General features: G+C 56.2%; 57 protein-coding genes (1 of these 57 only partly in view). 22 read left to right on the forward strand and 35 right to left on the reverse strand.

Annotated features, from left to right (window positions below):
* Window positions 1-22 precede the first annotated feature (22 nt).
* A complete protein-coding gene (locus OUO13_RS18695; RefSeq protein WP_283175424.1) occupies window positions 23-1438 on the reverse strand; it encodes an acetyl-CoA carboxylase biotin carboxylase subunit in 1416 nt (471 codons plus the stop codon).
* Between the two features lie 173 nt (window positions 1439-1611).
* On the opposite strand from OUO13_RS18695, the gene OUO13_RS18700 reads away from it, so the two are divergent.
* Together OUO13_RS18700 and OUO13_RS18705 are read left to right on the forward strand one after the other, a co-directional pair.
* A complete protein-coding gene (locus OUO13_RS18700) occupies window positions 1612-2580 on the forward strand; it encodes a LysR family transcriptional regulator (RefSeq protein ID WP_283175425.1) in 969 nt (322 codons plus the stop codon).
* A gap of 33 nt (window positions 2581-2613) precedes the next feature.
* Window positions 2614-3054: an MAPEG family protein gene (locus OUO13_RS18705; RefSeq protein ID WP_283175426.1), complete on the forward strand. Its 441-nt coding sequence runs from the start codon at window positions 2614-2616 to the stop codon at window positions 3052-3054.
* A 12-nt stretch (window positions 3055-3066) separates the two neighbouring features.
* Here OUO13_RS18705 and OUO13_RS18710 read toward each other — a convergent pair whose 3' ends face one another.
* A complete protein-coding gene (locus OUO13_RS18710) occupies window positions 3067-3738 on the reverse strand; it encodes a glutathione S-transferase family protein (protein ID WP_283175427.1) in 672 nt (223 codons plus the stop codon).
* A gap of 88 nt (window positions 3739-3826) precedes the next feature.
* Here OUO13_RS18710 and OUO13_RS18715 point away from each other — a divergent pair, with 88 nt between their 5' ends.
* Window positions 3827-4390 carry a TetR/AcrR family transcriptional regulator gene (locus OUO13_RS18715; RefSeq protein WP_283175428.1) on the forward strand — a complete coding sequence of 188 codons (564 nt, stop codon included), beginning with the start codon at window positions 3827-3829 and terminating at the stop codon, window positions 4388-4390.
* Between the two features lie 50 nt (window positions 4391-4440).
* Here the strand turns inward: OUO13_RS18715 and OUO13_RS18720 are convergent, their stop codons facing one another.
* The 4 genes from OUO13_RS18720 to OUO13_RS18735 all read right to left on the reverse strand — a co-directional run bounded on the left by OUO13_RS18720 (window position 4441) and on the right by OUO13_RS18735 (window position 8278).
* The gene (locus OUO13_RS18720) at window positions 4441-4740 is read right to left on the reverse strand and encodes a hypothetical protein (RefSeq protein ID WP_283175429.1); all 300 of its coding nucleotides are present in this window, start codon (window positions 4738-4740) and stop codon (window positions 4441-4443) included.
* A gap of 140 nt (window positions 4741-4880) precedes the next feature.
* Window positions 4881-5945, reverse strand: coding sequence for a class II fructose-bisphosphate aldolase (fba, locus tag OUO13_RS18725; RefSeq protein WP_283175430.1), 1065 nt, complete (start codon window positions 5943-5945; stop codon window positions 4881-4883).
* A gap of 66 nt (window positions 5946-6011) precedes the next feature.
* On the reverse strand, window positions 6012-7172 hold the full coding sequence (locus OUO13_RS18730; RefSeq protein ID WP_283175431.1) for a phosphoglycerate kinase: 1161 nt from the start codon (window positions 7170-7172) through the stop codon (window positions 6012-6014).
* Window positions 7173-7270: 98 nt separating this feature from the next.
* Window positions 7271-8278 carry a type I glyceraldehyde-3-phosphate dehydrogenase gene (locus OUO13_RS18735; RefSeq protein ID WP_283175432.1) on the reverse strand — a complete coding sequence of 336 codons (1008 nt, stop codon included), beginning with the start codon at window positions 8276-8278 and terminating at the stop codon, window positions 7271-7273.
* A gap of 408 nt (window positions 8279-8686) precedes the next feature.
* Between OUO13_RS18735 and exaC the strand changes: the two genes are divergently transcribed.
* Window positions 8687-10207, forward strand: coding sequence for an acetaldehyde dehydrogenase ExaC (gene exaC, locus OUO13_RS18740; RefSeq protein WP_283175433.1), 1521 nt, complete (start codon window positions 8687-8689; stop codon window positions 10205-10207).
* 201 nt (window positions 10208-10408) lie between these two features.
* Here the strand turns inward: exaC and OUO13_RS18745 are convergent, their stop codons facing one another.
* The 3 genes from OUO13_RS18745 to OUO13_RS18755 all read right to left on the reverse strand — a co-directional run bounded on the left by OUO13_RS18745 (window position 10409) and on the right by OUO13_RS18755 (window position 14433).
* A complete protein-coding gene (locus tag OUO13_RS18745; protein ID WP_283175434.1) occupies window positions 10409-10993 on the reverse strand; it encodes a histidine phosphatase family protein in 585 nt (194 codons plus the stop codon).
* Between the two features lie 159 nt (window positions 10994-11152).
* A complete protein-coding gene (locus tag OUO13_RS18750) occupies window positions 11153-13678 on the reverse strand; it encodes an ABC transporter permease (protein WP_283175435.1) in 2526 nt (841 codons plus the stop codon).
* A complete protein-coding gene (locus OUO13_RS18755) occupies window positions 13678-14433 on the reverse strand; it encodes an ABC transporter ATP-binding protein (RefSeq protein ID WP_428982365.1) in 756 nt (251 codons plus the stop codon). The genes OUO13_RS18750 and OUO13_RS18755 overlap by 1 nt, the downstream gene beginning before the upstream one ends.
* A 34-nt stretch (window positions 14434-14467) precedes the next feature.
* Between OUO13_RS18755 and OUO13_RS18760 the strand changes: the two genes are divergently transcribed.
* The 3 genes from OUO13_RS18760 (at window position 14468) to OUO13_RS18770 (ending at window position 16478) form a co-directional block, all read left to right on the forward strand.
* Window positions 14468-15130, forward strand: coding sequence for an arylesterase (locus OUO13_RS18760; RefSeq protein ID WP_283175436.1), 663 nt, complete (start codon window positions 14468-14470; stop codon window positions 15128-15130).
* Between the two features lie 31 nt (window positions 15131-15161).
* On the forward strand, window positions 15162-15968 hold the full coding sequence (locus OUO13_RS18765; protein WP_283175437.1) for an inositol monophosphatase family protein: 807 nt from the start codon (window positions 15162-15164) through the stop codon (window positions 15966-15968).
* An 87-nt stretch (window positions 15969-16055) separates the two neighbouring features.
* Window positions 16056-16478 (forward strand): CBS domain-containing protein, encoded by a 423-nt coding sequence (locus OUO13_RS18770; RefSeq protein WP_283175438.1) that lies wholly within the window; start codon window positions 16056-16058, stop codon window positions 16476-16478.
* Here the strand turns inward: OUO13_RS18770 and OUO13_RS18775 are convergent.
* Window positions 16464-17645, reverse strand: a complete 1182-nt coding sequence (locus OUO13_RS18775; protein ID WP_283175439.1) for an HD-GYP domain-containing protein — start codon at window positions 17643-17645, stop codon at window positions 16464-16466. The two genes, OUO13_RS18770 and OUO13_RS18775, sit on opposite strands and share 15 nt — an antisense overlap.
* A gap of 161 nt (window positions 17646-17806) precedes the next feature.
* Here OUO13_RS18775 and OUO13_RS18780 point away from each other — a divergent pair, with 161 nt between their 5' ends.
* Entirely contained in the window at window positions 17807-18148 is a 342-nt protein-coding gene (locus OUO13_RS18780) for a TraR/DksA family transcriptional regulator (RefSeq protein WP_283175440.1), read from the forward strand.
* Between the two features lie 58 nt (window positions 18149-18206).
* On the opposite strand, the gene OUO13_RS18785 is transcribed toward OUO13_RS18780, so the two are convergent.
* The 8 genes from OUO13_RS18785 to cydP all read right to left on the reverse strand — a co-directional run bounded on the left by OUO13_RS18785 (window position 18207) and on the right by cydP (window position 23451).
* A complete protein-coding gene (locus OUO13_RS18785; protein ID WP_283175441.1) occupies window positions 18207-18650 on the reverse strand; it encodes an OsmC family protein in 444 nt (147 codons plus the stop codon).
* Between the two features lie 3 nt (window positions 18651-18653).
* A complete protein-coding gene (locus OUO13_RS18790; protein ID WP_283175442.1) occupies window positions 18654-19211 on the reverse strand; it encodes a Tll0287-like domain-containing protein in 558 nt (185 codons plus the stop codon).
* Window positions 19212-19286: 75 nt separating this feature from the next.
* The gene (locus OUO13_RS18795; RefSeq protein WP_283175443.1) at window positions 19287-19667 is read right to left on the reverse strand and encodes a rhodanese-like domain-containing protein; all 381 of its coding nucleotides are present in this window, start codon (window positions 19665-19667) and stop codon (window positions 19287-19289) included.
* Window positions 19668-19877: 210 nt separating this feature from the next.
* Window positions 19878-20174 (reverse strand): cyd operon YbgE family protein, encoded by a 297-nt coding sequence (locus OUO13_RS18800; RefSeq protein ID WP_283175444.1) that lies wholly within the window; start codon window positions 20172-20174, stop codon window positions 19878-19880.
* Between the two features lie 6 nt (window positions 20175-20180).
* The gene (cydX, locus tag OUO13_RS18805) at window positions 20181-20288 is read right to left on the reverse strand and encodes a cytochrome bd-I oxidase subunit CydX (RefSeq protein WP_283175445.1); all 108 of its coding nucleotides are present in this window, start codon (window positions 20286-20288) and stop codon (window positions 20181-20183) included.
* 129 nt (window positions 20289-20417) lie between these two features.
* Window positions 20418-21554: a cytochrome d ubiquinol oxidase subunit II gene (cydB, locus tag OUO13_RS18810; protein WP_283175446.1), complete on the reverse strand. Its 1137-nt coding sequence runs from the start codon at window positions 21552-21554 to the stop codon at window positions 20418-20420.
* Window positions 21555-21563: 9 nt separating this feature from the next.
* Complete coding sequence (locus tag OUO13_RS18815; protein ID WP_283175447.1) at window positions 21564-23174, reverse strand: cytochrome ubiquinol oxidase subunit I; 1611 nt, start codon at window positions 23172-23174, stop codon at window positions 21564-21566.
* Window positions 23164-23451 (reverse strand): cytochrome oxidase putative small subunit CydP, encoded by a 288-nt coding sequence (gene cydP / locus OUO13_RS18820; RefSeq protein WP_283175448.1) that lies wholly within the window; start codon window positions 23449-23451, stop codon window positions 23164-23166. Before cydP ends, OUO13_RS18815 begins: the two co-directional genes overlap by 11 nt.
* 244 nt (window positions 23452-23695) lie before the next feature.
* Between cydP and OUO13_RS18825 the strand changes: the two genes are divergently transcribed.
* From OUO13_RS18825 to OUO13_RS18850, 6 genes are all read left to right on the forward strand, one after another.
* The gene (locus OUO13_RS18825; RefSeq protein WP_283175449.1) at window positions 23696-25063 is read left to right on the forward strand and encodes a sigma-54 interaction domain-containing protein; all 1368 of its coding nucleotides are present in this window, start codon (window positions 23696-23698) and stop codon (window positions 25061-25063) included.
* A gap of 181 nt (window positions 25064-25244) precedes the next feature.
* A complete protein-coding gene (locus OUO13_RS18830) occupies window positions 25245-26471 on the forward strand; it encodes a pyridoxal phosphate-dependent aminotransferase (protein ID WP_283175450.1) in 1227 nt (408 codons plus the stop codon).
* 247 nt (window positions 26472-26718) lie between these two features.
* Window positions 26719-27552, forward strand: coding sequence for a TRAP transporter TatT component family protein (locus OUO13_RS18835; protein WP_283175451.1), 834 nt, complete (start codon window positions 26719-26721; stop codon window positions 27550-27552).
* Window positions 27553-27587: 35 nt separating this feature from the next.
* Window positions 27588-28580 carry a TRAP transporter substrate-binding protein gene (locus OUO13_RS18840; protein WP_283175452.1) on the forward strand — a complete coding sequence of 331 codons (993 nt, stop codon included), beginning with the start codon at window positions 27588-27590 and terminating at the stop codon, window positions 28578-28580.
* A gap of 1 nt (window position 28581) precedes the next feature.
* Window positions 28582-29058, forward strand: a complete 477-nt coding sequence (locus OUO13_RS18845) for a TRAP transporter small permease (RefSeq protein WP_283175453.1) — start codon at window positions 28582-28584, stop codon at window positions 29056-29058.
* A complete protein-coding gene (locus OUO13_RS18850; RefSeq protein WP_283175454.1) occupies window positions 29058-30338 on the forward strand; it encodes a TRAP transporter large permease in 1281 nt (426 codons plus the stop codon). Before OUO13_RS18845 ends, OUO13_RS18850 begins: the two co-directional genes overlap by 1 nt.
* A gap of 55 nt (window positions 30339-30393) precedes the next feature.
* Here the strand turns inward: OUO13_RS18850 and OUO13_RS18855 are convergent, their stop codons facing one another.
* From OUO13_RS18855 to OUO13_RS18870, 4 genes are all read right to left on the reverse strand, one after another.
* On the reverse strand, window positions 30394-31311 hold the full coding sequence (locus OUO13_RS18855; protein ID WP_283175455.1) for a ComEA family DNA-binding protein: 918 nt from the start codon (window positions 31309-31311) through the stop codon (window positions 30394-30396).
* A gap of 113 nt (window positions 31312-31424) precedes the next feature.
* Complete coding sequence (locus tag OUO13_RS18860) at window positions 31425-32486, reverse strand: RluA family pseudouridine synthase (RefSeq protein WP_283175456.1); 1062 nt, start codon at window positions 32484-32486, stop codon at window positions 31425-31427.
* Window positions 32483-32938, reverse strand: coding sequence for an NfeD family protein (locus OUO13_RS18865; RefSeq protein ID WP_283175457.1), 456 nt, complete (start codon window positions 32936-32938; stop codon window positions 32483-32485). Before OUO13_RS18865 ends, OUO13_RS18860 begins: the two co-directional genes overlap by 4 nt.
* Window positions 32935-33903, reverse strand: coding sequence for an SPFH domain-containing protein (locus tag OUO13_RS18870; protein ID WP_283175458.1), 969 nt, complete (start codon window positions 33901-33903; stop codon window positions 32935-32937). Before OUO13_RS18870 ends, OUO13_RS18865 begins: the two co-directional genes overlap by 4 nt.
* 168 nt (window positions 33904-34071) lie before the next feature.
* Between OUO13_RS18870 and OUO13_RS18875 the strand changes: the two genes are divergently transcribed.
* Window positions 34072-35025: an alpha/beta fold hydrolase gene (locus OUO13_RS18875; protein WP_283175459.1), complete on the forward strand. Its 954-nt coding sequence runs from the start codon at window positions 34072-34074 to the stop codon at window positions 35023-35025.
* 46 nt (window positions 35026-35071) lie between these two features.
* On the opposite strand, the gene OUO13_RS18880 is transcribed toward OUO13_RS18875, so the two are convergent.
* The 3 genes from OUO13_RS18880 to OUO13_RS18890 all read right to left on the reverse strand — a co-directional run bounded on the left by OUO13_RS18880 (window position 35072) and on the right by OUO13_RS18890 (window position 37635).
* The gene (locus OUO13_RS18880) at window positions 35072-36706 is read right to left on the reverse strand and encodes an alkaline phosphatase D family protein (protein WP_283175460.1); all 1635 of its coding nucleotides are present in this window, start codon (window positions 36704-36706) and stop codon (window positions 35072-35074) included.
* Between the two features lie 90 nt (window positions 36707-36796).
* On the reverse strand, window positions 36797-37216 hold the full coding sequence (locus OUO13_RS18885) for a DUF6691 family protein (RefSeq protein ID WP_283175461.1): 420 nt from the start codon (window positions 37214-37216) through the stop codon (window positions 36797-36799).
* Window positions 37213-37635 (reverse strand): YeeE/YedE family protein, encoded by a 423-nt coding sequence (locus tag OUO13_RS18890; protein WP_283175462.1) that lies wholly within the window; start codon window positions 37633-37635, stop codon window positions 37213-37215. Before OUO13_RS18890 ends, OUO13_RS18885 begins: the two co-directional genes overlap by 4 nt.
* 239 nt (window positions 37636-37874) lie before the next feature.
* Here OUO13_RS18890 and OUO13_RS18895 point away from each other — a divergent pair, with 239 nt between their 5' ends.
* A complete protein-coding gene (locus OUO13_RS18895) occupies window positions 37875-38741 on the forward strand; it encodes an alpha/beta fold hydrolase (RefSeq protein WP_283175463.1) in 867 nt (288 codons plus the stop codon).
* Here the strand turns inward: OUO13_RS18895 and OUO13_RS18900 are convergent, their stop codons facing one another.
* Window positions 38742-40007, reverse strand: coding sequence for a hypothetical protein (locus OUO13_RS18900; RefSeq protein WP_283175464.1), 1266 nt, complete (start codon window positions 40005-40007; stop codon window positions 38742-38744).
* A gap of 154 nt (window positions 40008-40161) precedes the next feature.
* Here OUO13_RS18900 and OUO13_RS18905 point away from each other — a divergent pair, with 154 nt between their 5' ends.
* The gene (locus OUO13_RS18905; protein WP_283175465.1) at window positions 40162-40629 is read left to right on the forward strand and encodes an MOSC domain-containing protein; all 468 of its coding nucleotides are present in this window, start codon (window positions 40162-40164) and stop codon (window positions 40627-40629) included.
* 154 nt (window positions 40630-40783) lie between these two features.
* Here the strand turns inward: OUO13_RS18905 and OUO13_RS18910 are convergent, their stop codons facing one another.
* Both OUO13_RS18910 and OUO13_RS18915 read right to left on the reverse strand, forming a co-directional pair.
* Complete coding sequence (locus OUO13_RS18910) at window positions 40784-41764, reverse strand: dipeptidase (RefSeq protein ID WP_283175466.1); 981 nt, start codon at window positions 41762-41764, stop codon at window positions 40784-40786.
* A 258-nt stretch (window positions 41765-42022) separates the two neighbouring features.
* Complete coding sequence (locus OUO13_RS18915; protein ID WP_283175467.1) at window positions 42023-42994, reverse strand: MBL fold metallo-hydrolase; 972 nt, start codon at window positions 42992-42994, stop codon at window positions 42023-42025.
* A gap of 199 nt (window positions 42995-43193) precedes the next feature.
* Between OUO13_RS18915 and OUO13_RS18920 the strand changes: the two genes are divergently transcribed.
* Complete coding sequence (locus OUO13_RS18920) at window positions 43194-44099, forward strand: LysR family transcriptional regulator (protein WP_283175468.1); 906 nt, start codon at window positions 43194-43196, stop codon at window positions 44097-44099.
* 370 nt (window positions 44100-44469) lie between these two features.
* Window positions 44470-46281 (forward strand): hypothetical protein, encoded by a 1812-nt coding sequence (locus OUO13_RS18925; protein WP_283175469.1) that lies wholly within the window; start codon window positions 44470-44472, stop codon window positions 46279-46281.
* A 138-nt stretch (window positions 46282-46419) separates the two neighbouring features.
* Here OUO13_RS18925 and OUO13_RS18930 read toward each other — a convergent pair whose 3' ends face one another.
* The 7 genes from OUO13_RS18930 to OUO13_RS18960 form a co-directional block, all read right to left on the reverse strand.
* Window positions 46420-47172, reverse strand: coding sequence for a hypothetical protein (locus OUO13_RS18930; RefSeq protein ID WP_283175470.1), 753 nt, complete (start codon window positions 47170-47172; stop codon window positions 46420-46422).
* A 46-nt stretch (window positions 47173-47218) separates the two neighbouring features.
* Window positions 47219-47767: a cupin domain-containing protein gene (locus tag OUO13_RS18935; protein WP_283175471.1), complete on the reverse strand. Its 549-nt coding sequence runs from the start codon at window positions 47765-47767 to the stop codon at window positions 47219-47221.
* A 111-nt stretch (window positions 47768-47878) separates the two neighbouring features.
* Window positions 47879-48673 (reverse strand): SDR family NAD(P)-dependent oxidoreductase, encoded by a 795-nt coding sequence (locus OUO13_RS18940; RefSeq protein ID WP_283175472.1) that lies wholly within the window; start codon window positions 48671-48673, stop codon window positions 47879-47881.
* Between the two features lie 3 nt (window positions 48674-48676).
* The gene (locus tag OUO13_RS18945; protein ID WP_283175473.1) at window positions 48677-49828 is read right to left on the reverse strand and encodes an alpha/beta hydrolase family protein; all 1152 of its coding nucleotides are present in this window, start codon (window positions 49826-49828) and stop codon (window positions 48677-48679) included.
* A 328-nt stretch (window positions 49829-50156) separates the two neighbouring features.
* Window positions 50157-50669, reverse strand: coding sequence for a rod shape-determining protein (locus OUO13_RS18950; protein ID WP_283175474.1), 513 nt, complete (start codon window positions 50667-50669; stop codon window positions 50157-50159).
* Between the two features lie 490 nt (window positions 50670-51159).
* Window positions 51160-51906, reverse strand: coding sequence for a 3'-5' exonuclease (locus OUO13_RS18955; RefSeq protein WP_283175475.1), 747 nt, complete (start codon window positions 51904-51906; stop codon window positions 51160-51162).
* On the reverse strand, window positions 51903-53783 hold the full coding sequence (locus OUO13_RS18960) for a DUF294 nucleotidyltransferase-like domain-containing protein (protein WP_283175476.1): 1881 nt from the start codon (window positions 53781-53783) through the stop codon (window positions 51903-51905). The genes OUO13_RS18955 and OUO13_RS18960 overlap by 4 nt, the downstream gene beginning before the upstream one ends.
* 762 nt (window positions 53784-54545) lie before the next feature.
* On the opposite strand from OUO13_RS18960, the gene katG reads away from it, so the two are divergent.
* From katG to OUO13_RS18975, 3 genes are all read left to right on the forward strand, one after another.
* Complete coding sequence (katG, locus tag OUO13_RS18965; RefSeq protein ID WP_283175477.1) at window positions 54546-56732, forward strand: catalase/peroxidase HPI; 2187 nt, start codon at window positions 54546-54548, stop codon at window positions 56730-56732.
* Between the two features lie 178 nt (window positions 56733-56910).
* Window positions 56911-57078: a hypothetical protein gene (locus tag OUO13_RS18970; RefSeq protein WP_283175478.1), complete on the forward strand. Its 168-nt coding sequence runs from the start codon at window positions 56911-56913 to the stop codon at window positions 57076-57078.
* A gap of 80 nt (window positions 57079-57158) precedes the next feature.
* Window positions 57159-57671 carry the 5' portion of an ATP-binding protein gene (locus OUO13_RS18975; protein WP_283175479.1) on the forward strand. Its footprint extends 348 nt past the window's final position, so 513 of the gene's 861 nt are visible here — the first part of the coding sequence; the start codon lies at window positions 57159-57161; its stop codon lies off the right edge, out of view.

Consider the following 57671-nt stretch of genomic DNA (forward strand, 5'->3'; position numbering starts at 1 on the left):
TTGTAGGCACAGACGCCCGATTTTACGAGCCAGCATGGGCGGCAATGGCCGCGGCCAGCACCAGCGCAATTTCACTCGGGTGGCGTTTTTCCGAGTAGTTCAGCAGTTCCGGGTGAGTCGGAACAAAGCTGGTATCGAACACGCCACGTTCGAAATCTTCATGGCTGAGAATCTGCTGGTAGTAGGTACCGGTGGTTTTGATACCACGCAGACGCATGTCGTCCAGAGCACGTTTGCCACGAGCAATTACTTCTTCCCAGGTCAGAGCCCAGCAAATCAGCTTCAGACACATGGAGTCGAAGTACGGTGGAATCTCATAACCGGTGTAAATCGCGGTATCAACACGTACACCCGGGCCGCCCGGTGCGTAGTAGTGAGTGATACGACCGAAGCTTGGCAGGAAGTCGTTTTTCGGATCTTCCGCGTTAATACGGAATTGCAGGGCAAAACCGCGGTAGTGAATATCTTCCTGGCGGTAGCTCAGTGGCAGACCGGCGGCGACACGCAGCTGCTCACGAACGATATCAACACCGGTAATCTGTTCAGTGATGGTGTGCTCCACCTGAACACGGGTGTTCATTTCCATGAAGTACACTTCATTGCCAGTCAGCAGGAATTCCACAGTACCGGCGTTTTCATAACCCACAGCAGCGGCAGCACGCACAGCCAGGCTACCCACGTATTCACGTTGTTCCGGGGTCAGCTGCGGGCTTGGCGCAATTTCGATCAGCTTCTGGTTACGACGCTGGATCGAGCAGTCACGCTCGTACAGGTGCACCACGTTGCCGTGGCTGTCGGCCAGAATCTGAACTTCGATGTGACGCGGGTTAACGATGCACTTTTCCAGGAACACGTCGGCAGAACCGAAGGCCTTGGTGGCTTCAGAAATAACACGCGGGTACTGCTGACGCAGTTCTTCCGGGGTATCACAACGACGGATACCACGACCGCCGCCACCGGAAGTGGCCTTGATCATTACCGGGTAACCAAACTGTTCTGCCAGTTCCAGAGCCTGCTCAACGCTGTCGAGGTTGCCATCGGAACCTGGGGTAATCGGTACACCGGCCGCACGCATGGAGTCACGCGCCTGGGTCTTGTCGCCCATGGCATGAATCACGTTGGATTTCGGACCAATAAAGGTCACGCCTTTTTCTTCACACAGACGTGCAAAGGTGGCGTTCTCGGACAGGAAGCCGTAACCCGGGTGAATGGCATCACAGCCGGTTTCCAGCGCCAGGTTAACGATACGCAGTGGGTCCAGATAACCCGCCAGCGGATCAGCACCCAGAGAGTAAGCTTCGTCAGCACGTTTGACGTGCAGGGCGTAACGGTCTGGCTCGGTGTAAATAGCCACCGAACGAATGCCCATCTCGGCGCAGGCGCGCACGATACGAACGGCAATCTCTCCGCGGTTGGCGATCAGAACTTTCTTCAGCATGCTTGCGGCCTCCATGAAGACTCGTAAACCCCGAACCGGCGGCAACAAACTACCCTTCCGGTTATCGGGTTGATGTAAACAACAGTAAACGAGTTGGTTATGACGTCATAATTGATATTTCTTCGCTTATCTATAAGCTCCAGCTTATAGATGAGCCAACGCACGACATTCCAATGCCTATTACCGTTCAGAAACTCGCCAGTCGTTTATCTTTTCGCCAGCTGCAGGTGTTTTCCCGCGTTTATGAGCTGCGCAGTTACAGCAAGGCCGGTGACGAACTGGGCCTGACCCAGCCCGCGGTCAGCAGCCAGATCCGCCAGATTGAAGAAACCATCAATCAGCCCCTGTTCGAATACGTCGGTCGCCGCCTGTACACCACGGCTGCTGCCGAACGTCTGGCGGCCACCATTACGGTGATTTTTGATCAGCTGGAATCCTTGCAGGAGGACCTCAGCCATCTGCAGGGCCAGGTATCCGGCGAACTCAACATCGCGGCGGTGAACACCGCGCAGTGTGTTCTACCCTACCTGTTACGTGGCTTTATGAACCAGTATCCACTGGTCAGTGTGAACGTGCGGGTGGTCAATCGTGCCAGAGCTATCCAGCGCCTCAGCGACAATGCCGACCATCTGGTAGTGATGGGTATGGTGCCCAGTGAAAAGCCGTTTGCGTCGCTGCCGTTTCTCGATAACGAACTGGTGCCATTGGTAGCACCGGGGCATCCGTTATTACGGCGGGAAGATGTCACGGTGGAGGATTTTCTCGCCAGTCGCCTGCTGATTCGCGAGCCCGGTTCGGGCACCCGCCTGGCGCTGGAAGTACACTGCCAGATGAGCCGTCAGCGGCTGGAGCCTTTTATGCAGATCGATTCCAACGACGGTCTGAAACACGCGGTAATGGCGGGGCTGGGCGTGGCGGTACTACCCAAGCTGAGTGTGTTGGCGGAGTTGCAAACCGGTGCATTACGCACCTTGCATCTACCCGGTTTTCCGCTGCGCCGCTCCTGGTGTCTGGTGTACCCGCTCAGTAAACACCCGAACCCAGTGATGCGGGCGTTTATCGATTACGTCCGCGCCAACATCCTCAACTTTGAGGTGTTTTTCCGTGACATGGCCGGGACGCCGCTGGCGAACTATCCGTAATTCCGCTCAGTCGATTCAGGAGTTGTTTACGCTATGCCAAACCTGCTAACCGAACTCGGTCACGTCTACCACAGCTGCCTGCTGGCGATCTGGCTGATGCTGGTCACGGTGCTGCTGCAAGCCATCATTGCCATGGTCGCCCATCGCCGCCAGAAGCGTTATGTGCCCGGTATACTGGACCCGACCCTGAGCCACGAGTCCTTCGTGTTTCGCAGCCATCGGACGTTCCAGAACTCGCTGGAAAACCTGCCGGTCATGCTGTTCAGTATGCTGCTGGCGATTCTGGCTGGCTTTGATGCCAGTGCCCTGGCCCTGCTGAGCTGGGTGTATGCACTGGCACGGGTTATCCACATGGCGCTGTATTACGCCATTGCCACCGAGAAAAACCCCAGCCCACGCAGTTATGCCTACAGCCTGGCGCTGTTCTGCAATATCGTCCTGCTGGGCTGGCTGGGTAGCCTGCTGATCCTCTGACCAACGCTGCGTTCAGCGCATCTCAAGGAATCGGGCCGATGGTCGTGCCTTCACCTGTTGCAGGTAACGGCTCAGACGCGTATCACGCAACACCAGCTGGCCCTTGCCATCCAGGTCCGGCAGGCTGGCGGCATAATGCAGGAACGGCGTCAGAGCACTGTCGGCCATACTGTAGTCATCACCGGCCAGCCACTCACGGCCCTGCAACTGCTGACTGAACAGCGCCAGCAGCTCCTCGGCTTTGGGCAAGTTGGCCAACACCACGTCCATACGGATCTGGCCGTTTTCACCTTTGGGAAACGCCACTTCCAGCAGAAAACCGTTCATCAGACGGGCACCTGCGTATTCACAGACCGCCCCGATCCACTGGTCCACCAGCGCTTGCTGGCGTGAGCTCAGGCCTGCCAGCAGGCTGCGCTCACCCGCCATACGATCAAGGTAACGGCAAATCGCGGCTGTTTCAAACAAGAGCTCATCACCGTCCATCAGCACCGGCACCTTGCCAAACGGGTTCATGGCCAGATGGCCGGGAGATTTGAAATCAATACGATCACCACACGGAGCCATGCTGCAATCGGGGCTTAATCCCAGCTCATCGGCATAAATCCGCACCGCTCGTACAAACGGACTGAAGGCCGGGCCATAAATCGCAAAGGTGCCAGAGGCAGACGCAGTGTTGGTCATGATGTTGTCCTGAACAAAAGTGAATGGCTTGTGTGTTCACCTTAGATGCATCGACAATATGATCAAGAACATATTCTGAGGATCAGCCATGGCCTGGCATCCAGATCACAAGCAGCACAGCCGGAAGCGGATTCTGAATGCCGCCGCCACCCTGTTCGCCCGCAAGGGCTTCGACAACACCGGTATCAACGACATAATGGAAGAAGCCGGCATGACCCGTGGTGCCTTCTACCATCACTTTTCGTCCAAGCGGGAGCTGTATCAGGAATCGCTGCGTAATGCGGCCATCAACCGCTTTCGTCAGGCACTGCAAGACCCGGATGATTTACAGTCGGGAGTTGATCTGAAACGACTGATAGAGACCTATCTGGACCCCAGCCATCCGTTGGGAATTGATGGCGGCTGCCCGATGGCATTTCTGGTAACAGATATTGCCCAACGCGATGAGACCATTCGCAGTACCTACACCGGTCTGCTGCAGGGCATGCTGCACAGGGTGCAGGCGGCAACAGGGTCAGACCAACAGGCCGTGTTACGGCAACTGGTGCTGATGATTGGTGGTGTAGCGATTGCGCGCGCCGTCAATAACGATGAGCTGCGCTTGCAGTTACTGGATGCCTGCAAACAGGGATTGCTGCCAACACAGGAATAAACTGACGGATAAAACCGGGCCACGGATAAACAATCCATGGCCCCTGTTTATCAGAGTGACTTGCTGTCTTTTTTGCGCTTTTCTGACTCGCGCATCGCTCTTTCATGATCTTCGCGCATGCGGGCTTCTTCACGTTCGATACGATCACGGGTGCGGTTGTATTCGGTCTGGATACACTGTGCCATGTCGCTGGTATCGGCTTTAAAACCGAATGATTCACAGGTGATACGAGCGTCCGCCAGCTGGCGTTCTTTCTGACGCTGTTCCTGGGCTTCCAGTTCAGCGAGGGACATACAGCCGGTTTGCACCAGCACGGTGGCGGCCAGAACAAGGCCAGTCATGATTTTCATTATTGGATTCCTGATCACTCCCCATCCCGGGGCATGCAGGGATACTAGCCAATGAATACGTTCGGAAAAAGTTTTACAGGCAAAAAAATGGCACCCACATGGGGTGCCATTCTCATCCGGTCAAACGACCTGATTCAGAATCAGCTGACCTTAGGGCCAAGCTCACCGCTGATGTAACGCTGGAACATGTCGTCCAGAGAGTGAACGCGGATCTTGTCAGCGTGGCCAGCAGTGCCGAACGCTTCGTAACGAGCCACACAGATGTCAGTCATGGCGGTTACAGACTCTTTCAGGTACTTGCGTGGGTCGAACTCAGCCGGGTTCTTGGCCATAAAACGACGGATCGCACCCGTAGAAGCCAGACGCAGGTCGGTATCGATGTTCACTTTGCGAACGCCGTATTTGATACCTTCCACGATCTGCTCAACCGGCACACCGTAGGTTTCCGGAATTTCGCCACCGAATTCGTTGATGATCGCCAGCCATTCCTGAGGAACAGAAGAGGAACCGTGCATCACCAGGTGGGTGTTAGGGATGCGTTTGTGGATTTCCTTGATGCGATCAATCGCCAGGATGTCCCCTGTTGGTGGACGGGTGAACTTGTAAGCACCGTGAGAAGTACCACAGGCAATCGCCAGAGCATCCACACCGGTTTTCTTCACGAAGTCAGCCGCTTCTTCAGGGTCGGTCAGCATCTGGTCGTGGCTCAGTACACAATCAGCACCGATACCGTCTTCTTCACCGGCCTGGCCAGTTTCCAGAGAACCCAGACAGCCCAGTTCACCTTCTACGGACACGCCACACGCGTGAGCCATATCAACGGTACGACGGGTTACGTCGACGTTGTATTCGTAGGAAGTTGGGGTCTTGCCATCTTCACCCAGGGAGCCGTCCATCATAACGGAGCTGAAGCCCAGCTGGATGGAGCGCTGGCACACGGCTGGAGAAGTACCGTGGTCCTGGTGCATACACACCGGGATATGCGGGAACTCTTCAATTGCCGCCAGGATCAGGTGACGCAGGAACGGCGCACCAGCGTATTTGCGCGCACCGGCAGAGGCCTGCACGATCACTGGAGAGTTGGTTTTGTCAGCGGCCAACATAATGGCACGCATCTGCTCCAGGTTGTTGACGTTAAAGGCCGGCACGCCGTAACCGAATTCGGCGGCGTGGTCCAGCAGCTGACGCATGCTGATAAGTGCCATAGGTTTCCCTCATTGTTGTAGTTCGAATCAATACCGGGCGTCACCGCCCGGCATTAAAAACAGATATTACTTGGCGCGCTCTTGCAGGATCGCAACCGCTGGCAGCACTTTGCCTTCCACGAACTCGAGGAATGCACCACCACCAGTGGAGATGTAGGAAACCTGCTCGGCAATGCCGTACTTGTCCACCGCTGCCAGGGTGTCGCCACCACCGGCAATGGAGAACGCATCAGACTCAGCAATGGCCAGGGACAGGGCCTTGGTGCCTTCGCCGAACTGATCAAATTCAAAAACGCCTACCGGGCCGTTCCAGATAATGGTCTTGGCTTCTTTCAGCTGGGCCGCCAGGGCTGCAGCGGAAACCGGGCCAATGTCGAAAATCATGTCGTCGGCTTCCACTTCGTCAGCAGACTTCAGGGTTGCCACGGCGGTTTCAGAGAACTCCTTGCCACACACCACATCGGTTGGCACCGGGATGGATACTTTTTCCATCAGCGCCTTGGCAGCCGGAATCAGGTCGGCTTCACACAGAGACTTGCCAACCGGCTTGCCAGAAGCCGCCAGGAAGGTGTTGGCGATACCGCCACCCACAATAATCTGGTCACAGATGTCGGCCAGGCTGTTCAGTACTTCCAGCTTGGTAGAAACCTTGGAACCACCCACGATGGCCACCAGTGGACGGGCAGGAGTTGCCAGAGCCTTGCCCAGCGCGTCCAGTTCGGCCGCCAGCAAAGGACCAGCACAGGCAACTGGCGCAAACTTCGCCACACCGTGGGTAGAAGCCTGGGCGCGGTGAGCAGTACCAAACGCATCCATTACGAAGATGTCACACAGAGCCGCGTAGGCTTTGGACAGCTCTTCGCCGTCTTTTTTCTCGCCCTTGTTGAAACGGACGTTTTCCAGCAGCACCAGTTCACCATCGGCTACTTCAAAGCCGTTGCTGAAGTCCTTGATCACTTCAACCGGACGGCCCAGCAGACCTGCCAGGTGTTCGGCAACCGGCTTCATGGAAGATTCTTCGTCGTAAACGCCTTCTTCAGGACGTCCCAGGTGAGACATCACAATGACCTTGGCACCGGCTTCCAGCGCGAACTGGATAGTTGGCAGGGATGCACGAATACGGACGTCTGAAGTTACCTTGCCGTTTTTAATTGGCACATTGAGATCTTCACGAATCAGAACCCGTTTTCCCTTCAGGTCGAGATCGGTCATTTTGATGACGGTCATTGTCTTTTCCTCGTTTTCATTCCGGGCGTTAAACGCCTCGTATTTGGGGTCGAAAAGCGTTGGCGACAGCATCCAGGCTGCCACTTTTTATCTTATGGTTATCTCATGCACAGGGCAGTATCGAGCATGCGATTGGCAAAGCCCCATTCGTTATCAAACCAGATCAGTAACTTCAGCATGCTGCCGGCGCTGACCCGCGTCTGGGTAGCATCAACAATGCCGGAACGGGGATCATGATTAAAATCAATGGAGGCGTGAGGCTCGTAGGTAATTCCGAGCAAACCGCGCCAGTGCGTATCGGCTGCAGATTGTAACAGTTGATTCACCGCTTGTGAGGTAGTTGGCTGCCTTAACTGCAGACTGACATCCAGCGCCGACACATTGATCGTCGGCACCCGCAAATGCAGGCTTTCCAGTTTGCCCGCCAACTGTGGCATCAAACGGGCAATACCCGCCGGCAACCCGGTGTCCACCGGAATAATACTCTGCACCGCCGAACGGGTGCGGCGCAGGTCAGTGGAGTAGGCATCAATCACGGGCTGATCATTCATGGCCGAATGGATGGTGGTAGTTACCCCACATTCGATACCAAACGCAGCATCGAGCAGGGTCAACACCGGCACCAGGCAGTTGGTAGAGCAGGAACCGTTCGACACAATGCGCTGATCGGGTGTCAGACTGTGCTGGTTGAGGCCATAAATGATGGTGTTATCCACGGCCTTGTCAGCCGGATTGGAAATCAGCACCTTGCCCGCGCCTTGCTGCAAGTGTTGTTCAGCATCTTCCCGGGTGCGGATCAGGCCACTGCACTCCAACACCAGATCAACGCCGTCTGACGCCCAGTCGAGACGCGCCGGATCGGCTTCCCGATACAGCCTCACCCGATCACCATTGATCAGCAAATGCGAATCACCATCCACCCGCACATCTCCCGGAAAGCGTCCGTGGGTACTGTCATAACGCAGCATGTAACTGACCGAATCGATATCCGCCAGTTCATTGATGGCCACAATCTGCAGCTGCTGGTTGTAACGGTTTTCGTACAGAGCACGCAGAACCGAACGACCAATACGTCCAAAACCATTAATTGCAATACGGGTGGTCATGCCGGAAACGGCTCCAGTGATCCGGAAACAGGGCGGCTATTGTCCGGGATTAAGGCCAGACGGGCAAATGACTCAATAACGGTTACGACCGCCGGTGTCGCAACCAGCTCATCAAAAATAACAGGAAGTCAGACGAGTCAGTCGTCCACAGGTCGATAACACCGAAAGTTGATCGGCATATCACCCGGTTTACGACCCGATCGACACTTTCTGGAGTGAGCCTATTTTGCGATCAAGATATATACATTGGGACTACTACCAAGGTATCGCATTTTTAAACAGGGAGGGTAAATGACCGTCCCCGGAGCCATCCCCCAAACTGAGGGACGTTCAGTTGCCTTTTTGGCACATGCCACGACTCAGCAAACCCTCAAGGTTTGCGATAACAATAAATACCGGAGAACCAACATGATCTACGCTAATCCCGGCCAACCAGGCTCCGTGGTAACTTTCAAGGAGCGTTACGGTAACTTCATCGGCGGCCAGTGGGTCGAGCCAGTGAATGGTCGTTACATGGACAACATCAGCCCGGTAAACGGCCAGGTGTTCTGTCAGGTTCCTCGTTCTGATGCCGCCGATATCGAGCTGGCTCTGGACGCCGCTCACGCTGCCAAAACAGCATGGGGCAAAACTTCTGTAGCAGCACGTGCCAACATCCTGCTGAAAATCGCTGATCGTATCGAAGCGAACCTGGAAAAGCTGGCAGTAGCCGAAACCTGGGACAACGGTAAAGCCGTTCGTGAAACCCTGGCTGCTGACGTTCCACTGTCTGCCGACCACTTCCGTTACTTCGCTGGTTGCGTACGCGCTCAGGAAGGCACCATCGGTGACATCGACGAAAACACCGTTGCTTACCACTTCCACGAGCCACTGGGCGTTGTTGGTCAGATCATTCCCTGGAACTTCCCACTGCTGATGGCAGCGTGGAAACTGGCTCCAGCTCTGGCTGCCGGTAACTGCATCGTGATGAAGCCAGCTGAACAAACTCCAGTATCTATCCTGATCCTGATGGAATGCATCGCTGACCTGCTGCCTCCAGGCGTACTGAACATCGTTAACGGTGTTGGTCGTGAAGCGGGTGAAGCTCTGGCTACTTCCAAGCGTATCGCCAAGATCGCTTTCACCGGTTCTACCCCAGTTGGCGCGCACATCATGAAATGTGCTGCTGACAACATCATTCCTTCTACTGTAGAGCTGGGCGGCAAATCCCCTAACATCTACTTCGAAGACGTACTGGATCACGAAGACAGCTTCGTCAGCAAGTGTGTGGAAGGTGCCGTACTGGCGTTCTTCAACCAGGGCGAAGTATGTACTTGCCCATCCCGCCTGCTGATTCAGGAAAGCATCTACGAACAGTTCATCGGTAAAGTGATTGAGCGTATCGCTCAGATCAAGCGTGGCAACCCGCTGGATACCGAGACCATGGTGGGTGCACAGGCTTCCCAGCAACAGTTCGACAAGATCATGAGCTACCTGCAGATCGGCCGTGACGAAGGCGCTGAAGTTCTGACTGGTGGTGCAGCTGAATCTCTGGCTGGCGATCTGGGCACCGGTTACTACATCCAGCCTACCCTGCTGAAGGGTAACAACAAGATGCGCGTATTCCAGGAAGAAATCTTTGGTCCAGTAGTCGCTGTTACTACTTTCAAAGACGAAGCCGAAGCTCTGGCCATTGCCAACGACACTGAATTCGGTCTGGGTGCCGGTGTCTGGTCTCGTGACATGAACCGTGCTTACCGCATGGGCCGTGGCATCGAAGCTGGTCGCGTATGGACCAACTGCTACCACGCTTACCCAGCTCACGCCGCCTTCGGTGGTTACAAGAAGTCTGGTGTAGGTCGTGAAACTCACAAGATGATGCTGGATCACTACCAGCAGACCAAGAACCTGCTGGTCAGCTACAGCACTGATCCGCTGGGCTTCTTCTGATCGGTTCGCAAGACCGTTCAATAAACAAAAGGGGCAGCTTGGCTGCCCTTTTTGTTACCGATTTCAGACTTCCTCCAGGAGCAATCCTGGTGTGTGACACTCCCTCCCCCTCTCCGGGACAGGGAGGCCTGTTGGCACCCTAATTAGTGCCCCTTCCGCGCTCACAAGCGCGGACTTTTTCCAGCCTGACCCCGAATCTGTTTACACCAGAGGCTTTAATCCTAACTGTTGCAAGGTATCCGCCGACACCCGTGCCAGCTCGGTTACCACCCAGCCCTGATCACCCAATGGCTGAATCAGCAATGGTGTGGCATTTTTTAATGGCGTACAGTCCGGTGTACCAAACATCTGGAAAAACAGCACCCGATACACACTGCCATGAGCTACAAGCAACGGCAGCGGATATTGGATCAGCGCATCATTCACGGCGGCAACCACACGCCCGACAAACCTATCCCAGCTTTCGCCGCCCTTGGGGGTTTCCCGATGCAGTGGCTGATTCAGGATCGGAGCTCCTTCCAGCTGGCCAAAATCACGCTCGTTAAAACGCGCATCTGCCAACGCCTGTTGATGCGGAACAGCAAGCGCAGCCGTTGTACGAGCACGCCCCAGCTGGCTGCTGATTACCTGACTCCACTCGTACGCCAGCCACTCGGCAGCGGCTTTGGCCTGTTCTTCACCGCGCAGATTGAGGGGAATATCACTACTGCCACAAATGCGTTGCTGATCATTCCAGGCGGTTTCGCCATGGCGCATGTACACAAAAGGTTTTCGAACCAGACTCATAACATCCTCCGCGTCGTGGCAGCATCATGCCAGTACCGGTGGACATCACAACCATCAAATTATTAATAAACAACACAGGAAATGGATGCGACAACAAATGCCACATCTGGATGGACAGTATCAGCCACTGTCCTCCAGACGACGCAGCACGAACCCCGGTCAGGCCAACTCACGCAACACAATAACCGGGGCGACCGTCACCGTGCGTCGGAGCATCAGAGTACCCACCATTGCCAATCCAATCGATGCAACTAACGGTAGCCATAACCAGATCCAGCCCAGACCACTCCAGGGGATATCCAGTACCTGTCGATACAAGGCCCAGCACAGGGCTTCCGCTGCCAGTAGTGCCAGCACGGCAGCCATTGCCCCCAGCAAACTGAACTCACTCAACTGGGCACGCCGGATCATCCGGCTGCTGGCGCCAAGCGTTCGTAACAAGGCCCCTTCCTGCAGACGTTCACGCAGACTCGCCAGCAAAGCAGACACCATCACCAGCACTGCCGCCAATAACACCACCGCCAGAATCAGCTCAATCGCCAGCCCCACTTGTGCCAGCAGGCTGTGTAACTGGGTCAGCAGCGCCTGCATATCCAGTACGTTGACCGCCGGGAATTCACGAATCAGGCTGGTCAGTGCTGCTTGCTGATCAGCGGGCACATAAAAGCTGGTGATGTAACTGGCAGGCAAACTGGCCATCAGATCAGCCGAAAACATCATGAAAAAATTGGGGCTGAGCGACGTCCAGTCCACCTCGCGCAGGCTGCTGACGGTGGCCTCAAAATCAACGCCACCAGCCCGAAACTGTAACTGGTCACCGAGTTTCACCCCCAGGCGCTGGGCCAGGCCGGCCTCCAGCGACAACTGTCCACTGCCCGCCATCACCGCCCAATCCCCCGCCACAATACGGTTAGAGTCAGGCAACTGGTCATCATGGGTTAATGCCAGATCACGATCGATGGCACCAATATCCTGCAAGCCCAGCTCCTGAATGGTTTTTCCGTTAATCGTCAGCAAACGCCCCGGCACCATGGGGTACATACGCGCCGACACAAAACCCCGCTGTTGCAGCGCTGCAGCAAAGGGTTCCCGCTCAAACGACTGGATATTCAGCGCAAACACATTGGGCGCTTGCGCGGGCAAACTCGCCTGCCAATCCGCCAGCAGATCATTCCGTAACAGGGCAATCACCACCATAACCTGCAGGGTCAGACCAAACGCCAGCACCTGACCAGCCGTTTGCTGACGATTACGGCTGAGATGCTGCCAGGCGAAGCGCCAATGCAGCGGTAAATCCCGTTGTTGTAGAAGCCGGTGCAAACGGCCAATCCCGAACTGCAACAACAGCAGTAATAACAACACCAGCAAAGCTCCACCGCCCATCACCAGCAGGGTCAGCAACGCATTACCGGTAAACACCCACAACAGCAGGCTTAACGCCAGCAGCGCCAGAGCGGTTAACAACCAGCCTGCCAGAGGCACTGGTGCCAGATCCCGTCGTAATACCCGCAACGGAGGCACCGCCGCCAGCGGCAGGATTTGCGGCAAACCAAAGCCGAGCAAGGTCACCAGACCGGAACTCAGACCCAACATCCAGGCCGTCAGCGGTGCCGATGGCAGCTGCTCTGGCAACACATCGGTGAGCAGCGCCAGAATGGCTTCCTGTAACACCAACGCCAGCAGCGCCCCCACCAGTGCCGCAGCCACCCCAAGCGCCACCAGTTGCCAGACGTACACCCGCAACACATCACGACGTAACAGTCCGAAGGTACGCATCAGAGCACTGACATCAAAGTTGCGACTGGCATAACGACGCGCCGATACCGCCACCGCCACACTGGCCAGCACCACGGCCAACAAAGATGCCAGCGACAGATACTGGCGAGCCCGTTGCAGCGACGCCGCCATCCGTTCATTGCCATTTTCAACGTCTTCGAATTTTTCATTGGCACTTAACTGCCAGTCGGCCTGTAACGACTTCAGCGCCGCCGAATCCCCCGCCAGTAACAGCTGATAACGCAACCGGCTGCCAGGCCCCAGCAGTGGACTGCCCGCCAGATCATCCAGATGCACCATCATCCGTGGTGACAAGGCGGTAAAACCGCCGCCACGATCACTCTCTTCGAGAATCTCGCCAGTGACCTGGAATTGCCGATCACCCAGCTCAAGTGCATCACCGACTTTGGCGTTCAGCAGCGCCAGTAAACGGGGTTCAACCCAGGCTTCACCGGAACCTGGTCCGCTGCTTTGTAATACCGGCTCCGTCGCCCCCGGCGTTAACAACAGCAGGCGCGCCTTCAGTGGATAACCCGCATCCACCCCCTTGATTGAGGCCAGGGTCATGTTGTCACCGGCCATCACCACACTGGGAAAACTCAGGGTTTCCGCATGCTTAAGGCCTACAGCACTGACTTTCTGCAAGTTGTCCGGCGCAAACGGCTGGGTTGAACGCACGCGCAAATCACCACCCAGCCAGGTGCCACCCTTGTCGTTCAGGGCCAGCTCCAGACGGGCACTGAACAGGGCAATCGCTGTGGTGGAGGTTACGGCAATCAACAATGCCAGCAGGATCAGGGTTAACTCGCCGCTGCGGGCTTCACGCCATAACAGGCGTAACGCCAGCCGAGCGCTGGCCACTAACGACAAGCGGGATACCAGACCAGAGGAAGTGGAGGTAGCAGCCATCAGCTCGATACCTCCTTCAGGGACGGACGAGCATCCGGCGCGCCATCTTCCAGCAAGCGCCCATCCTCAACCCGCACACACCGCTGGCAACGTTTGGCCAGCTCGGGATCATGGGTCACCAGCACCAGAGTGGTGCCAAGCTCAGCGTTCATGGCAAACAGCAGGTCTTCAATCTGATGGCCGGTATGGCGATCAAGGTTGCCAGTTGGTTCATCAGCAAACAGGATGCGCGGCTGGCCAGCAAAAGCGCGTGCCAGCGCCACCCGCTGCTGCTCACCGCCGGATAACTGTGATGGGTAATGTTCCATCCGGTGTCCGAGCCCAACCCGCTCCAGCAGCCGTTTGGCTTCTTGGCGCGCCGCTGCCGCATAGGCTCCCGGCCGGATTTCGAGCGGCAACATCACGTTCTCCAGAGCGGTCAGCCCCGGCAACAACTGAAAGTTCTGGAACACAAAACTGACGCCATCGGCGCGTACCAGTGCGCGTTCATCCTCGTCGAGCAGATCAAGCCGTTGCCCCAGCAGGCTCAATTGTCCGGAACTTGGCAGATCCAGACCTGCCATAATCCCCAGCAGGGTCGATTTGCCACTGCCGGAAGCGCCCACAATTGCTACCGATGAGCCTTGCTTGATCCGCAAATGGATGCCTTGCAAGATGCCCAGAACCTGTTGATCGCTGGAACCTGCCGCCATCACAACTTCTTTGTGGATGTCACGAAGCTCCAGCGCCAGATCAGTTCGGGATTCCTGCTGCATAAAAGTCACCTGTTGTTGGAAAGGAAAAATTACCGTGTCTGTTAACACTCACCCGCAACGCCAGACGTTTTTCATGGCCCTGTTTACCCTGATGGTGCTGCTGTGGATGGCGGCCAGTCAGGCCAGCACACCAGCACGCACGATTCTGGTAGTGGGTGACAGTATTAGTGCCGGTTTCGGCATTCCGGTTCAACAAGGCTGGGTTGTCTTATTAAGGGAACAATTGCAACAACCTGTTCCAGGTCTTCTGGTTCAGAATGCCAGCATCAGCGGCGACACTACCCAGGGAGGAGTGGCGCGCTTGCCAGCTCTGCTGCAACAGCATCAGCCCGCATTGGTGATGATAGAACTGGGCGGTAACGATGCCCTGCGTGGCACACCACTGGCGCTGATTCGTCGCAATCTGGAAACCATGATCCAGCAAGCACAAGCCGCTGGAGCCAACGTTATGTTGCTGGGTATGAAGATTCCACCCAATTACGGCCAGAAATATGCCGACGGTTTTGCCGAGCTCTACACCAGCCTGGCCAACCAGTATCAACTGGCCCTGGTGCCTTTCCTGCTGGATGAGGTGGCGCTGAAGCCAGGCCTGATGCAGGCCGATGGCATTCATCCAACCGCTGAGGCGCAACCACAACTGGTGGCCAATGTAATGACCGTGCTGCAACCCTTGTTAGGCCGCTTCTTCCACCCCTGAAACCTATTCCGACGCCCTGATGGATAACACCATGAATTACCAACCCATGCTCGACCTCGCCCTTGATCTGGCCCAACGCGCTGGCGACGAAATCAGCCGCCAACGCTCTGCCTTGCAAATCAACTTCAAGTACGACGGTTCCGAGCTGGTGACCCAGGCCGATGTGGCTGCCGACCATCTGATCGCCTCCGGTATCCAGCAGGCCTTCCCAGACCACCAGCTGTTGTCGGAAGAACTGGGCCCGGACAATCCGATGGATTGTGAACATCTGTGGATCATCGACCCGATTGACGGCACCGTGAACTACGCCCACGGCCACTACAACGTGGCGGTATCCATCGCGTATTACCATAACGGCGAAGCCCGTGCGGCGGTGGTGCACAACCCGTTCCTCAACGAAACATTCACCGCTCTCAGTGGTGCCGGTGCCTGGCTGAATGGCCAGCCAATCCACTGTTCCGACAAGGATGAGCTGCGTCGCGCCATTGTCGCCACTGGTTTCCCGTACCAGAAAGACACCATCCCGCAAGTGGTTGCGCGTGTCGCCACGGTGCTGACCCATTGCGCCGATATTCGCCGTCTCGGTTCCGCTGCGCTGGATATGTGCTGGGTGGCCTGTGGTCGCGTGGATGCCTACTACGAAAACGTCAAACCCTGGGATTTTGCTGCCGCCCAGCTGATCGCCCGAGAAGCCGGCGCCCGCTTTGGCCATATTCACGCCCTGCCAGCCGGTCAGAATCCACAGCTGGAAAGCCGCAATATCATGGTCACCGCACCGGCCCTGTTTGAACCTCTGCAACAGCTGTTACAGGCCGCCGACCAGTCGGTTGACGCCTGATAACCACTCCGGCTTTTGCACAGGCAAAGGCCGGAATTCCTGCTTTACTTAATCTGAGTTATTCCCGATTGCAGAGCAGGAACCCCCATGAAACATGTCAGCGACCTGATGACCACCGAGCTCCTCAGCCACAAACCAGGCGACACCCTGCGCGACGCCGAACACAGCATGGCGCAACATAGTATCCGTCACATACCGGTGGTCGACGATAATGGCAAACTCTGTGGTTTGATGAGCCAGCGTGAATTTCTGGCCGAAGCCTTCCGGATCACCGACAAGTTCGGTGCCCATCATTTGCAGGACTATCTGGGGAAAACCCTGATCAGCCAGTGTATGCAGACCCAGGTGGAAACCGTCGGGCCTGACACACCGCTCAAGGAAGCGGGGGAAGCCCTGCGGGCCAATCGCCGTCAGGGATGCCTGCTGGTAGTGGATGACCAGCATCAGCTGGTCGGACTGCTAACGTCGCAGGACTTTGTCAAACTCGCCATCCACTTACTGGACAGCTGATGCCTTGCGACGTACTTGTGGACGTACTGACTCCGGACGATGGCTGGGCCAGCGTTCACAAATGGCGAGCACTTCTTCAGGGTTATTGAGGATAACGGCCACACAGTCCGGGTCCAGCTCGCTGCCAGCCAGTCGTTGCAGCTCTGCCATCACCTCCGACAGCTGCCAGGCATCCTTGTAACAGCGGTGGTTTAGCAAGGCGTCGGTGATATCGGCCACCGCCACAATCCGTGCTTCCAGCGGAATCGCGGCGCTGCCACTGAGCCCCAGATAACCACTGCCATCCAGTTTTTCATGGTGGAACTGCACCATGTTGCGCAGCATGTCGATGTATTCGAGGTTATCCAGCGCGAACTGGGTAATCGCCCGATCGACCAGTGCCCGTCCGGTCAGAACATGCTGTTTGACCTGCTCAAATTCATCCTCCGACAACTGCCCTTGCTTGTGCAGAATCACTTCCGGTATCGCCAGCTTGCCAATATCGTGCAACGGCGCAAACAGGGTCAGATATTCAATCCAGGTATCGGCCAATTTGTGTTGCTGGCGCACGCCACGGGCAATCAGGCGCACGTAGGCCGACATCCGCTGCATGTGTTCATCCGACTCGGAACTGTGCAGACCTCCGGCATCCATGGCCCAACTCGCCAAAGCCTGCAGGCGCAGTAGCGTATCCTGCTCGCGCACCAGCTCCTGCTGTACCAGATGGCCCCACAACGAGCAATAAGACGCCATACTTTCGGTAAAATAATCGAGGCTGCGGGAGTTCAGAAACAGCATGCCCAGCAGGCGCCCCTCAGACCGCAGCGGCATACTGAATGCCGACCGAAAGCCCTGGGCCAGCAAGGCATCGGTATGTGCCGACACGTCGTCGCTGCGGAAACTGCGCATGTCATTCACCACCCGCAAATAGCCCTCGTCGGCCAGCCCCCGTAACGACGGCACCGACGACAGACTGGTTGAGTAGCCATTTAATGGGGAGACACCTTCACCAAAAGCAGCAAAGGTGGTCAGGTGATCGGAATCAACGTCGTACAACGCCAGCGAGAAACGCTCGATACCAGAGAACTGCTCACGTAATACCCGATACAAATGCTGCAAGCGCGAGAAGAAAGGCTGCGGCTGCGACAACTGGTGAAAAGGATCCTGATAGAACTCGGCTCCAGACATAAGCGCCTCCCTCCTGCGTCAGCTTGTTCAGACTATTGTTAATAGGCAAATCAACGTCGAACCAGTCTAGCGACAGCCGCCTAAGGTCAACCTGACTCATATCAAGATGAACCAAGGCGGTCAGATCTAGCCTGACAGGAACAAGATCGAGGGAGACCCACATGAATCTGCAAGACGTACATACCCGGTTGGAAGAACGCCTGAGCGAGCTGACCGAACGCGCTGAACGCGCCGAAAAACATGCAAGCCATCGTGAGGAAGCGGTATCCGCCGACTTTGCCGAACAGGCAACCGAACGAGAAAATGACGAAGTGCTGGCCAGTATTGGTGATGAAGCGCGGGTGGAAGCCGACCAGATCCGTCAGGCCCTGCGCCGTCTGGATGCGGGTAACTACGGTGAGTGCTTTGAATGCGGAGAAGCCATTGAACCGGCACGCCTGCTGGCGGTGCCTTACGCGACCCGTTGTATGCAGTGTGCCGCCCGAATGGAGCACTACCACTGAGTTTCGTACGTATGCAGGTGCCAGCAATGGCGCCTGCATACGCATCTGACACCACCAATCAGCGCGGAGTGATCGCCACGTCGCAGCTGACGGAATTGGCGATAAAGCAGTGATCATGCGCTTTGGCGTGCATTTTCTGCAGCGCTTCGGCATCCGGTGCCTCACCTTCAAACACCGCTTTTGGCGACAGACGAATCCGTCCAACCCGGAACTTGCCATCCTCGCGCTGCTCCAGCTCAGCAACCGCTTCATCCTCGTACGACAACACCTGCAGGCGTTTTTTGGACGCCAGCGCCAGGAAGGTCATCATATGGCAACTGGCCATCGCCGCCGCCAGCATCTGCTCCGGGTCCGAACCATAGGCATTACCGGCACCACCAGCAGCGACCACCAGTTCATCGTTAAAACGGATCTGATGCTGACGCTCAAACCCTTCATGAGAAAACACGCCCTGACGTTGCCAGGCAAGTTCAATACGGTGTTCTGAAACGGCCTCAGCCATGAGTTACTCCTTCAGTGTTTTAACCAGGGTAAATGCCCCACGCAGCTGGCCTTCCTGATAACCAACCGCCTTGTCGGCGGGATAGAGTTCTGCGAGTCTATTGGCAACCGGCTCTGCCAGCTTGTCGCCATGACAGCCAAGACACAAGCCTTCAGTGGCTATCGCTTTCATATAGCGAAATTCACCGTTTTCTACGCTAAAGGCTTCCATCGTAGCCAGAGACTCTCCGCTTGCCATGCGCTTGGCAAAGGACTCCAGCACCGATTGTTCCCATTTGTCTGGTTGATTATCCGGATTGCGGAGCTTCGCACTGGTACGCCCTACCTGCCATTCACTCTGACTGTGCTGCTCGGCAATCGCAGGGGCTTGCAGATGGCAGGTATTAATCGCCGCGACAGGCCCACCTTGTTCCATCCCCTGCTTGACAGCGGCCTTGAGTGCCCCCCCAAACTGCTGCACCTGGACACGAGCCTCTTCCGCTAATTGTTCAACAGGCGCTTCTGCCTTGACGATTGGAGCCAATGTCAATGCCAGCGACAGAGTAAGCAGAGCTTTTTTCATATCAGAATCCCAATGTAACTAAAGGAATAAATTCCATCCTGATCAAGGTGGAGTTGACCCGCTTTATTCGAAAAATTAACGATATTGGGCAGGATCAATCTCGACCTTATGCACCGCACCAGCCCAGCCATCAAAACCTCCTACCAGCATCCGCACACCGTCAAAACCCATTCGCTTCAGCGTGTGAGCCGCCAGAGTCGAACGACCACCGTTCTTGCAGTACAGCAGAATCGATGCCTGTGGGTCCTTGAGCGCCGGGTGATCCCCAACACGGAATTCCAGTACACCGCGCGGCACATTAACCGCTCCCGGCAGATGGCCCATATCAAACTCAGCGGGTTCACGAACATCCAGCACCACCGCACCAGCAGCCAGCAGGGCTTCCGCACCATCCGCATCCACCGGAGTAACCGACACACGCGCTTCCGCCAACAGATCGTCTTTGCTCAGAGCCATGATTTATCCCCATCAGGTTAACAAGCAGACAACTATATTACCAAGAAGGAATAAAGCTACAACCAGAAACGCGAAAACCCCGACGAAAGCAGTACGTCACAACGCACTGCTTGCGGGGTTTAACATCAGGCACAAAATCAGGCACAACAAGAAAAGCGCCAAACGCTTAAGGACGCTCGGGGAACGAACACCAGAGTATTCAAAGGGTCCTTAAACAAACCACCAGAGTCCCGCCAGCAACATCAATGGCCAGCCGATCCAGGGTCCAAAGGCAATACGCCAGAACGGCGTGAGAGGCACAAAACCAATCCCGTGGATAAAACCACAACTGAGGCCCAGTAACGCCAGTGACAACCGACCATGATCGATTTCACGGGTTTCTACCGCCACCAGATGCGGCATCACCAGCAACAACGCTGACAGTACCAGGGCCGCCAACAGCGACAGGGCACGAGCCCAGCCACTGTAGAGCGGACCATACAAGCGGTAATCAACCGGTTCAGTCACCCTTGATTACTCCGCGTCGCGGTCGAGATCTTCATAAAATTCCAGCCACATCGCATTGATGATGCCGAAGGAACAGGCCAGCAAAACACCCAGAATCCAGGCGAAATACCACATACTCATATCCTCTTGTCTGACCCTGCGGACGCTGGCCGCAGGGCGAATATTTGTCACAGCCAGCGGATCGGCAAGTGCCGGAACGGTCTGCCCGACAGGGTCAGAAACTCCGGCACTGCGTTATCCGTATCAGTAGGTCGAGTACTTGTTGTTCTCGATAAAACCGTTGGTGAGGCGACCCCACATCTTGTAGTAACCCCAGATGGTGTAACTCAGGATGATTGGCACAAACACCATGGCTACCCAGAACATGATGTTCAGGGTCATACGGCTGGACACCACATCCCAGACGGTCAGGCTGTGGTTCGGCTCCAGACTGGACGGCATGATGAACGGGAACAGGCTGAAACCGGCGGTCAGAATCACCCCGGCCACTGCAATCGCGCTGAACAGGAACGCCAGACCACTGCGACGGGTCGAGCTGAACACAATCACCAGAGCAAAACCGGCAAACGCCATCAGAGGAGCCACCATCATCCAGGAGTATTTGCTGTAGTTGTAGAACCAGGCACCCGGCTCACGGGTAACAACCTTGTTCAGTGGTGTCATGGCCTGGGCAATATCGGCACTGCCCATGATCAGATAACCATCCACACCCAGGTACAGCCAGACACCGGCCAGACCAAACAGCACCGCAACCACCAGCGCCAATACCATCGACAGCTTGCGAGCACGTTCATAAAGGTCAGCATCGGTACGCATCTGCAGCCAGGTAGCGCCGTGCATGCACAACATGCCCAGACTGATCAGACCAGCCAGCAAACCGAATGGATTCAGCAGCTCCCAGAACGAACCGGTGTAAGTGGAACGCATAAACTCGTCAAACTGGAACGGCACCCCTAACAGCAGGTTGCCAAATGCCACACCAAAGACCAGCGCCGGTACGGCACCACCAACGGTCAGGCCCCAGTCCCACATACTGCGCCAACGGCTGTCTTCAATCTTGGAGCGGTATTCAAAACCGACCGGACGGAAAAACAGCGCAAACAGCACCAGCAGCAGCGCCCAGTAGAAACCGGAAAACGCCACGGCATACACAATTGGCCAGGCCGCAAAAATGGCACCACCGGCGGTGATGAACCATACCTGGTTACCGTCCCAGTGTGGGCCAATGGTGTTCAGCATCACACGACGTTCGGTATCGGTTTTACCCAAAACCCGTAGCAACGCACCCACACCCATATCAAAACCGTCGGTGACGGCAAAGCCGACCAGCAGCAGGCCAATCAGGGCCCACCAGATCAGTTTGAGCGATTCGTAATCCATAAAAACTCCTTACACCCGATCGTGGTGACGATTCATCACCGGAGATGCCATCGCCGCAGCGCCGTGACGACCCGGTTGTTCAAAGTGGTAACGACCGGTGTGCAGCGCCGAAGGACCAAGGCGTGCAAAGCGGAACATCAGGTACATTTCAACGATCAGCAGCAGGGTGTAGAACGCCACAAAGGCACCGATACTCATCCACAGATCTTCAACCGAACGACTGGAAGCCGACAGATGGGTTGGCAATACTTCGGCAATCGACCATGGCTGACGACCGAACTCGGCCACAAACCAGCCCATTTCACAGGCAATCCACGGCAGTGGCAGCGCCCACACCAGTGCTTTCAGCAACCAGCGCTGCTTTTCAACACTCTGACGGGCGGAGTGATAGAAGGACAAGGCAATCAGCAACAGCATGGCGAAACCACACGCCACCATCAGACGGAAGCCCCAGAACATCGGTGCAACTTTCGGAATAGTGTCACGGGCAGCAGACTTGATCTGGGTTTCGGAGGCATCGGTCACGTTGTTGGTGTATTTCTTCAGCAACAGGCCATAACCCAGATCGTCACGCACCATATCAAAGGCGTTGCGGGTTTCTTCAGACTTGTCACCGGCTTTCAGTTTCAGCAGCAGGTCATAAGCCAGCATACCGTTGCGGATACGGGCTTCGTGCTCGATCAGCAGATCGTGAATACCAGTCACTTCCTCGGTGGTGGAACGGGTGGCAATCAGACCCAGCACATACGGAATACGCACGGCATAGTCGGTCTGCATGGTTTCCTCGTTTGGCCAGCCAAACAGGGTAAACGCCGCGGGCGCTTCGTGGGTGTGCCACTCGGCTTCAATGGCCGCCAGTTTGGTTTTCTGCACGTCACCAATTTCGTAACCGGATTCGTCACCCAGCAGGATCACACTCAGAATCGATGCCATACCAAAGCTGGCCGCCACCGCAAAGGAACGGCGTGCAAACGGCAGATCGCGTTTGTTGAGCAGATACCAGGCCGAAATCCCCAGCACAAACATGGCACCGGTCACGTAACCGGCCGAAACGGTGTGAACGAACTTCACCTGGGCAACCGGGTTAAAAATCACGTCCGAGAAGTTCACCATTTCCATACGCATGGTGTCGTAGTTGAACTCGGCCCCCACCGGGTTCTGCATCCAGCCGTTGGCAATCAGAATCCACAGCGCCGACATGTTGGAGCCGAGTGCCACCAGCCAGGTCACCATCAAGTGCTGAATCTTGGTCAGACGATCCCAACCGAAGAAGAACAGACCAATAAAGGTACTTTCGAGGAAAAACGCCATCATGCCTTCAATGGCCAGCGGCGCCCCGAAAATATCACCCACATAGTGAGAGTAATAAGCCCAGTTGGTACCGAACTGGAACTCCATGGTCAGACCGGTGGTCACACCCAGAGCGAAGTTGATACCAAACAGCTTGCCCCAGAACTTCACCATATCCTTGTAAACCTGTTTGCCGGTCATGACATACAGGGATTCCATAATGGCGAGAATAAAGGTCATCCCCAACGTAAGGGGGACAAATAGGAAGTGGTACAACGCAGTCATGGCAAATTGCAGCCGCGACAGGTCCACCAGGTTTTCACTGATCATGATGACTCTCCGCTTGGGACGGTACTGCTGATGAAGGAAGAACGTGTTCGGTAGAAATATCCGTGGACGCTGACAATGTCGGCACGGACTGGACTGACGACTCCGGGATACCCAGACGTTCAGCCATACGACCGGCGGCTTCTGCCTCCGGTGTCGATACTGCAATCACAGGACTGGCGAAAAACATCCGGTACAGCACCCAGATCAGTGCCAGCTTGACCAGCAGCACTACACCCAGTTCGCGTACCAGCGGCAGTCGCCACCAATTCTGATTCATTGGCTTTCCTCTTTTATTGCCACCCTGGCACCAGAACATCACACCAATACAACAGGCAACAACGTTAACGATCAGCTGTTTAGCAATCATCTTGCCAACCCGCTCAAGCGCTGGAAAAACCCTTTATACAGCCCCGTTTTGCCGCTGAAACTGTGGCAAATCGTCCCGCATGGTCGCTGGGCACCACAATGCCCGCTAGAATCGCTGCCACTATTTGCCATTTCTGTCAGGAGAAATGCCAACCATGACAATCAATCCAGCTGCATCACTAGCGGAAATTGTGTCCTTGCTCGACAGTATTCCGGCCCCGGCGATCCTGATGGACACCGACTACCGTATCTGTGCTGCCAACGACGCCTACCGACGCCAGTTCCCGCATGAAGGAGAACTGATCGGCCGTCGTTGTTATGAAATATCCCATGGCTACAGCAGTCCCTGTGATCAGGCCGGAGAAACCTGTCCGTTGCGCCAGTGCCAGCAAAGTGGCAAACGGCAACGACTGCTGCATATTCACAATACTCCTCAGGGGCGAGAGCACGTCAATGTGGAGCTGAATCCGGTACGCGACGAACACGGCAATATCCGCTACTTCGTGGAAATCATGCAGTCCGCCGAACGTACCGACACCCATCAGGGGCGCGTCCTCAAAGGCACCAGCCCGGCGTTCACCCGTATGCTGGAACTGCTCAGTCGTGCAGCACCCAGTGATATCAGTGTGCTGTTACTGGGCGAGTCCGGCACCGGCAAGGAACTCGCCGCCCAGTACCTGCACAGTCACAGCCAACGCGCCAACAACCCTTTTGTGGTGGTGGAATGCACCGGACTCACCGAAAGCCTGTTTGAAAGCGAACTGTTTGGCCATGAAAAAGGCGCCTTTACCGGCGCAACCCAACGCAAGCCCGGACTGGTCGACGCCGCCAGCGGCGGCACTCTGTTCCTCGACGAAATCGGCGATATTCCACTGGCCATGCAGGTCAAATTATTACGCCTGATCGAGTCCGGAAATTACCGACCTGTGGGCAGTGTGACAGCGCGCCGGGCCGACTTCCGTCTTATTTGCGCCACCCATCGACCGTTGGCCGACATGGTAGAGTTCGGCCAGTTTCGCCGGGATTTGTACTACCGCATCAGTGCTTTTCCTGTACATCTTCCCAATCTGGCACAACGTCGCGAAGACATTGTGCTTCTGGCCCAACACCTGCTGTCACAGCTGCCCGCCAGCCATGCCCGCGACTTCTCGGAAGCCGCTTGCCAATGGCTGCAACAGCAGGAGTTTCCCGGCAATATCCGCCAGTTACGCAACCATATTGAACGTGCCATCCTGCTCTGTGATCACGACCTGATTGAACCCTGGCACCTGCAACCGGAAATCCCCAGCGTATCCGCCAGCACAGTCAGCCCACTGCCCCGGCAAAGCCTGCAAGAGCTGGCAAGGCAGCCAATACCGCTTGATCAGCTCGAACAACAGTATTTGCAACTGCTCAGCCAGCATCCCGACAAAACCCTGCTGGCGCAGCAACTCGGTATCAGTGAACGAACCCTCTATCGCAAACTGGCGGCACTGAGGGAACAGGAAATCCCGGTGGATGAACGCGAAAAGACCATTGGATGACCTTCTTGTGACAAACGAGCCATTAAAGGTGTGAGAAAGCCGGTGTACAATGCTCCACGACGTTGTCACAAGTGTTCAGTCAAAACCTCTGATACCGCCATTACCTGACAGGGCCTGAAGCCCACTAACGAAGATTCTGTTGTCGCCGCATCCGACTGCTGCAGCCCCCTGGAGGCCTCTCTTGAAGAAGATCCGCAAGTCCGCCAAGCTCAATAACGTACTCTATGACGTGCGTGGCCCGATCGTGGACGCGGCGAAGCAGATGGAGGACGAAGGCCAGCGCATCATCAAGCTGAACATCGGCAACCTGGCACCGTTCGGTTTTGACGCCCCGGAAGAAATCCAGCAGGACATGATCCGCAACCTGCCAAACTCGGCCGGTTACTCCGACAGCAAGGGCATTTTTGCCGCGCGCAAAGCGGTGATGCACTACACCCAGCAGATCAACGTCAAGGGTGTCACCCTCGATGACATCTATCTGGGCAACGGCGCCAGTGACCTGATCACCATGGCCATCGACGTGCTGCTGGATGACGGCGACGAACTGCTGGTTCCGGCTCCGGATTACCCGCTGTGGACAGCGGCCACCAGCCTCGCCGGTGGTACTCCGATTCACTACCTGTGTGACGAAAACAACGAGTGGATGCCGGATCTTGACGACATCCGCAGCAAGATCACCCCACGTACCAAGGGTATTGTGGTGATCAACCCGAACAACCCGACCGGTGCCCTCTACAGCAAACAACTGCTGGAAGGCATTGTGCAGATCGCTCGTGAGCACGAGCTGGTACTGCTGTCGGACGAGGTGTACGACAAGATCCTGTACGATGGTGAACAGCACATCGCGCTGGCCAGCCTCGCCGAAGACGTACTGACCATCACCTTCAACTCGCTGTCCAAGGCTTACCGTGCCTGTGGTTACCGCGCTGGCTGGATGTTCCTGTCCGGTGCCAAGGAATGTGCCCGCGATTACGTGGAAGGCCTGAACATGCTGTCCAACATCAAGCTGGGCTCCAACGTCCCTGGCCAGTACGCCATCCAGACCGCACTCGGCGGTTACCAGAGCATCAATGATCTGATCAGGGAAGGGGGTCGCCTGCGCCGTCAGCGTGATCTGGCTTACAAACTGATCACCGCCATTCCGGGTGTCAGCTGCGTCAAACCCAAAGCCGCACTGTATATGTTCCCGAAACTGGACCCGGAAATTTACCCGATCGCCGATGACCGCCAGTTCTTTATGGAACTGTTAAAAGCCACCCGCGTGATGCTGGTGCAAGGCTCCGGCTTTAACTACCCGGATAACCAGCACTTCCGCATGGTGTTCCTGCCCCACGAGGACGATCTGCGCGAAGCCATCGGCCGCGTCGCCAAATTCCTGGAGCAGTGGCGTAACCAGCACTCCCAGTGAGTGGATCACCAGCCGGATATCCCTGATGTCCGGCTTTTTTGTAGGCCCTGTAGGGTAGCGATCATTACCTCAACACGAGCGTCCGAATCTGCCAAAGGCCAGAAACTGACCACCGGCAGCCATATACACTTCCGAATACACACATATCCAGATCATGTAACCCAGTTGTGCCAAACAAGCCATTAAAGGCGTGGCTCAAGCTGTGTACAATGCGGCGCAATTCCGAAGCACCGGGCTAAACCTGACCATGAAAAAACTTCTGATCGCGGCGTTGGCAGCCTCCCTGGCCGGCTGTGCCGTCGGCAAACTGCCAAACAACCTGTCCCGTTCCATGCTCAACCACGACGACCCATCTGTCGTAGCCGCCGGTGCTCCGGCCTACCTGCTGCTGCTGGACGCCCTGGTTCTGACCTATCCGGACGATGAAGACTACTTGCTGGCCGCCGCTCGTCTGTACGGCGCTTACGCCGGTGTATTCTCCCAGGACCCGGTACAGGCCAAGCTGATGGCCGACAAAGCCATGGGTTACGCCCGTCGCGCCCTCTGTGAGTTCGACGAAGACGCCTGTGCGCTGGTCGACAAACCGGAAGCCGACATGGTTTATGGTCTGAAGAATAACTACGACGAAGACGATATCGCCGTGTTCTACGCCTATGCTGCCGCCAAGGCTGGCTGGATCCAGGCCAACAGCGAAGACTGGAGCGCCATTGCCGAACTGGGCAAAACCAAGGCGCTCATGCAATGGCTGGCCACCCTCGATCCGGAATACGATCAAGGCACGCTGCAGGTCTATCTGGGTGTGATGGAAACCCAAATTCCGCCGTCACTGGGCGGCAAGCCGGAAGTGGGTCGTGAACATTTCGAGCGTGCGATTGCCATAAGTGAAGGTCACCACCTGATGGCCAAGGTGTTGTACGCCAAACAGTACGCGCGCCTGATGTTCGACAAGGAACTGCACGACCGCCTGCTGAACGAAGCGCTGGCCGCTGATCCGCATGCTGAAGGTCTGACCCTGATCAACCGTCTGGCCCAGCGCCAGGCCGCGGTTCTGCTCGAAGAATCCGAAGAATTTTTTGAATAACCTTTAACCGGTAATACCACTACGGGAAAAACCAGATGAAAAAACTGTTTGCCCTCGGTTTGATGTTGCTGAGTCTGAGTCCGCTCAGTCAGGCAGCCACCACCCTGAAAATTGCCACCCTGGCACCAGACGGCACCAGCTGGATGAAAATGATGCGCGGCGCCGCCGATGACATCCAGAAAGCCACCGATGGCCGTGTGAAGATGAAGTTCTTCCCGGGCGGCGTGCAGGGCAGCGACAAGAGCGTGCTGCGCAAGATCCAGATTCGTCAGCTGCAAGGTGGTGCCGTATCCGCCGGTGCACTGAACAGCATCAGCAACGTCACCCAGCTGTACAGCCTGCCGTTCACCTTCCAGAACGTCGAAGAACTGCGTGCCGTACGTTCCGAGTTTGACCCGTACATCAGCAAGTCTCTGGAAGACAAGGGTTACGTGCTGCTGGGTATGACCGAAGGTGGTTTCGCCTACGTAATGTCCAACAAAAGCATCGCTGCCCTGTCCGACTTCGGCGGCCAGAAAGTCTGGGCACCAGAAGGTGACGTAGTTAGCCAGACCACATTCGACAAGGCCGGTATTGCACCGGTATCCCTGCCGATTTCTGACGTCTACACCAGCCTGCAAACTGGTCTGATCAACACCGTTGGTGTGAACCTGTCGACTTCCATTGCCCTGCAATGGCACAGCAAACTGACTCACACCACCGACTTCCCACTGCTGTTCCTGATGGGCATGCTGGTGGTCGACAAGGGTGCTTTCGACAAGATTGATGCCGCCGACCAGACCGTAGTGCGTGACATCATGAAGAAAACCTTCCTGGCCATGGACCTGCAGAACCAGAAAGACGAAGAAGGCGCTCGTGCGGCTCTGGTGAAGGGTGGCATGAACTTCGTGACCCTGAACGAAACCGAACAGAAAGCCTGGCACCAGCTGGCCACCGACACCCTGACCGAACTGGCCAACAAGGGCGTTTATCCGGTAGAACTGTTCAAGCAACTGCAGGAACGTCTGCAGGCTGTACGGGCCAAATAATATGATCCGGTTGATCCACCGCATTGAGGACGGCCTGCTGGTCGCCCTCCTGCTGGCCATGGTCATCCTTGCGGGCGTGGACATCCTCGCCCGCAGCCTGCTCGGCGGTGGTATCCTCTGGATTCCGCCGCTGCTGCGGGTCATGGTGCTGTGGTTGGGCCTGATGGGTGCTGTTCTCGCCACCCGTACCCGTGAACACATCAGTATTGATCTGGTAAACCGTCTGGCCAAACCGGCCGTGGCGCGCTGGATTTCAGTACTGACCTCGGCGTTTACCGCCGTTATCTGCGGCATTGTTGCTGTCAGCGCCACCGAGTTTGTCAAAGTCGCCCGTGAATTTGGCGACCTGGCGTTTGGTGATATTCCAGCCTGGCCGCTGCAGATCATTATTCCTCTGAGCTTTGGCCTGATGGCACTGCGTTTCGCCATCCAGACCGTACAGGCTGCCCTGAATCAACTCCCTGAGGACAACGACTGATGACCATTCTTGTTCCTCTGTTGCTGGCCTTGCTGGCACTGTCTGGCGCGCCGCTGTTTGCCGTGATTACCGCCAGTGCACTCTGGGGTTATTACCAGACCGACGTCGACCTGATGGTCATGGCGGTGGAAATCTACCGTATTGCCGAAATGCCGGTGCTGATTGCCATCCCGCTGTTCACCTTTGCCGGTTATCTGCTGGGTGAAAGCAAGGCACCACAACGTCTGGTGCGTATTACCGATGCATTCCTCGGCTGGATGCCGGGTGGCCTCGCCATCGTGGCGCTGGTGACCTGTGCGCTGTTTACTGCCTTTACCGGTGCATCCGGTGTCACCATCGTTGCCCTGGGTGCCCTGCTGGTACCAGCACTCGATAAAGCCGGTTACCCGGAGCGTTTTAACCTCGGTCTGGTCACCACCTCCGGCAGTCTGGGTCTGCTGTTTGCACCGTCACTGCCGCTGATTCTGTACGGCGTAGTGGCTCAGCAAATGTCGCTGGATACTCCGGTGAGCATTGATGACCTGTTTGTTGCCGGTCTGCTGCCAGGCACCCTGATGCTGGTTGCTCTGTCGATCTACAGTGCCCTGCAGCCACGCGCCAAGGCTGACAAGCCACAACACAAGTTTGATAAAGCCGAAGCCTGGGCCGCATTAAAAGACTGCGCGTGGGAAATCCCGCTGCCGTTTATTGTGCTGGGTGGTATCTACGGTGGTCTGTTTGCGGTTTCAGAAGCGGCAGCGATTACCGCGCTGTACGTGCTGATTGTCAGCGTACTGATCCGTCGTGAAATCAGCTTCAGCAAGCTGCCAGTGGTGATGCGTGACTCCATGAAGCTGGTCGGCGCTATCCTGCTGATTCTGGGCGTGTCGATGGCATCCACCAACTACATGATTGATGCCGGTATTCCGGAAGCCATCTTCGAGTTCATCCAGCAACACGTTACCGACAGCTTCACCTTCCTGCTGCTGTTGACCCTGTTCCTGCTGGTGCTGGGGATGATGCTGGATATCTTCTCGGCGATTGTGATCATGATTCCGATCATTCTGCCGATTGCGGTGGAGTACGGGATTCACCCGGTACATCTGGGGATTCTGTTCCTGGCGAACATGCAGCTGGGGTATTTCACCCCGCCGGTGGGTATGAACCTGTTTATTGCCAGCTTCCGCTTCAATAAACCGGTAATGACCCTGTATCGGGCCACGATTCCGTTCTTCTTTATCCTGCTGGCGACCGTTCTGGTCATTACCTTCTGGCCAGCATTGAGTCTGGCATTGCTGTAACCAGACACTTCAGGAGCCATGCCAACCGGCATGGCTCCTGAAATTCCTGCCACGATTACAGAGTCAGCTGACTGCGCAGACGCTCCAGGGTCTTGGCACCAATCCCCTTCACACGCACCAGGTCATCAACACTCTTGAACGGACGGTCTTTCACCAGAGCAGCGGCCTGACGGCCAGACAGGCCACGGATATTGGCCAGTACTGACAGTGGGGCACGGTTGATGCTGATGGCGCCATCGACAATGTAAGGGACTTCTTCAGCTGCTACCGCTTCTTTGGCAACCACCGCTTCTTCAGCTGCTACCACTTCTTCAGCTGCTACCACTTCTTCAGCTGCTACCACTTCTTCGGTTGCTACCACGTCTTCGGTTGCTACCACTTCTTCGGCAACTACCGCTTCTTCGGCAACGACTGCTTCTTCAGCAACGACTTCTTCTTCAGCAACGACTTCTTCTTCAGAGGCTACCGATTCTTCGGCAACAACGGCTTCTTCAGCGGCTACTGCTTCTTCGGCAACAACGGCTTCTTCTGCTTCTTCGGCAACAACGGCGTCTTCAGCGGCTACCAGCGCTTCGACGGCCATCTGAACGTCAGAGGCGACGGTATAAGGCACCGCAAACGCCACTTCATGACGAGTCAGATAACGGTCGTTATCCCACTCCTGCAGACGCACAGACAGCTGCCACTCACCCACTGGCGGTTGCTGGAATACCAGATCGTACTGGCAATCCTGCAGACAGAAACCACCAAACAGCGTTCCAATGGAGGTAAACGCCAGTGCGTATTCGTCACCCTCAGCCGATTGTGCCCACAGGCCAATCTGCAGAGTGCCGCTGACATTACCGTCGGGACGATCACTGCTGATGCGGCCAATGCTGAGCAGCACCCGATCACCCTGAATATCAAAACCACACTGGCCATCAAGGCGCAGCGCAGGCTGGCAGAGGCTCTCCATCGTTCCATCAATCAACATATATCCATTTCCCCGGATCAGAAAAGAAGACGCACTATAGGTACTGAACGCCATTAACAAAAATGAATTTTCTGCGTCAGTTGAAGTGCACTGATGCATAAAGTGTTAACAATTCAGTCGTTAACAGATATATCAGTGTCGTTTTTGATTACATTAGCAGCCATATTTGAACCATTGAGTTGCCAATCCCGGATTTGCTCACGAGCCCATAATGGCCAGGACTCCGGTATCCAGGGATCACGGTGAATTGAACAATTACCGTATTGGCACAGTTCGACCTCAAAAGCGTGTAACAGATGATGCTCTGCTCCCAGCACTTGCCAGTCTTCTGCTGCCAATGGCTGCTGCAGACGTTTCAGATAAAAATGACCATCGTGGCTGTAGATCTTGTCACCCATGATGGGAAAACCCAGCCATGCCAGCTGGGCACGAATCTGGTGGCGACGGCCGGTTTCCAGAGCGCAATGGACCACCGTTTGCCAACCCTGTTCGGTCTGCTGCGAAGCCAGACAACAAAAGCGGGTTACGCTGTGCCGAGCCGTGCCATACAGCTCCGGCTGCTGAGCCTGCAGCGCTTCGTCGACCACATAAATCCGGCTGCGAATGGCACTGTCGGAACGCTCGGCCAGCAAGGTTTCACAGTGAAACTCCTGCCAGTCCGGCCGTCCTTGCACCAGCGCCAGATATTCCTTGCGCGCCAGCAGCTTGTCGAGGCGCTTTTTCCATTTACGATCACAGTGACTGTTTTTGGCCAGCACCATCAGACCCGAGGTTTCAGCATCGAGCCGATGCAACAGGTGCGCATCGTCGTACTGGGTTTCGCGGCGAACGCGGCTGATCAAGGTATCAAACAGGTTACGGGTGGTACGACTGACCGGCAAATTGGCGGGCTTGTGCACCAGCAACAGCTCGGAATTTTGCCAGAGCAATTTCCAGCCGCCGTCGGTTGCTCCTTCCTGATGTTCGGCCAGATAGAGCGCAAAATGCTGGCCCGGATGTAACTCCTGATCGGTCGAGGTCAGCGTCTGACCGTCAACCTGCACAAAGCCCTGCGCCAGAGCCGGTGCCAGTTCCGCACCACTGTGCTGATTCCAGAAAGCCCACAGCTCTGTCAGAGGCTGGTTGCGGAATATCTGGCCTTGCAGCCAGTATCCCGGTGTTGGTACATCATTCAAACCCCGGACTCCCGGGCCTTGACCCACAACACACCCACTTCAACCCGCTCCACTTCCACCAGCGTACCGGCGGCCAATGGTGTATGGCTGCGCAGTTTCCAGACGATACCGGAATAACGATGTTCACTCAGGCCACGGCTGTCGACATCAGCCGCCAGTACAAATGGCTCACGAGCGAAATCGCCACGTACATCACTGGGGCTGCGGCTTTCCTGCATACGGCGTAACGGTTTCCACAACAGCGCCGACAGCAGACCCGTCAGCACCCCAGCCGTGATCAATGCCGCCAGCAGGGTTTCCGGAATCAGGCCCAGCCACATGGCCAGACCCGCCAGCAGCAGCGACAGGCCCAGAAAAAACAGCACCATCAGCGAGAAGCCAAAAACAGCAGCTTCAACAATCAGGGCCAGCAGTCCCAGTACCATCAGGCTCTGGGTCAGATATTCATTCATGTTGCGCCACCTGGACGACGAGCAGCGTTCTGCTGCAGATTCAGACTGTTGATAATTGTCGTTGCCGACGCCACCACGGATGCGGCATCGGTGCCGTTATCGGTCAGCATCACCACCGAAGACTCACGGGCAATCGCCCGTTTGGCATCAATGGCCTGGGTCGCCAGTTCCAACTGCACGGCTTTCTGGCCTTCGTCGGTTGAGGCGGCCTCACCCATGAGTTTCAACGCCAGCGCCTTGGCTTTGGCAACCGCTACAATTGCTTGCGCCTCACCCTCGGCCTTCAGCACCTGCTCGGACTTGTCCGCTTCAGCGGCCAGAACCCGCGCCTGCTTTTGACCTTCAGCCACGTTAATGGCGGACTGGCGGTCACCTTCGGACTCCAGAATCTGCGCACGTTTGACCCGTTCGGCTTTCATCTGCGCTTCCATCGCTTCCATCACCGATGACGGTGGCACGATGTCCTTGATCTCGTAACGCAGCACCTGAATACCCCATGGCTCAGCGGCTTCGTTAATGGAGGTAACGATGTTGGTATTAAGCAAAGCCCGCTCTTCAAAGGTACGGTCCAGTTCCATTTTGCCCAGCTCGGAACGCATGGTGGTTTGCGCCAGCTGGGTCACTGCAAACACGTAGTTATCCACACCGTAGGTGGCCTTGTACGGGTCCAGCACACGGAAATACAACACGCCGTCGACGGTCAGGGTGATGTTATCGCGGGTAATCGCCGACTGGCTCGGCACATCCTGAGCCTGTTCCTTGAGGCTGCGGCGCGCCGCTACTTCGTCAAAAAACGGAATAATAAAATTCAGACCAGCTTCCTTGGTGCTGTGGTATTTGCCAAAACGTTGAATCAGCCAGGCTTCGTTCTGGGGTACAACCTTGATACCGCGCGTCAGCAGTACCAGCACACCAACCACTATAAAAAATGGCACCGAAAACAGCATTGAAATAACAGATTCCATAAGCTTCCTATCCTGGGTTGATCACCGCCGGTAAATACCAGCCTGAATGTCAGGCCTGCCTCGCAACTCACTGTCACGATGTTTATGCTTGCCTGAACCTGACTTCACTCTATCATCTGATATATACGTCTACCACGACGGTTGTCCCTGTGCGGGAAGGAGTTCACCATGTTTGACCCCTGGTCCGGAAATCCGTGGTTGTTCAATCCTCTGACGGCTGCTATCGATTTTCAGAAACGCCTGCACCATGAAGCAGGTGGCCTGACTCGCGAAGAATTGCGCCAGCGTTACGAGATGCCTGACAGCCAGTATCTGGAACTGGACGGTATGAACGTGCACTACCGTGACGTTGGCGAAGGCCCGGCCCTGCTGCTGTTGCATGGTCTGATGTCATCCCTGCATACCTGGAATCGCTGGACCGAAATCCTCAGTCAGCACTTCCGCGTCATCAGTATCGACCTTCCCAACTTCGGTCTGACCGGCGCCCACCCGCGAGGGATGTGCCGCCACCTCTACAGCGACTTCGTGGCCGACTTCACCACCGCACTGGGCATCCAGCGTTGTGCCATTGCCGGCAATTCCATGGGCGGCTGGATTGGCTGGGAATACACCGCCCGCTTTCCACAACGGGTCAGCCAGCTGGTATTACTCGACAGCGCCGGTTTCAGCTTTGTTCCGCCCACCTTCATGATGGGCATGGCCATGCCCGGTGGTGGCTGGGTTTATTCTCGCAGCAAGATTCCACGCGAACAGATCGAGCAAATGCTCACTGACATCTATTTTGATCCGAGCAAAATTTCCGAAGACGATATTCAGCGTTATTACGATCTGTTTATGGCGGAAGGTAATCGTACCGCAGCCGCACGGGTGATGCGCTATGTGCGGGACACCCTGGGCTTTGAAACCAACCTGCTCGACCAGATCAAAACCCCGGTATTGCTGCAATGGGGAGCCAATGATCCGTGGATGCCAATCAGCCATGCCAGCCGTTTCATGCAGCAAATGCCGCAATCAGAGTTGAAGGTCTATGAACATTGTGGGCATCTGGTGATGGAAGAAGCCGCCGATCGCAGTGCCATGGACTGCCGGGACTTTCTGCTCAAACACAACAGCGGTGGCTGATCACCGCTGTTGTACTTAGTCTCCGGGCGAATAATCTGACCAGGGGTTAACGCCCGAAACCGGAACCAGCATCCGCAAACTGTGGTTGGTCCATCATTGGCTGTCGCCACTGGCGCAGGAACGCAAAATCATCGCGCCAGCCCGGTGCTGCGGCCGCCGCTGTCCGCGCCGGGGTTGGCATCGCCGCCTCAATCCACTGCGTTGAACCGGACTCCAGAATCAGCGCTCGCAAACAGCCACTGCTGTAACGACGAGACGCCACGTTATCCACCACCCACCATTCCGCCTGCAAACGTTCGCGGCGAATATCCAGCAGCACATAACCCCGGAAATAAAAATCAACAAAGTGCAGGTGTGGTAGCAGCCCTTGCAGCGAACTGGCCGCCAGTTGGGCCTGGGTCTGGTTGTCGATACCGACTGAGGTCACGGCCGGCGTCACCAGCTCGACGCCCAGCGGTGGCCGTGGCTCGTCGGCAAACGGATCATCCTGCAACTGCAACGCCCAGCTGGAATGAATATCGCCGGTGAGCACCACCCAGTTATTCAGCCCTGCTGCTCGTACCTGATCAAACAGGCGCTGACGCGCCGCCGGATAACCGTCCCACTGATCGTAGTTAAACGGCGTACTGTTGGTGCCCAGTTGCGCCAGCATCACCTGCTGGGCACACAGGTTCCAGTGCATGCCATCCTGAACCGACCGGTGCATCCGTTCTGCCAGCCATTGTTCCTGTTCAAATCCCAGCAAGGTGCGGGTTTCGAGGTTACGTTCTTCAAGGGTATTGGCCTGCTCGTCACGTCCGGCCAGACGGGTATCCAGCAGATTGAGGTCAAGCAAATCACCAAAGCGGAAATTACGCCAGATACGGCCGGGGCTGTCCGGATCACGAATCGGCATCCACTCCAGATAAGCCTGCACCGCGGCACTCAAGCGTTGTGACCAGTCGCCCTGCTCCGGTGAGTGATTTTCCGCACCACCCGGCCAGGCGTTATTGGCGATCTCGTGATCGTCCCAGATCACCATAAACGGATGCTGGCGATGCACTTCCTGCAGGTCCGGGTCCAGCTTGTAACAGCCATGACGGGTGCGGTAATCGTCGAGTGAGCGGATATCGGTTAACGGCTGGTGTATACGCCCGGACGCCGCACAGGCTTCCAGATCGGCATACTCGTAGAGGTAATCTCCCAGATGCAGAACCACATCCAGATCTTCGCGTTTGGCAATTTCCCGGTAAACGTTAAAACAGCCCACCGCGTAATTCGCACAGGAAGTAAAGGCCAACCGCAGATGCTCAACACCCTGTTCCGGCAAGGTGCGGGTACGACCGATATCGGAGCGCTGTCCCAACGCTTCGAACACGTAATACCAGCTACGCCCGGGACTCAGTCCATCGGCGTCGACCTTGACAGTAAAATCGCGCAACCGGTCGGTTGTCCCCTCCCCAGAGGACACAATCCGGTTAAACGACGGGTCTTCAGCTACCCACCAGCGCCACTGCACAAACTCACGATCATCCGGCGGAGTAATACGGGTCCACAGAATCACGCGATCCGTGAGAGGGTCACCACTGGCAACGCCGTGGCGGAATGGCCAGTCAATACGACTGGAAGACTTGCGAAGAAACGGTGCCACCAGCGGGCTGCCAACGGCATCCAGTAGAAACTCCCGGCGAGTCAGCGGCATGACAGTACTGCCTATTACGAAGATGCCGCTATCTCAACAGCTCCGTATGACAGCGCGGTTGCCATGCGCTGACAATCCTGTGACGGTGGATCAGCGGGCCGCCGGTCCAACCAGAGCGTGGGCCAGACGATTGCCGACCAGCAAGGCCAGCACAAACCCCAACACCGACGGATCAAGGCTGGCAAGGTTCACCAGCGCCGGGCCCGGACACAACCCAACCAGACCCCAACCGCTACCAAACAGCGCCGCCCCACCCAACAGGCGAGCATCAATCTGCTTCAGCATCGGCTCGTGAAATTCGCCCGCACACCAAGGCTTCTGGCGGCCGCGACTGAGATAAAACGCCAGCGCAAACAGGGTAACGGCAGACCCCATCACCGCAATCAGCTCTGGCCGCCAGTGACCGGCAATATCCAGAAACGCCCGCACTTTTTCCGGGTTGTTCATGCCGGAAACCAGCAGGCCCATCCCGAACAACAAACCGCTGAGCAACGCAATCACCGCACTCATGGTTGCACCCCCAGCAGGTTCATCAGCGCCACGGTGATCATACCGGCGACAATAAAGGTCACCGTCGCCACCATCGAACGCACCGACAACCGCCCCATACCGCAGACACCATGCCCGCTGGTACAACCATTACCCACGTAAGTACCAAACCCGACCAGCACACCGGCCAGCATCAGCAAACCGCTATTGGTGGTGATGTGAATGGGTGCTTCAGCACCGAACAGGTGATACAGAGGCCAGGCCAGCACCAGCCCCAGCAGGAACCAGAATGACCAGCTCCGACGCGACCACTGGCCGCTTTTTGAGAGTAGAAACAGGCTGGACAACACACCGGTCATACCACTGATACGACCAATACCCAGCCATAACAGAGACGCCGCCAGACCAATCAGCGCGCCTCCCAGAAGTTCGTCTAACATGGTTCAACCGGTTAAGAATTCAGAAGGCACACATAATAGCGTGAGCGCTACCGTTCGTCATGAAACCTGCCTCTCTGTCAGCTGCTGTCAAATATCGGCCAGAAATCATGATGTATCTATTAAGGTCAGCTTGCTGTTGAGGGTATTCCTGTCGAGAACAAATCATTAGGATTGTCTGACACAAAAAACATGATTGACACAATACAGACGTCAGTCACAAGGATATCGGGAGAATTCGTATGGCAAGACGTTACCCCCTGACACTGGTTCTGTGTGTACTGATGACTCTGCTAACGGCCAGCCAGATCCACGCCGACAATAATAAACAGATCCGCCTTGATAACGGCATTCATCTGGAATATCGGGTCGATGGCCCAGCGGATGGTATCCCGATCCTGTTTATCCATGGAGTAACGGACTCCAACCATTCATGGTCGCAGGTCATGCCGTTGCTCAAGGACAAATTCCGGGTATACGCACCGTCACTGCGAGGCCATGGTGACTCTGACAAACCCGCCGGGGGTTACAGTATTCCGGTCTTCGCTGAAGACATGATCGCGTTTATGGACAAACTCGGTATTTCCCAGGCAGTTGTGGTGGGACATTCGCTAGGATCGTTAGTCGCCAGTCAGATGGCATCGGTTTATCCACAGCGGGTCAGTCAACTGGTGCTGATAGGCTCAGCACCAACACTGGTCAATAACGAAGTGATTGAGTATTTGTGGCAAGAAGTGGTTGGCACCAGCGAGTTTCAGGACCCGATCAGCAGCGATTTTATTCGTGAATGGCAAACAGGTCCAAACCCGGTGAATGAGGCGTTTTTTGAGAAGGTGGTCAGTGAAACCGGCAAGGTACCGGCACGTGTCTGGAAAGCCGCATTTCGGGGTCTTTTGACTGACAATCACTCGGCCTTTCTGGCCGACATTCAGGCTCCAACCCTGATTATCTGGGGGAGCGCCGATCCCTTGATGAGTGCCAGCGATCAACAAGTGTTGCTCGACAGCATTCCAGCGGCAACCTTAAGAACCTATGACGGAGCCGGACACAACACCCACTGGGAACAACCACAGCAGGTCGCGCAGGATATTCGTAACGTTATCGAATAATCAGCCGCGCACCGGCACCCGCAAACCGGTGGAGGAGCCGTAGAGATAACCATCGTTATCCATGCGGCACCCCACCATACATTCATACCAAGGCAGCGCCTTCGGATTCGCAAAAATCATCCGCCCCGGATTAAAACCAGCATTTGCATCCAGCCCATCAACGGCAGCGCCCGGCAATTGCCAGAATGCGATACGAATCTGCTGTTCGAGGTCGAACAGTACGGCGCGAAAAGAGCGCCATGCCAGCAAATAAGCTGCAATCTGCTGCTGCAACTGCTGCGGATCACCCGCGTATCGAACCACTGCAGGGCCTTCAGCCAGCAACTCAGCAACCCGACTGACATCTGTCTGATCCACCGGTTTACCAGCCAGTGCCCGCTGTAACACGATACGATGTTCTGCCATCAGCCCCGCTGGCAAACCTTGTTCAGACGGTTCCGGTGACACCAGCGGACAACTGCGATGTTCAAAATCGAGGCGCTGCCGCAAATGAGTATTCATCGGTTGCAGAAACGTCCGCTCCGAGCCACAACAGAGACGGAACCAGTGTTGTTCATCCAGCAAACGCCAACAGGTGCCAACCGCTACCTGAAGAGTTAACAATCGCGCTACCGTCAGACGCGCCGCTGGAATATGAATACCTTCTGCCTGTGCCGCCGGTTCAGCGTCAAACAGGCCGACACAGGCACGGCGAATCATTTGTGGAGAACCGGCACAGACTTCTGTAACACCGACCAGAGCATCACGGCGTTCAACAAAATCGAGGAAACTCTCCACCCCAAACGGCAAGTCCTGCCCGCTGGCATAACGATCATTCACCGAGCGCAGGATGCCGAAAAAACCGGCTCCCAGCTTGTGAGCAACAGCCGCCTGGGCATCAATACGCCCGTTGCTGGCTTGTTGCCCCAGCTGCAAACGCGACAACACCGGCTGCAACAGCAGATCGACCACAGCCGCCTGCACCGCCATCCAATCATCTTCACCAGCGGCCTTCTGGGCCAGGCGAAACGCCAATAACGATGCCATCACCTCGTTGTAATGGGTGGAAACCTGGCTCAGTGCGGACACATTCATCCACTGACCATTACGCTTATCGGAGTAAGGACAAACCCGCATATCCATTTCAACACCAGCACGGGTTGCCATGGTTGCGCGCCGTTCAGACACCGGCCGACCTTCGTCATCGATGCAATCGTCCAGATCAAATACCAGCTCCGATAACGACCATGGGCGACCAGCAAGGGCATTGATATAACTCTTCGACATCGTATGCAGTTCCGATTGGCAGGGTTGTCTGACAATCCCATAACGGGAGAAGAGTCACAGAATGCCACGCCCATCGGCGAAACCAAACGAATTTTGTGCTCTGTGGCACAGTGGATTGTATGATGACAAATCAACCAGTTAGCGGATCTGTTTCTTGTCAGAGTTACGTCTCAAAGGCATAGCCATTCGTGCCGCCCAACGAGCCCCCATGCAATTATTACGTCAGTGCCAGATCACCCCGGAACAGGGACTGGAGGGTGATTTCCGCGGAAAACCGGGCAGCCGTCAGGTATCCGTGCTCAGTGAAGAGTCCTGGCAAGCCGCTTGTGATGAACTGGGAATTGAACTGGGCTGGCATGAACGCCGCGCCAATCTGCTGATCAGCGGTTACGAATTCAGTAACGAAGACATCGGCCGACTGTTACAGATAGGCGACGCCATCCTTCGTATCAGCCGAGAAACCATGCCCTGTCGGCGTATGGAAGAAGTATGCTCCGGACTCAGCAGGGCTCTCATCCCACGCTGGCGCGGCGGCGTTTGCTGTCGCGTCATCCAGGGCGGCATGGTCAAGGCAGGAGACATTGCCACTCTTCTTGACGCATCCAGTCTATCTGACGCCTGACGAGCACGATCAAAACAAAAAACAGCATCCACAAGCACCTGTGCCTCACACAGAAACCCGCAAATGCTGTTTTTCAGCATCACCCCACCCGCACGCCAGTGCCTCGCAGCCCCGGCGTGGGTGAAATGACTATGTCAGCGCCAATCCGCCGGGATCAGGCGCCCCAGACGTCTTTCAGAACACGTACCCAGTTACCGCCCATAATCTTGGCAGTTTCTTCGGCAGTGAAACCATCTTTCAGCAGCGCTTCAGTCAGGTTCGGGAATTCGCCAACGGTACGAATACCTTCAGGGTTCACGATCTTGCCGAAGTTGGTCAGGCGACGAGCGTAACCCTTGTCGTGGGTCAGCCACTCGAAGAAGTCCTTGCCGTGACCCTGAGTGAAGTCAGTACCAATACCCACAGAGTCGATACCGGCGATGTTCACGATGTAACGGATGGCTTCCACGTAATCCTGAATGCTGGAGTTGATACCGTTTTTCAGGAACGGAGCAAACATGGTCACGCCGATAAAACCACCGTGGTCAGCAATGAACTTCAGTTCCGCGTCAGACTTGTTACGTGGGTGGTCTTTGAGGCCGGATGGCAGGCAGTGGGAGTAACAAACCGGCTTTTTGGAGGCCAGGATCACTTCTTCAGATGTTTTGGAGCCCACGTGAGACAGGTCACACATGATGCCGACACGGTTCATTTCCGCCACGATTTCGTGACCAAAACCGGACAGACCACCGTCACGCTCGTAGCAGCCAGTACCTACCAGGTTCTGGGTGTTGTAGCACATCTGTACCACACCCACGCCGAGGTCCTTGAACACCTGTACGTAACCGATTTGGTCTTCAAACGCGTGAGCGTTCTGGAAGCCCATCATCAGACCGGTTTTGCCCAGCTCTTTGGCCTTGAGGATGTCGGCAGTGGTTTTAACCTTCATCACCAGATCGCTGTTGTCTTCGATGAGTTTGTTCATCGCCGAGATGTTATCAACAGTCTTCTGGAAATCTTCCCAGACGGATACGGTACAGTTGGCCGCGGTCAGGCCGCCCTTGCGCATATCTTCGAACAGTTCACGCTCCCACTTGGCGATGATCAGACCATCAATAATGATGGATTCATCGTGGAGCTGCTTGGCATCAGTCATTACGTATCCCCCGTTTTCTGCACCGGTGTTGGGTTATCTGCGCCAGTCTAGGAGCAGGGCCGTCGTCCCGAAGTACCGAATACGACCTCACCACGTTCGAATACGCCACGGCCTTCCTGTACGTTTCCGGCAGCCCAGTCGGCGCCCCATGCGAACCCGGTTTCAGCGGCCAGTCAGACCCGGAACACCGGCAGAACAGTACGCCCACCGGTACACGAGACGCCCGACGAAACCAGCGTCGCAGAGACCAATACCGGATTAATTCAGAGGCTTGAGCGGTCCAAACTCGACCGGTACCCAGTGATAGCCCTGCTCATCCTTGCGGATATGGCCAACCCCCGGGAACGGCATATGAGCACCGGCCACCAGCAGCTTCTCACCGGCCACCTGCTGCAGCAAACGCTGCCGGGATTCAATCGCGCGGGCAGGCGTTGTATCAAACTCGATTGAAACTTCCGGATGCGGCAACTGCACCGCATAGGCGTGAATGATATCGCCCCAGATCAGCAGATTGTCGGCCTCCGAGTGGAACAGGTACGAGGTATGACCGGGCGTATGGCCCGGACTTGGCACCACACTGAACCCGGCAGGCAGCGCGTCGCCCGGCGCAAAGGTTCGAAAACGCCCGGCCTTGCGGTAAGGCGCAATGGCCTGCTGCGCCATCGCGAAAAACGGCCGGTTGCTCTCGGCGGCCTGGCGGGCAATGGCCGGATCCAGCCAGTACGCAGCCTCGTCGCCCGCCCCCCAGACCGTGGCGCGAGAAAACACCGCCTGGCCATCGCCATCCACCAGACCACAGATATGGTCCGGGTGCATGTGCGTCAGCAACACCACATCCACGTCTTCCGGCTGATAACCTGCGGCTTGCAGATTGCTGACGATGTGGCCCATGGTCGGCCCGAAACAGGCCGCCGCCCCCGCATCCACCAGCACCAGCTGATCGGCGGTCTGCACCAGATAAGCGTTCACCGCCGTCTGTACGACCGGGCCGCTGTCCTGGAACATCTGTGCCAGCAGATGCTGGATACTGTCTGCCGCCATGCCCTTCAGCAGTGTCGGCTTCAGGCTGAAGTCACCATCGTACAAGGCCGTCAGCAGGGCCGTGCCGACCCGCTCGCGGAAAAAGCCCGGCGCCTGCTCCGTCGGCATGGAAAGATGATCGGCGGCCTGGCCGGTCGCAGCGGCAGCACTCAGGGCAAGTGCGGTGATGATCTTGAAGCAATGATTCATGGGACCCTCGTTCAAATGGAGGCCATCGCACCCCGGAGATGCCATGGCGAGAAGTGATTTGAGGGATTATAAAGAGATCATTTTTCTTCAATGTAGAGAGTTATTACCAGTATTGGAGAACCTAAAGATACAAATAAGCGGTCGTTTTTGTGATCATACGCCGACCATTATCCGGCCTTCTGACAGAGCACGAGCACCCATGACGGACACCGGTCTGAATGACATTCCCACCTTTCTCGACGTCGTCGAAACCGGCAGCTTCACCGCCGCCGCGGCCCGCCATCGCGTTACCCGCTCGGCCATCGCCAAATCCATTGCCCGCACCGAAGCACGACTGGGCATCCGGCTGTTCCATCGCACGACCCGCCAGCAAACCCTGACCGACGAAGGCAGCCGCTATTACGAACATTGCCGCCGCTGGCTGGCCGAACTGCGGGATATGGAAACCGCCCTGCGCGATGAGCGTCAGGGAGCCGAAGGACGGGTCAAAATCAGCGCTCCCGTGCTGTTTGGTCGCCACTGCGTGGCCCCGGTGATGCGCGAGCTGTTACGAACCCACCCGCGCCTTGACGTCGCCATATCCTTCAGCGACCGGGTCGTCGACATCGCCGACGAAGGCTTTGATCTGGCTATACGCATCGGCGAACTGCCTGACTCATCCTCACTGATCGCCCGTCCGATAGGCCGCCAGCGCATGGGCATCTACGCCTCCCCCGTCTACCTGGCAGCCCATGGACGGCCAACAACCATCGAGGAAATACAGGCACACACCGGCATTCTTTACGGCACCGCCAGCGACCATTCCCGCTGGCGGGTACTCGACCACGACGGCCAGCAACGGGAAATCCGTATGCAAGGACGCCAATGCCACGACGACCTGCAAGTCATCGCCGACGCCGCCATCGAAGGCGATGGCCTCGCTTGGCTACCCTGCTGGCTCGGCAATCCCTACGTGAAAACCGGTCAGCTGGACAGCGTGATGGACTACAACCGCGTACTGTCGTTCGACATCCACGTCATCTGGCCACGCAGCGCCTATCTGCCTTACCGGACACGACTGACCATCGAAGCCTTGCTGGAACGAATCCCGCAACGCATGGGGTGAGGCACGGCAAGCGACACAGCGCTCACGGGAGGCTGGCCGGAATACCCCAGGGATCCGATGAATAACCCTGCACAGTTCTGCACAAATACAGACAGGATGTTTCCATTTCCAATATCGCAAGGCCATATCCTGTCAATCAATATACCGCTCATCACCAAAGCACCGTATCAGCTAAACCAAGCGGACAGTTCCAGAAGCCGTTCAATATGAAACATATATAGGCATATCCTTGAATAACCGGGAGCCCGCTCTGGATTCCGGGTGCTTCTGAATCACGAAGCAGATGTGCAGGACTCGCACAGAGTGCGCAGCATTATTCAAAGAGTCCCGGATACGGCCACAAGCCTTTCATTCTTAAAAGGAGTTATATATGAACCTTAAAAGCTGTTTTGTTTCATCACTTATCTTTCTGATATCTCCCACAATTTCCGAAGTCGCCTTTGCAACGGGCGAGGAACCAGACGGCAGCACCGCAAAAGGTCTTTTGACCAGCTGCCGGAATCTGTACGAAAAATCGGAGCAACTCAAAGACACAAACTACAGCATGTACAGGAACAAGGAAGCAGCAAAACAGCTGACAGAAGGCCTGATCAGTGATATCAGCAAGGAGCTGGAAAAGACGAACTCCGCCTTCAACGGTGGGGATAATTTATATTGCCAAAACACTGACAGCCTGCGATCTGATGTTTCCATCACGGATGCTGAAGCTCATAACACTGCGATTGCAAATCTCACAACCAGAGTTTCGGCTGTTGAAAAAGCGCTGACACCGTTCAAAACCATTCCTGGAGATCTGCTCAAGAACACTCGCGCCCAGTGGGAAAGCGCCAATACAGAGGAACAGAGCGCAGCAACTGCAGCGCTCTTCGGTCCTTCCCCTTCAACAGGCTCCGCAATAACACTTTCCGATACCCCTCTGGTTAAAACATTGACAAAGATATCGGAGCTAAAACAGCAATATGCCATCACCGACAATGGCACCACCCTCTACCTGCTGCGCCCTGCCGAGCAATGGCAACTGTACGACGTGCTGGGCAATATCAAGTCGCTGGAAAAACACCCGGAAATTGACAAATTCACTGATACTGATCTGACGGATACCCAAAAATCCGAACTCAAAACCCGCCTTCTTGAAGCCAGATACCAGCTCTACAGCATGCTGGCTGATTTTGACGAAGCCGCCCAGCTGCTGGTGACAGAAGACAACAGCCTCATTAAACGGATACGGGATGAAAACGCCGGTGTAGATACCACCAGACTTGACCAGCTGATCCGAGAACAGGCCGCTCTGAAGTCCAGACAACAGAAAGAGAATCAAAAACGCTTTAACGTACTGATTGCACGCCAGCTATCCAACACACTTGACGAGAATGGCAAGGCCGAACTCAAGAACCTGTCAGAATCGCTTGCCACTGATAACACCAATAGTCTGGATATCCATCTGGATACGTTTGATACCTACCACGATCCAATCCGTCGCTTTTATCTCGGGGCCCAGTATTCTGCCTCCACCCGATTTTCTGGCGATAAAACCGCAACGGCCGGTTTTTACCAATACATGCAACCCTATGGTAACCAGCGTCTTCATCGTGAAATGGATATCGGCATCGGGGCTGTCAAATTCAATCCCGCTACAAATGATACAAACAATACCAATACAAGCACTGATGAAACCCGGTACAGCCTGACCCTGAAGCATCAGTGGACATGGATGCCATTGAGCCCAAAAGAAAAAGCGCCTAGAGAAAACACCCCCTGGGGGTTTATCGAAACCAGCGAAGGGAAAATCTTTTATGGCCCAACCGTGGGTATTGAAGGGCACATGTACGAGCGGCCGACAACCAGTACCGACGCAACAAGCAGTACCAGCATGGATTACCGCTATGACTTTTTTGGAGGATATCGCTGGGCTGTTTCTCCCGAATCCTATATTGATCTGATGGCCGCCGGATGCCGACTGCAGTCCGAGGTTTCTGATCGCACTGCCTGCAAATTGCGGATACGAACCGATATGACGATGTCCTTTGATGCCTTTAATAACGGAGACAAATTCAAACTGGGTTTGCTGCTGGATTTGTCCACCAAAAGCTCTAAGGAGAGCGTCTATCCGAATACGGCAACCATCAGTTTTACCTACAACATCTCCTTCTCGGATCTGTACAGCTCTTACGCGAGCAATTAAACGTCCGGAATCCGGCGCGTTATCCGGTACATGGCACCAGATAACGCGGCCTCCCTGCCCATCCATATCCTTGCCAATCATTGCCCGGTTTTCCTGGTATCAGGCCTGCCCCCGATCGCAGAACCTCCGGTACAGCCACTACATCGCCAGGGTTGCGGTGAGTTCGAGCATGTCCTGGCAGTAGCGGGCGACGAGATTGGGTACCCAGTCATCACGATGGCCAACCAGACGCGGGCGGATAAAGCGGTAACGCGACTGCACTTTGTCGAGCGCATCGGCGGCACGGATACTCAAGGTGCCGGTATGAGCACTCAGGGCGTCCAGTTCCGCACTGATCAGGCGGTCGAGTTCTTCCATCATATCGGCACGGCCACCCAGTGGATAAAACGCTACCGATCCAAACGTGGTGACCTGATAACCGAGGTTCTGCATGGCCAGATGGATTTCCAGCTGCGCCAGTTGCTGTTCAAACCCCGATTTGCCCTTGTCGGCGGCGTCCAGATGTTCGTCCAGACGTGCCTGCAATTCGAGGATACGGTTCAGCCAGACCGGGCGCAGGTGCGCCACTTCGTCGGTCTGTTTTTCCAGCTCACGAATCTGGCTGGCCATTTCCGCCACCATCTTGCTGGCCTCGGGGTCCGGGTTGTTCTGCAACCAGCCCTGCAACATGGTGAGATCACCGCGGTATTGCGCCTGTACCTTCTGGTCGCGGTTGTCGTAACGCGGGTTGTAATACATCAGCAGGGTGCTGGCGATGTTGTAGGCATACAGACGAGCTTGCTGGCGTCCGGGTGTAGCAGCCGCCTGGGCCTGCCCCGCCAGCAGCAAACAAACCAGCAGAGCAGCGAACACGCGGGCCCGCATCGGCAGGCTGTGTAACAGGTGTTTCATGGTGATTCCTTGCAGTTGATTCGGTGACAAACGCCGACACCCGGATTCAGAGTGCAAAACGGCCATCCAGCAGCACAAATACCATCCGTGCCATTTCCTCGGTGCGGTTACTCCAGGCGTGGTTGGTGCCACGCTGTACCACGATATCTCCGGCTTTGAGATGGATTTCTTCTTCGTCGAGCACCAACCAGACCTCTCCCGCAACCACAATGCCGTAGTCGAGGGTTTCGGTGCGGTGCATGAGTTTGTGGGGTTGATCATCGCCCGAGTGGGCATGGGCCTGGCCGATTTCAGCAAAGGCGCGAGCGGCGTCGGCGGCGGAAATGGTGTTCTGCTGGCTGTCGGGGGGAATATCCACCACCCGAATCACCGAACCATTGGCATCGGGTGCCAGTTTCAGGGGCCGCAAGGTTGGATCAGAGGCGTTATCCACCAGCACGGGCATCATGCTGGTATTCCAGATTTCATAAAAACGGGTGCCGGGGACGGCGGCCAGATCGTGAATCACCGGAGGGATTCCGGCTTCAGCAATAATGGCGCGGCCCATGGCATTGTGGCCTGTCACCACACGCTGGAAAGGCAGAAGTTTGCTCATGTTGTTATCCGTTTGTTGTTGTTTTTGTAAACGGTTCGGACGTTGTTGCAGGTTTCCGGCCGCCAGGCGACCAGAGGTGTTACGACTAACAGTATTCTGAATCCGGCAGTATCAGCTGCCGTCGGTAATCAAGGTGCCGCCATCCACCACCAGCGTCTGGCCGGTAATAAAGGCACCACCAGCCGATGCCAGTAACAGCGCAACCGCGGCCACTTCATCGACCTTGCCCATACGACGCAGCGGCGTCATCACCATACGGCGCGCCAGCAGCTCCGGATCGGCATGAAAAGGTTTCGCCAGTTCGGTATCAATCAAGCCTGGAGCAATAGCGTTGGCACGGACACCGGCAGGCCCCCATTCCACCGCCAGATTGCGCGCCAGCTGCGCCAGCGCGGCCTTGCTCATGCCATACAAACCAATCGACCGATTACCACGCATGGCTGACAGACTGGCCATCAGCACAATGCTGCCACCACCCAGATCAGCCATTTGTGGCGCCAGTGCCGAAGTTAACCAGTGGGCACTGCGCAGATTGATGGTCATGGTGCGATCCCAGTCTTCCTCGGATGCACGGTGCAGGGGGCCGTTGTGTAATGACACTCCGGCATTACACACCAGCACCTGCACACCACCCGCCCGTTCGACCCGCGCCGCCAGTTCCAGCACCTGCTCACGCCGGCTCATATCCGCTGGCATGGCATCGGCCCGTAATCCTTCGGCTTGCAGAGCGGCCGCCACCCGGTAACAGTCGGCCGGGCTTTCACTGCTGACCAGCACCTTCGCCCCGGCCATGGCCAGACAGCGGGCAATGCCGAGTCCGATGCCACGAGTAGCACCGGTGATCAGCGCGGTTTTACCTTCCAGACTGAATAACGGATGAATGCCTTCGATCGGACGGGTGCTCATGACTTACTCCAGCTCGGCGAAGGTCTGGGCACACCAATCGGCGATAAAGTCACGCATGGCCGTGCCGTTGTCGGCGCCGCAGTGTTCAATCTCGAAGTCTTCCGGCGTGAACACGCGAATATCACACTTGGCGGCATTCACCGCCTGCTCCTTGCAACGGTAGGCGTCGGATACCGGCACCTGACGGTCGCCCTGACCATGGGTGATCAGGAATGGCATTTTGATCTTTTCGATCTGGCCATCGAGGGTGATGTTGTCGCAGTACTTCATGAAGGAATCGAGGTTGTCATGACCCCAGACCCACATCACGTGATCCCAGTAATGTGGCACCGGGTTCTCGCCTTCACGCTGCAGACGACGGTGTTGCAGGTTGCCCCATAAATGGTTGGCACCCATAACCGCACAGAGGGCAAAACGTGGTTCGTTGGCGGCTGCGCGCGGGGCGTAATAACCACCCAGAGACAGGCCAAACATACCGATCTTGCTGCTGATGACGTCCGCACGGGAGGCCAGATATTCATAAGCCGGAGTGGCCCAGGCTTCGGAGTTATACACAGCGGTCAGGCCGCGCTTGCGCAGCGCTTCGCCAGTACCCGGCTGGTCGATAAACAGGGTGTACATACCACGTTCGAGGTTGGACTGACCGTGACCGGCCATGTAGACCTGCTCTTTCATGGAGTCCAGACCGTTGCAAGACACCAGCGCCGGACGCGGAATACCGCTGCCATCGTGCACAAAGATGCCTGGGAAAGAAGAATCACCGTACGGGATTTCCACGAAGTCGATGTGCAGACCACGGCACTCAACATACTTGCGGAACAGCTGCAGGCCCTTGTCGTAGGCTTCCCAGCGTGGGGCGTAATCGCGAGACTGCATACGCTCGGCAGACAGGTAATAGCCAAAAGCGCGACCGTATTTGGTACCGGCCGACAGGGTGTAACCGGCGGCTTCATCCGCCTCGGCATTACGAGTAACCTGATCCGCTACCGCAATCCAGCTATCAAACAGCAGCGCGGTGCCAGCGTCTTCGCCTTTGGCTGCGGCTTCCTTGATTGGACGGATGGCGACATCTACTTCACCGTGGTTACCACCGCAGACCAACGCCAGGTTGGTTTGCAGGTTCCACACGTAATTCCCCGGAAATGGTTCAAACATCAAGCTTCTCCTCTAGGCAGGCAAACAGCCCACTCCCGCCACGGATGCGGGGCGCGTGCACAGAGCAAGAGCAAGAACAGGACGCCAGACGGCACTCATGGCCAACCCGCCCGCCAATCACCAGCAGGGGTGCCTTGCGGGTCAAAACCGCCATGATCAGGAAGACGCTTTGTTATTGTTCTCGTTCTGATGATCGTCGATGGGCATGCCGACGCCACAATGGCGCCGTTATCAGCAAGCAGGCTAACGGCTGGCGAGGTATCGATAAAATCATTTGTTTCCATGGAGGGTATCGACCAGCGTGATCCCTGCCACCCTCATTAGCACCTCAGCGTTGTTTCTGTACGGTGGTCATGTTTTTGGCCATCGCGGCCCAGTCGATAGCGGCCGGATCCAGGTCGGGGCCGGTGTAGGTAATCACCTGATTGGCCCCCGCCCCCAACGCCATTTGCACCAACATCACACGCTCAACACCGGCAAGGCCGCCTTCCAGCTTTTCCATGGGTTGAATCAGCAGACGTGGCGAACGTTTTAACCAGTTACCGGACAACACCTTGGGCAACATCAGCGAGAGGGTTTTTTCCGCAATTTCAAAATCCGCCAGAATCATGCGGGGATGGTCGAACGGATTCAGCAGCTCCACATTAGGACGACTACGCGCCGCCAACGCCTCCTTGCCAAAACCGACAACCGATTTTTTACCCTTGGCATCCGTCGCCACCGCCAGCCAGGGAATATCCTCATACACAACACCAGTGTTGATGTTCACAAGACGGATACGCTGCGACCAGATTTGCAGGTACACCAGCGGAGAGAAGAAGTTCTGGATACTGCGGAACATAACAAATCCCTTTAGATAGAACCCCGATACTAGCACGGCCAATCAGCAGCGGAAGCAACCGCGCAGGTTCGGGCCGCGTTCGGATCGGGTGTCGGGTGTCGGGTGTCGGGTGTCGGGTGTCGGGTGTCGGGTGTCGGGTGAGCAGCATTCATCAACACACCGAATTCACCCACCGAAGGTGGTAACCGAAAATTGCCCATTGGGCGAGCCGGATTGAACACCAAGGCCCGACCCGGCCGGGGCATGGATGCCCCGCCAGACCCGTTGGCACAGGGATGTGCCATCGGGTCGGGGTCGATCAGGCCTTGTGTGTGAAACCCGGAAGCACGAGCCCAGCGGGCAAAAGCAGGGGGACGGCCGCCCGGCCGGGGGACAAGGTTCCCCAGGCAGGGCAAGCAGCCAGGCCAATTAACAAGCCGAGTAGCCGTCAGACTTCAGACGTCAGACGCCAGACGCCAGACGCCAGACGCCAGACGCCAGACAGGCTACCTCACATCCACAACTGCCCCACCGACGTCGTCGGCGAAAAATGCGTGGCAATCTGCGCCTGAAACAACTCCGCACAGGCCAGCGCATCAATCTGCGCATGATGCGGATGGTAAAACGGCAGGTTGTAGCGCGCGCGGCAATCACCCAGACGAATCGAACGACCGCCACCACCTAACAGGCGCTCGAAGATACCATCGTGATTAAAGCGATTTTCAATCGCCATGGTATCGAGCATCGGGAAATACACCCCCTCGCCCCAGCGCGCTTTCATGGCCTGATCGAGGAAGTTGCGTTCGATGCTGCAGCAGTGTGCTATCACCACCCGTCCGCGCAGCAGTTCCAGCAGCTGGTCGAGCAACATACAGAGGTCGGGGGCGTCGTCGATGGCGCTGTGGGTAATGCCGTGGAACACCACCGAATCACCGGACAACTCGGTGCGCGGGCGCACAATCCAGTGTACCGACTGGCTGTTGTAAATACGCTGGATGGTCATCGGCACCAGGCCAATACTGACGATGTCACAACCGTCGGCATCAAGGCCGGTGGTTTCAAAATCCATCGCCACCATGGGGACGTTACAGAGCGGGGTTTCTCCGGATGGAATACCCGCCGCATAAAAATCACGCAGCGCCGGGTGTTGTACTCGCGCCGCCTGATATTCGTAAAACTCCGGCCAGCTTCTGCCCTTGGTGATGGAGGACGAGAACACCGAATGCCGCAAAAACCGGTTCTGAAAGGATCCGCTCATTCGTAAGCCCTGAGGTTCTGATACCGAAAGCGTAGCGATTTCTGAGCATTATTCAGTACCTGGAACGCATCCTTAAGGGTTTTACGTTCAAAATCGGACAAATTATCCGGTTCGATGTTGTTATCCGGCTCACGTCCGGCTTCCAGATCCCGCGCCTGGTGACGAATACGCACCATGGCAATCAGCTCCAGCGCATCGGCGAGGTCGGCCGCCATCCCTTGTGGCAGGAAGTTGGCTTCCTCAAGATCGGCCAGTCGGTCAAACGAGTTATGCGCCAGTGATCCCATCGCCAGCGCATGCACCCGAATGAGGTCGGCCAGCGGTGCGGTGCCACGGCGTTTCATATTGATGGTACGGCTGTGCACGCCGTCTTCTTCCATCACAAAACTGCGGAAGAACCCCAGCGGTGGTGTACGGCCAAGCGCCCCACGCGCCATGGCTGACAGGAACAACGGGCTGCGGCTGGCCTTGTCGGCGACAAAATGGTTGAGCTGTTCGGCCCACTGGGTCTGACCCCAGACACCCTGCAGGTCGAAGAAAATAAAGGTGTTGAGCAACACTTCACGCGCCGGGTTTTCGATCCAGTCACGGAAGCTGTCCTGCCACTGCTTGAGGGTTTTACGCCACTTCGGATTCACCGCCATGATGCCCCCTTCGCAGTGCACATAACCGCAGTCGTTGAGGCCATCACAGACAAAGTTGGACAGGCGTACGAAGTATTCCTCGTGCTCTTTCGGGTTGTAACGGTTGTCGAGAATCAGGGCGTTATCCTGGTCGGTAACAATCAGCTGCTCTTCACGAGCCATCGAGCCCAGCGCCAGAAAACAGTACGGCACCGGTGGCGGCCCGAACTGCTGTTCGGCCAGCTCCAGCAAACGCTGTTTGAAGCTGCGGCCAATCACCGCCATCGCCGTGCCGATCATATGGGAGTTGGCATCTTCAGCCACCATACGGCTGAAACAGGCGACCACTTGTGGGCGCAACACCTTGAGTTCATCAATATTGCGGGCCCGGAAAATACTGCGCACCACAAACAGGCTGTTCTGCGACTCGTAACGCATAATGTCGGGCAGCGTCACCACGCCCACCGGCAGGCCATGGCGCAACACCGGCAGGTGGTGCACGTTAAAACGCAGCATCATCAGCATGGCTTCAAACACGTATTGATGGTGTTCGATGCTGGCGATACGGGTGGTCATGATCTGTTCGACCGGGGTGTTGTGGGGCAAACCGGTCGCGACCAGACGAATCCGAATGTCCTTGTCGGTCACAATGCCCACCAGCCGTGATGCCGCCATCGGCTGGTCAGACTCCGTTACCACTAGCGCACAGGTCACTTCCATGGCAATCATACGGTTAGCCACTTCCTGCACCGACATGGTTACCGGCACATTCAGCTGTTCCCGATGCAGCAGGTTCTCGACCCGCGAGGTCATCAGCTGGTTGCTTTCGTTCTGACGGGCGACCGCCTGTTTCAGACGGGTACGGTCCTCCAGCTCCACCTGGTCGGCGAAGGATTCGTGCTTTTCAAAGAGTTCGGTAAACAGGGATTCGGGGATCAGATACACCAGGGTGTCTTCCACCGCGGTGGCCGGGAAACGTACACGTTTGTCACGCAGCAAACCAAACTGACCGAAATAATCCCCCACGGTCAGGCGGTCGTAGAGTTCTCCGGTACGGCGATACACTTCCACTGCACCACTGCGAATCAGGTGCCAGTCGGTCACGGGTTCATCAAAGGTCATGATGCGGGTGCCAGCCTTGAAATAGGCAACATCCGTGCGAGAAGCAATCTGCTCCAGCACCTTGTTGTCCAACGCCCGGAACGGAGCCTGCTTACGCAAGAACTCCATGATTTCGATCTGTTCGGCCTGCATGACCCACTCCTGTCACCCTATCGGGAATTGCCCACTACAGATTATCAGCGCCTGGCAGGCGGGAAATTTCCCAAAAACGCCAGAATCGGATACGAATCATCCAGACATTCCGGCAAAAACCGGAAAAACACCACTCCGGCCTGCTGACATTCATTTCAGCCACCGCTCAAACCCGAAATCCACGGCAAGTCCACGTATCAATAGGCCCATTTGTTCCTGTCGGCCAATCGGCCAGAAACCCGGGGACCCTCTGAATAACTCGGTGCCCGCTCTGGCTTATCGGGATGGTGATGAATCACGAAGCCGGTTTGATGGCATAGCTGGCTACGTCAAAAACCGGCGACACCGAGTCATCACCATCCCGAAAGCCCCGAAGGGCGCGGGCTGCAGCGCGTTTGAGCGGTGTTGACGAACTTGAAAAGGACTCGTCATTTCGCTGCGTTCGTCGCCTTGCTCACACGTGCTGCAGCGCTCGCGCAGAGCTGTGCAGAGTTTTTCAGAGTGTCCCTAGGCAACCGCCGACTATTCTCACTGTCTGGATATCTGCAAACGTACCCGAGCCAATGCAATCGATAGCTAAAAACATAGAATCCTGAACTTTTATTAGCTATCAACAATCACAACTAACCATTCACGTCCTAAAATAAAAGCTATCGGATTCATTTTCACAATCAAATTCACCAATAACGCAGATCCACTAAGATGAACATCAACAGGCCAGCCAAGCTGCCCTGAACCCAATTCAGCCAGAGGATTTCAGCCGTGAGCAACAACAACACTTCCGCCGGAAAATGCCCTGTAATGCATGGCAGCATGACCACCACCGCCACCACCAATACCAACTGGTGGCCGAATGCCCTCAACCTCGACATCCTCCACCAGCAGGATCGCAAGACCAATCCGCTGGGTGAAGACTTCAACTACGCCGAAGCCTTCAAAAGCCTCGACCTCGAAGCCGTAAAAACCGACCTCAAGAACCTGATGACCGAAAGCCAGGAATGGTGGCCAGCCGATTGGGGCCACTACGGCGGCCTGATGATTCGTATGGCATGGCACGCCGCCGGTTCTTACCGCACGGCGGACGGCCGTGGTGGTGCCAACACCGGCAACCAGCGTTTTGCACCACTGAACAGCTGGCCGGATAACGCCAACCTCGACAAGGCCCGTCGCCTGTTGTGGCCAATCAAACAGAAGTACGGCAACAAGCTCTCCTGGGGCGACCTGATGATTCTGGCCGGTAACATGGCGTATGAATCCATGGGCTTGAAAACCTACGGTTTTGCCGGTGGTCGTGAAGACATCTGGCATCCAGAAAAAGACGTGTACTGGGGTTCTGAAAAAGAATGGCTGGCCAAAACCGGTTCTGAAGGCACCCGCTACTCCGGCGAACGTGACCTCGAAAACCCGCTGGCCGCCGTCATGATGGGCCTGATCTACGTAAACCCGGAAGGTGTGGACGGCAACCCGGACCCGGCACGTACTGCCCAGGACATCCGCGTGACCTTCGCCCGTATGGGTATGAACGATGAAGAAACCGTCGCCCTGACTGCCGGTGGCCACACCGTTGGTAAAGCCCACGGTAATGGCAGCGCCGCCAACCTTGGCCCGGACCCGGAAGCCGCCGACATTGAAGAACAAGGCCTCGGCTGGAACAACCACAAAACCCGTGGTGTCGGTCGCGATACCGTCACCAGTGGTATTGAAGGTGCCTGGACCACCAACCCGACCCAGTGGGATAACGGTTACTTCCAGATGCTGCTGGGCCACGAGTGGGAACTGACCAAAAGCCCGGCCGGTGCCTGGCAATGGCGCCCGGTAGACATCCGTGAAGAAGACAAACCGGTGGACGTCGAAGACCCGTCGATCCGTTGTATGCTACTGATGACCGACGCCGACATGGCCATGAAGGTAGACCCGGAATACCGCAAGATTTCCGAGCGCTTTGCCCAGGATCAGGACTACTTCTCGGAAGTATTCGCCCGTGCCTGGTTCAAGCTGACTCACCGCGATATGGGTCCAAAGAGCCGTTACCTCGGTGCCGATGTGCCCGCTGAAGACCTGATCTGGCAAGACCCGATCCCGGCGGGTGTGAACAACCTGAATGACGCCGACATCATGGCGCTGAAAGTCCAGATTCTGGCTTCCGGCCTGAGTGTGGCAGAACTGGTCGCCACCGCCTGGGACAGCGCCCGCACCTTCCGTGGTTCCGACTTCCGCGGTGGTGCCAACGGTGCCCGCATTCGTCTGGCCCCACAGAAAGACTGGGCCGGTAACGAACCGGAACGTCTGCAGAAAGTGCTGGCGGTACTGGAGGGCATCCGGGTTGGTTTCAGCAAAGACGTCAGCATCGCCGACCTGATCGTACTGGCCGGTACTGCGGCAGTCGAAAAAGCCGCCCGTGACGCTGGCGTGAACATCGACGTACCGTTTGCCGCTGGCCGTGGTGATGCCACTGCCGAGCAAACCGATGTGGAATCCTTCGACGTACTGGAACCGGTACACGACGGTTTCCGTAACTGGCTGAAGGCTGACTACAAGGTACAGCCAGAAGAAATGCTGCTCGACCGCGCCCAGCTGATGGGCCTGACCGCACCGGAAATGACCGTACTCTTGGGTGGTATGCGCGTACTGGGCACCAACCACGGCGGCAGCCAGCACGGTGTGTTCACCAACAAGCCGGGCGTACTGAGCAACGACTTCTTCGTAAATCTGGTGGATATGGCCAACCAGTGGCAGCCAGCGGGCAAAAATCTGTACAAGATTGTTGAACGCAAAACCGGCACCGTGAAATGGACCGCCACCCGGGTTGACCTGGTGTTTGGCTCCAACTCGGTACTGCGTGCCTACGCCGAGCTGTACGCCCAGAACGACAACCGCGAGAAGTTTGTGCGCGATTTCGTCAAGGCATGGGTGAAAGTGATGAACGCCGACCGTTTTGATCTGAAATAAAACGTCGCGAATACAGCGGTAAAACAACCCCAGGGCAGCTACGGCTGCCCTGGGTGTTTTGAGGCAGGCTCACGTCTACCACCACAATATGGATTGATGCGTCCGAATTAGTTGAAATTAGTAAAATCAAAAACTAAATCAGTAAATCAATTACTAACTCCCACTAAACAGATCCATCATGACGATCAACTGGCATTACCCTCGAACTGAACTGGCTGAACAGTTTCTCGATGCCTTCGCACGAGGAGCCACGTCGTCGTACACCCTGTTTGCACCACGCCGCATGGGCAAAACCGAGTTTGCCCTGAGAGATCTGATTCCGCTCGCCGAGAACACCAGTAACTGACCGTATACGTCAAATTCTGGGATCGCCTCGACTCCCCATCGCAATGCCTCCTGCAGGGTATCAAGGCCGCCAGCCAACAGTTGTCGTCGAGCAAGACTCTGCTGAAATGGCTTGATCAGATCAGCAAGATCGGAATTAAAACACCACTGGCCGGAATCGATATTGGTCGGGACCGCAACAACCCCTCTGATGTGGAACTGGACCTGGTTGCCGACGGCCTCAGCGCCTTGCTGAAAAATGGTAAACCCATGTTGCTGGTACTGGATGAAGTCCAGCATCTGGCCACCAACAAGGAGTTTGAACCGCTGGTGTTTGCCCTCCGGGGCCTGCTCGATAGTCAGCGCCAGCACATCAAGGTGCTGTTTACCGGCTCCAGCCGCAATGGCCTGAACCAGCTGTTTCGCCGCCGTAAAGCGCCGTTATTCAGCAGCTCCCAACAAATTGATCTGCCGGAGCTGGGCTCACCTTTTCTGGAACACCTCAACCATGCCTTCCTGCAGGCAACTGGCCGTTCACTACGACTGGCGGAGTGTCAGGCGGCCTTCCGGCAGCTCAAAAAAGTGCCTTACGACTATCAGCAGGTGCTGGATATT

The organism is Parathalassolituus penaei (genome assembly GCF_026626885.1).
Classification (GTDB): Bacteria; Pseudomonadota; Gammaproteobacteria; order Pseudomonadales; family Oceanobacteraceae; genus Oceanobacter; species Oceanobacter penaei.

Bases quoted from the DNA above. Each gene is read 5' to 3' on its own strand.
- OUO13_RS18695 (WP_283175424.1), bottom strand. From the start codon at position 1,438: ATGCTGAAGAAAGTTCTGATCGCCAACCGCGGAGAGATTGCCGTTCGT.
- OUO13_RS18700 (WP_283175425.1), top strand. From the start codon at position 1,612: ATGCCTATTACCGTTCAGAAACTCGCCAGTCGTTTATCTTTTCGCCAG.
- OUO13_RS18705 (WP_283175426.1), top strand. From the start codon at position 2,614: ATGCCAAACCTGCTAACCGAACTCGGTCACGTCTACCACAGCTGCCTG.
- OUO13_RS18710 (WP_283175427.1), bottom strand. From the start codon at position 3,738: ATGACCAACACTGCGTCTGCCTCTGGCACCTTTGCGATTTATGGCCCG.
- OUO13_RS18715 (WP_283175428.1), top strand. From the start codon at position 3,827: ATGGCCTGGCATCCAGATCACAAGCAGCACAGCCGGAAGCGGATTCTG.
- OUO13_RS18720 (WP_283175429.1), bottom strand. From the start codon at position 4,740: ATGAAAATCATGACTGGCCTTGTTCTGGCCGCCACCGTGCTGGTGCAA.
- fba (WP_283175430.1), bottom strand. From the start codon at position 5,945: ATGGCACTTATCAGCATGCGTCAGCTGCTGGACCACGCCGCCGAATTC.
- OUO13_RS18730 (WP_283175431.1), bottom strand. From the start codon at position 7,172: ATGACCGTCATCAAAATGACCGATCTCGACCTGAAGGGAAAACGGGTT.
- OUO13_RS18735 (WP_283175432.1), bottom strand. From the start codon at position 8,278: ATGACCACCCGTATTGCAATTAATGGTTTTGGACGTATTGGTCGTTCG.
- exaC (WP_283175433.1), top strand. From the start codon at position 8,687: ATGATCTACGCTAATCCCGGCCAACCAGGCTCCGTGGTAACTTTCAAG.
- OUO13_RS18745 (WP_283175434.1), bottom strand. From the start codon at position 10,993: ATGAGTCTGGTTCGAAAACCTTTTGTGTACATGCGCCATGGCGAAACC.
- OUO13_RS18750 (WP_283175435.1), bottom strand. From the start codon at position 13,678: ATGGCTGCTACCTCCACTTCCTCTGGTCTGGTATCCCGCTTGTCGTTA.
- OUO13_RS18755 (WP_428982365.1), bottom strand. From the start codon at position 14,433: ATGCAGCAGGAATCCCGAACTGATCTGGCGCTGGAGCTTCGTGACATC.
- OUO13_RS18765 (WP_283175437.1), top strand. From the start codon at position 15,162: ATGAATTACCAACCCATGCTCGACCTCGCCCTTGATCTGGCCCAACGC.
- OUO13_RS18770 (WP_283175438.1), top strand. From the start codon at position 16,056: ATGAAACATGTCAGCGACCTGATGACCACCGAGCTCCTCAGCCACAAA.
- OUO13_RS18775 (WP_283175439.1), bottom strand. From the start codon at position 17,645: ATGTCTGGAGCCGAGTTCTATCAGGATCCTTTTCACCAGTTGTCGCAG.
- OUO13_RS18780 (WP_283175440.1), top strand. From the start codon at position 17,807: ATGAATCTGCAAGACGTACATACCCGGTTGGAAGAACGCCTGAGCGAG.
- OUO13_RS18785 (WP_283175441.1), bottom strand. From the start codon at position 18,650: ATGGCTGAGGCCGTTTCAGAACACCGTATTGAACTTGCCTGGCAACGT.
- OUO13_RS18790 (WP_283175442.1), bottom strand. From the start codon at position 19,211: ATGAAAAAAGCTCTGCTTACTCTGTCGCTGGCATTGACATTGGCTCCA.
- OUO13_RS18795 (WP_283175443.1), bottom strand. From the start codon at position 19,667: ATGGCTCTGAGCAAAGACGATCTGTTGGCGGAAGCGCGTGTGTCGGTT.
- cydX (WP_283175445.1), bottom strand. From the start codon at position 20,288: ATGTGGTATTTCGCCTGGATTCTGGGTGTTTTGCTGGCCTGTTCCTTC.
- cydB (WP_283175446.1), bottom strand. From the start codon at position 21,554: ATGGATTACGAATCGCTCAAACTGATCTGGTGGGCCCTGATTGGCCTG.
- OUO13_RS18815 (WP_283175447.1), bottom strand. From the start codon at position 23,174: ATGATCAGTGAAAACCTGGTGGACCTGTCGCGGCTGCAATTTGCCATG.
- cydP (WP_283175448.1), bottom strand. From the start codon at position 23,451: ATGAATCAGAATTGGTGGCGACTGCCGCTGGTACGCGAACTGGGTGTA.
- OUO13_RS18825 (WP_283175449.1), top strand. From the start codon at position 23,696: ATGACAATCAATCCAGCTGCATCACTAGCGGAAATTGTGTCCTTGCTC.
- OUO13_RS18835 (WP_283175451.1), top strand. From the start codon at position 26,719: ATGAAAAAACTTCTGATCGCGGCGTTGGCAGCCTCCCTGGCCGGCTGT.
- OUO13_RS18840 (WP_283175452.1), top strand. From the start codon at position 27,588: ATGAAAAAACTGTTTGCCCTCGGTTTGATGTTGCTGAGTCTGAGTCCG.
- OUO13_RS18845 (WP_283175453.1), top strand. From the start codon at position 28,582: ATGATCCGGTTGATCCACCGCATTGAGGACGGCCTGCTGGTCGCCCTC.
- OUO13_RS18850 (WP_283175454.1), top strand. From the start codon at position 29,058: ATGACCATTCTTGTTCCTCTGTTGCTGGCCTTGCTGGCACTGTCTGGC.
- OUO13_RS18855 (WP_283175455.1), bottom strand. From the start codon at position 31,311: ATGTTGATTGATGGAACGATGGAGAGCCTCTGCCAGCCTGCGCTGCGC.
- OUO13_RS18865 (WP_283175457.1), bottom strand. From the start codon at position 32,938: ATGAATGAATATCTGACCCAGAGCCTGATGGTACTGGGACTGCTGGCC.
- OUO13_RS18870 (WP_283175458.1), bottom strand. From the start codon at position 33,903: ATGGAATCTGTTATTTCAATGCTGTTTTCGGTGCCATTTTTTATAGTG.
- OUO13_RS18875 (WP_283175459.1), top strand. From the start codon at position 34,072: ATGTTTGACCCCTGGTCCGGAAATCCGTGGTTGTTCAATCCTCTGACG.
- OUO13_RS18880 (WP_283175460.1), bottom strand. From the start codon at position 36,706: ATGCCGCTGACTCGCCGGGAGTTTCTACTGGATGCCGTTGGCAGCCCG.
- OUO13_RS18885 (WP_283175461.1), bottom strand. From the start codon at position 37,216: ATGAGTGCGGTGATTGCGTTGCTCAGCGGTTTGTTGTTCGGGATGGGC.
- OUO13_RS18890 (WP_283175462.1), bottom strand. From the start codon at position 37,635: ATGTTAGACGAACTTCTGGGAGGCGCGCTGATTGGTCTGGCGGCGTCT.
- OUO13_RS18895 (WP_283175463.1), top strand. From the start codon at position 37,875: ATGGCAAGACGTTACCCCCTGACACTGGTTCTGTGTGTACTGATGACT.
- OUO13_RS18900 (WP_283175464.1), bottom strand. From the start codon at position 40,007: ATGTCGAAGAGTTATATCAATGCCCTTGCTGGTCGCCCATGGTCGTTA.
- OUO13_RS18910 (WP_283175466.1), bottom strand. From the start codon at position 41,764: ATGACTGATGCCAAGCAGCTCCACGATGAATCCATCATTATTGATGGT.
- OUO13_RS18915 (WP_283175467.1), bottom strand. From the start codon at position 42,994: ATGAATCATTGCTTCAAGATCATCACCGCACTTGCCCTGAGTGCTGCC.
- OUO13_RS18920 (WP_283175468.1), top strand. From the start codon at position 43,194: ATGACGGACACCGGTCTGAATGACATTCCCACCTTTCTCGACGTCGTC.
- OUO13_RS18925 (WP_283175469.1), top strand. From the start codon at position 44,470: ATGAACCTTAAAAGCTGTTTTGTTTCATCACTTATCTTTCTGATATCT.
- OUO13_RS18930 (WP_283175470.1), bottom strand. From the start codon at position 47,172: ATGAAACACCTGTTACACAGCCTGCCGATGCGGGCCCGCGTGTTCGCT.
- OUO13_RS18935 (WP_283175471.1), bottom strand. From the start codon at position 47,767: ATGAGCAAACTTCTGCCTTTCCAGCGTGTGGTGACAGGCCACAATGCC.
- OUO13_RS18940 (WP_283175472.1), bottom strand. From the start codon at position 48,673: ATGAGCACCCGTCCGATCGAAGGCATTCATCCGTTATTCAGTCTGGAA.
- OUO13_RS18945 (WP_283175473.1), bottom strand. From the start codon at position 49,828: ATGTTTGAACCATTTCCGGGGAATTACGTGTGGAACCTGCAAACCAAC.
- OUO13_RS18950 (WP_283175474.1), bottom strand. From the start codon at position 50,669: ATGTTCCGCAGTATCCAGAACTTCTTCTCTCCGCTGGTGTACCTGCAA.
- OUO13_RS18955 (WP_283175475.1), bottom strand. From the start codon at position 51,906: ATGAGCGGATCCTTTCAGAACCGGTTTTTGCGGCATTCGGTGTTCTCG.
- OUO13_RS18960 (WP_283175476.1), bottom strand. From the start codon at position 53,783: ATGCAGGCCGAACAGATCGAAATCATGGAGTTCTTGCGTAAGCAGGCT.
- OUO13_RS18970 (WP_283175478.1), top strand. From the start codon at position 56,911: ATGACGATCAACTGGCATTACCCTCGAACTGAACTGGCTGAACAGTTT.